Annotated in this window: 47 protein-coding genes and 1 pseudogene (1 of these 48 running past the window's edge); 21 read left to right on the top strand and 27 right to left on the bottom strand. The window is 72.3% G+C overall.

What is annotated here, in order from left to right:
- Positions 1 to 70: the 3' end of an ABC transporter substrate-binding protein gene (locus tag AC4IJH_RS21380; protein ID WP_490853403.1), read on the top strand. It extends 1,445 nt beyond the left edge of the window; 70 of the gene's 1,515 nt are visible here — the last part of the coding sequence; its start codon lies beyond the left edge, outside the window; the stop codon is at positions 68 to 70.
- 87 nt (positions 71 to 157) lie between these two features.
- Here the strand turns inward: AC4IJH_RS21380 and AC4IJH_RS21375 are convergent, their stop codons facing one another.
- Complete coding sequence (locus AC4IJH_RS21375) at positions 158 to 3,484, bottom strand: GH92 family glycosyl hydrolase (RefSeq protein ID WP_490853416.1); 3,327 nt, start codon at positions 3,482 to 3,484, stop codon at positions 158 to 160.
- A 505-nt stretch (positions 3,485 to 3,989) separates the two neighbouring features.
- Here AC4IJH_RS21375 and ngcE point away from each other — a divergent pair.
- The 10 genes from ngcE to AC4IJH_RS21325 all read left to right on the top strand — a co-directional run bounded on the left by ngcE (position 3,990) and on the right by AC4IJH_RS21325 (position 18,282).
- Positions 3,990 to 5,423 carry an N-acetylglucosamine/diacetylchitobiose ABC transporter substrate-binding protein gene (gene ngcE / locus AC4IJH_RS21370; protein ID WP_490853402.1) on the top strand — a complete coding sequence of 478 codons (1,434 nt, stop codon included), beginning with the start codon at positions 3,990 to 3,992 and terminating at the stop codon, positions 5,421 to 5,423.
- Positions 5,424 to 5,502: 79 nt separating this feature from the next.
- Positions 5,503 to 6,426, top strand: coding sequence for a carbohydrate ABC transporter permease (locus tag AC4IJH_RS21365; protein ID WP_490853401.1), 924 nt, complete (start codon positions 5,503 to 5,505; stop codon positions 6,424 to 6,426).
- Complete coding sequence (locus AC4IJH_RS21360; protein WP_490853400.1) at positions 6,426 to 7,406, top strand: carbohydrate ABC transporter permease; 981 nt, start codon at positions 6,426 to 6,428, stop codon at positions 7,404 to 7,406. The genes AC4IJH_RS21365 and AC4IJH_RS21360 overlap by 1 nt, the downstream gene beginning before the upstream one ends.
- Positions 7,407 to 7,776: 370 nt before the next feature.
- A complete protein-coding gene (locus tag AC4IJH_RS21355) occupies positions 7,777 to 8,976 on the top strand; it encodes an ROK family transcriptional regulator (protein ID WP_490853399.1) in 1,200 nt (399 codons plus the stop codon).
- Positions 8,977 to 9,222: 246 nt separating this feature from the next.
- Entirely contained in the window at positions 9,223 to 10,332 is a 1,110-nt protein-coding gene (locus tag AC4IJH_RS21350; protein WP_490853398.1) for a substrate-binding domain-containing protein, read from the top strand.
- Positions 10,333 to 10,486: 154 nt separating this feature from the next.
- Entirely contained in the window at positions 10,487 to 11,275 is a 789-nt protein-coding gene (locus tag AC4IJH_RS21345; RefSeq protein ID WP_490853397.1) for an ATP-binding cassette domain-containing protein, read from the top strand.
- On the top strand, positions 11,272 to 12,582 hold the full coding sequence (locus tag AC4IJH_RS21340) for a sugar ABC transporter permease (protein ID WP_490853396.1): 1,311 nt from the start codon (positions 11,272 to 11,274) through the stop codon (positions 12,580 to 12,582). Before AC4IJH_RS21345 ends, AC4IJH_RS21340 begins: the two co-directional genes overlap by 4 nt.
- Before the next feature lie 430 nt (positions 12,583 to 13,012).
- Entirely contained in the window at positions 13,013 to 14,965 is a 1,953-nt protein-coding gene (gene dxs, locus AC4IJH_RS21335; protein WP_490853395.1) for a 1-deoxy-D-xylulose-5-phosphate synthase, read from the top strand.
- Positions 14,966 to 15,225: 260 nt separating this feature from the next.
- A complete protein-coding gene (locus AC4IJH_RS21330; RefSeq protein WP_490853394.1) occupies positions 15,226 to 16,716 on the top strand; it encodes an amino acid permease in 1,491 nt (496 codons plus the stop codon).
- Between the two features lie 75 nt (positions 16,717 to 16,791).
- Entirely contained in the window at positions 16,792 to 18,282 is a 1,491-nt protein-coding gene (locus tag AC4IJH_RS21325; RefSeq protein ID WP_490853393.1) for an ArnT family glycosyltransferase, read from the top strand.
- A gap of 75 nt (positions 18,283 to 18,357) precedes the next feature.
- Here AC4IJH_RS21325 and AC4IJH_RS21320 read toward each other — a convergent pair whose 3' ends face one another.
- From AC4IJH_RS21320 to AC4IJH_RS21295, 6 genes are all read right to left on the bottom strand, one after another.
- A complete protein-coding gene (locus AC4IJH_RS21320) occupies positions 18,358 to 19,404 on the bottom strand; it encodes an LCP family protein (protein WP_490853392.1) in 1,047 nt (348 codons plus the stop codon).
- A gap of 198 nt (positions 19,405 to 19,602) precedes the next feature.
- Positions 19,603 to 21,732: a 3-hydroxyacyl-CoA dehydrogenase NAD-binding domain-containing protein gene (locus AC4IJH_RS21315; RefSeq protein ID WP_490853391.1), complete on the bottom strand. Its 2,130-nt coding sequence runs from the start codon at positions 21,730 to 21,732 to the stop codon at positions 19,603 to 19,605.
- Positions 21,729 to 22,946 (bottom strand): thiolase family protein, encoded by a 1,218-nt coding sequence (locus AC4IJH_RS21310; protein WP_490853390.1) that lies wholly within the window; start codon positions 22,944 to 22,946, stop codon positions 21,729 to 21,731. Before AC4IJH_RS21310 ends, AC4IJH_RS21315 begins: the two co-directional genes overlap by 4 nt.
- A gap of 186 nt (positions 22,947 to 23,132) precedes the next feature.
- Complete coding sequence (locus AC4IJH_RS21305; RefSeq protein ID WP_490853389.1) at positions 23,133 to 24,407, bottom strand: ribonuclease D; 1,275 nt, start codon at positions 24,405 to 24,407, stop codon at positions 23,133 to 23,135.
- 77 nt (positions 24,408 to 24,484) lie between these two features.
- Positions 24,485 to 25,147 (bottom strand): LuxR C-terminal-related transcriptional regulator, encoded by a 663-nt coding sequence (locus AC4IJH_RS21300; protein WP_490853388.1) that lies wholly within the window; start codon positions 25,145 to 25,147, stop codon positions 24,485 to 24,487.
- 282 nt (positions 25,148 to 25,429) lie between these two features.
- The gene (locus tag AC4IJH_RS21295) at positions 25,430 to 26,083 is read right to left on the bottom strand and encodes a DUF3000 domain-containing protein (protein ID WP_490853387.1); all 654 of its coding nucleotides are present in this window, start codon (positions 26,081 to 26,083) and stop codon (positions 25,430 to 25,432) included.
- A 113-nt stretch (positions 26,084 to 26,196) separates the two neighbouring features.
- Here AC4IJH_RS21295 and hemE point away from each other — a divergent pair, with 113 nt between their 5' ends.
- Positions 26,197 to 27,264 carry a uroporphyrinogen decarboxylase gene (hemE, locus tag AC4IJH_RS21290; protein WP_490853386.1) on the top strand — a complete coding sequence of 356 codons (1,068 nt, stop codon included), beginning with the start codon at positions 26,197 to 26,199 and terminating at the stop codon, positions 27,262 to 27,264.
- A 58-nt stretch (positions 27,265 to 27,322) separates the two neighbouring features.
- Here the strand turns inward: hemE and AC4IJH_RS21285 are convergent, their stop codons facing one another.
- The 4 genes from AC4IJH_RS21285 to AC4IJH_RS21270 all read right to left on the bottom strand — a co-directional run bounded on the left by AC4IJH_RS21285 (position 27,323) and on the right by AC4IJH_RS21270 (position 32,383).
- On the bottom strand, positions 27,323 to 28,702 hold the full coding sequence (locus AC4IJH_RS21285) for an FAD-dependent oxidoreductase (protein WP_490853385.1): 1,380 nt from the start codon (positions 28,700 to 28,702) through the stop codon (positions 27,323 to 27,325).
- 157 nt (positions 28,703 to 28,859) lie between these two features.
- Positions 28,860 to 30,035, bottom strand: a complete 1,176-nt coding sequence (locus AC4IJH_RS21280; protein WP_490853384.1) for a 4-hydroxybenzoate 3-monooxygenase — start codon at positions 30,033 to 30,035, stop codon at positions 28,860 to 28,862.
- 2 nt (positions 30,036 to 30,037) lie between these two features.
- Positions 30,038 to 31,234 carry a thiolase family protein gene (locus AC4IJH_RS21275; RefSeq protein WP_490853383.1) on the bottom strand — a complete coding sequence of 399 codons (1,197 nt, stop codon included), beginning with the start codon at positions 31,232 to 31,234 and terminating at the stop codon, positions 30,038 to 30,040.
- 108 nt (positions 31,235 to 31,342) lie between these two features.
- On the bottom strand, positions 31,343 to 32,383 hold the full coding sequence (locus AC4IJH_RS21270) for a DUF4349 domain-containing protein (protein ID WP_490853382.1): 1,041 nt from the start codon (positions 32,381 to 32,383) through the stop codon (positions 31,343 to 31,345).
- A gap of 127 nt (positions 32,384 to 32,510) precedes the next feature.
- Between AC4IJH_RS21270 and hemG the strand changes: the two genes are divergently transcribed.
- Positions 32,511 to 33,962 (top strand): protoporphyrinogen oxidase, encoded by a 1,452-nt coding sequence (gene hemG / locus AC4IJH_RS21265; protein WP_490853381.1) that lies wholly within the window; start codon positions 32,511 to 32,513, stop codon positions 33,960 to 33,962.
- 2 nt (positions 33,963 to 33,964) lie between these two features.
- Positions 33,965 to 34,699 carry a hydrogen peroxide-dependent heme synthase gene (gene hemQ, locus AC4IJH_RS21260; RefSeq protein WP_490853380.1) on the top strand — a complete coding sequence of 245 codons (735 nt, stop codon included), beginning with the start codon at positions 33,965 to 33,967 and terminating at the stop codon, positions 34,697 to 34,699.
- Between the two features lie 16 nt (positions 34,700 to 34,715).
- On the opposite strand, the gene AC4IJH_RS21255 is transcribed toward hemQ, so the two are convergent.
- The 8 genes and pseudogenes from AC4IJH_RS21255 to AC4IJH_RS21220 form a co-directional block, all read right to left on the bottom strand.
- Positions 34,716 to 36,275 (bottom strand): alpha/beta hydrolase, encoded by a 1,560-nt coding sequence (locus tag AC4IJH_RS21255; RefSeq protein ID WP_490853379.1) that lies wholly within the window; start codon positions 36,273 to 36,275, stop codon positions 34,716 to 34,718.
- 135 nt (positions 36,276 to 36,410) lie between these two features.
- Positions 36,411 to 37,343, bottom strand: coding sequence for a TIGR04222 domain-containing membrane protein (locus AC4IJH_RS21250; RefSeq protein WP_490853378.1), 933 nt, complete (start codon positions 37,341 to 37,343; stop codon positions 36,411 to 36,413).
- A 186-nt stretch (positions 37,344 to 37,529) separates the two neighbouring features.
- The gene (locus AC4IJH_RS21245) at positions 37,530 to 38,804 is read right to left on the bottom strand and encodes a DUF1996 domain-containing protein (protein ID WP_490853377.1); all 1,275 of its coding nucleotides are present in this window, start codon (positions 38,802 to 38,804) and stop codon (positions 37,530 to 37,532) included.
- A 6-nt stretch (positions 38,805 to 38,810) separates the two neighbouring features.
- The gene (locus AC4IJH_RS21240; protein ID WP_490853376.1) at positions 38,811 to 39,914 is read right to left on the bottom strand and encodes a DUF4142 domain-containing protein; all 1,104 of its coding nucleotides are present in this window, start codon (positions 39,912 to 39,914) and stop codon (positions 38,811 to 38,813) included.
- A gap of 387 nt (positions 39,915 to 40,301) precedes the next feature.
- Positions 40,302 to 41,363: a TIGR04222 domain-containing membrane protein gene (locus tag AC4IJH_RS21235; protein WP_490853375.1), complete on the bottom strand. Its 1,062-nt coding sequence runs from the start codon at positions 41,361 to 41,363 to the stop codon at positions 40,302 to 40,304.
- A gap of 5 nt (positions 41,364 to 41,368) precedes the next feature.
- Positions 41,369 to 42,653 (bottom strand): annotated as a pseudogene (locus tag AC4IJH_RS21230) (MbnB/TglH/ChrH family RiPP precursor modification enzyme).
- 195 nt (positions 42,654 to 42,848) lie between these two features.
- Entirely contained in the window at positions 42,849 to 43,601 is a 753-nt protein-coding gene (locus AC4IJH_RS21225) for a LysE family translocator (RefSeq protein WP_490853374.1), read from the bottom strand.
- Between the two features lie 237 nt (positions 43,602 to 43,838).
- Positions 43,839 to 44,150, bottom strand: coding sequence for a DUF6191 domain-containing protein (locus tag AC4IJH_RS21220; protein ID WP_490853373.1), 312 nt, complete (start codon positions 44,148 to 44,150; stop codon positions 43,839 to 43,841).
- Between the two features lie 77 nt (positions 44,151 to 44,227).
- Between AC4IJH_RS21220 and AC4IJH_RS21215 the strand changes: the two genes are divergently transcribed.
- Positions 44,228 to 44,992 carry a nuclease-related domain-containing protein gene (locus AC4IJH_RS21215; RefSeq protein ID WP_490853372.1) on the top strand — a complete coding sequence of 255 codons (765 nt, stop codon included), beginning with the start codon at positions 44,228 to 44,230 and terminating at the stop codon, positions 44,990 to 44,992.
- A 123-nt stretch (positions 44,993 to 45,115) separates the two neighbouring features.
- Here the strand turns inward: AC4IJH_RS21215 and AC4IJH_RS21210 are convergent, their stop codons facing one another.
- Both AC4IJH_RS21210 and AC4IJH_RS21205 read right to left on the bottom strand, forming a co-directional pair.
- Positions 45,116 to 45,463 (bottom strand): hypothetical protein, encoded by a 348-nt coding sequence (locus AC4IJH_RS21210; RefSeq protein WP_490853371.1) that lies wholly within the window; start codon positions 45,461 to 45,463, stop codon positions 45,116 to 45,118.
- Positions 45,464 to 45,477: 14 nt separating this feature from the next.
- A complete protein-coding gene (locus AC4IJH_RS21205; protein WP_490853370.1) occupies positions 45,478 to 46,269 on the bottom strand; it encodes a peptidyl-tRNA hydrolase in 792 nt (263 codons plus the stop codon).
- Between the two features lie 214 nt (positions 46,270 to 46,483).
- Between AC4IJH_RS21205 and AC4IJH_RS21200 the strand changes: the two genes are divergently transcribed.
- The 4 genes from AC4IJH_RS21200 to AC4IJH_RS21185 all read left to right on the top strand — a co-directional run bounded on the left by AC4IJH_RS21200 (position 46,484) and on the right by AC4IJH_RS21185 (position 49,567).
- Entirely contained in the window at positions 46,484 to 47,161 is a 678-nt protein-coding gene (locus AC4IJH_RS21200; RefSeq protein WP_490853369.1) for an AIM24 family protein, read from the top strand.
- Between the two features lie 164 nt (positions 47,162 to 47,325).
- Positions 47,326 to 48,327, top strand: a complete 1,002-nt coding sequence (locus AC4IJH_RS21195; RefSeq protein ID WP_490853368.1) for an ATP-binding cassette domain-containing protein — start codon at positions 47,326 to 47,328, stop codon at positions 48,325 to 48,327.
- A 77-nt stretch (positions 48,328 to 48,404) separates the two neighbouring features.
- A complete protein-coding gene (locus AC4IJH_RS21190; protein ID WP_490853415.1) occupies positions 48,405 to 49,073 on the top strand; it encodes an ABC transporter in 669 nt (222 codons plus the stop codon).
- A gap of 245 nt (positions 49,074 to 49,318) precedes the next feature.
- On the top strand, positions 49,319 to 49,567 hold the full coding sequence (locus AC4IJH_RS21185) for a hypothetical protein (RefSeq protein ID WP_490853417.1): 249 nt from the start codon (positions 49,319 to 49,321) through the stop codon (positions 49,565 to 49,567).
- A gap of 15 nt (positions 49,568 to 49,582) precedes the next feature.
- On the opposite strand, the gene AC4IJH_RS21180 is transcribed toward AC4IJH_RS21185, so the two are convergent.
- From AC4IJH_RS21180 to zapE, 4 genes are all read right to left on the bottom strand, one after another.
- Positions 49,583 to 50,395: a polysaccharide deacetylase family protein gene (locus AC4IJH_RS21180; protein WP_490853367.1), complete on the bottom strand. Its 813-nt coding sequence runs from the start codon at positions 50,393 to 50,395 to the stop codon at positions 49,583 to 49,585.
- Positions 50,396 to 50,513: 118 nt separating this feature from the next.
- Entirely contained in the window at positions 50,514 to 51,488 is a 975-nt protein-coding gene (locus AC4IJH_RS21175; protein ID WP_490853366.1) for a PPK2 family polyphosphate kinase, read from the bottom strand.
- 62 nt (positions 51,489 to 51,550) lie between these two features.
- Positions 51,551 to 52,918, bottom strand: coding sequence for an alkaline phosphatase PhoX (locus AC4IJH_RS21170; RefSeq protein ID WP_490853365.1), 1,368 nt, complete (start codon positions 52,916 to 52,918; stop codon positions 51,551 to 51,553).
- A 163-nt stretch (positions 52,919 to 53,081) separates the two neighbouring features.
- Positions 53,082 to 54,206: a cell division protein ZapE gene (gene zapE / locus AC4IJH_RS21165; RefSeq protein WP_490853364.1), complete on the bottom strand. Its 1,125-nt coding sequence runs from the start codon at positions 54,204 to 54,206 to the stop codon at positions 53,082 to 53,084.
- Between the two features lie 68 nt (positions 54,207 to 54,274).
- On the opposite strand from zapE, the gene AC4IJH_RS21160 reads away from it, so the two are divergent.
- Both AC4IJH_RS21160 and AC4IJH_RS21155 read left to right on the top strand, forming a co-directional pair.
- Positions 54,275 to 55,066: a pyrimidine reductase family protein gene (locus tag AC4IJH_RS21160; RefSeq protein WP_490853363.1), complete on the top strand. Its 792-nt coding sequence runs from the start codon at positions 54,275 to 54,277 to the stop codon at positions 55,064 to 55,066.
- Positions 55,067 to 55,210: 144 nt separating this feature from the next.
- Positions 55,211 to 55,696 (top strand): indole-3-glycerol phosphate synthase, encoded by a 486-nt coding sequence (locus AC4IJH_RS21155; RefSeq protein ID WP_490853362.1) that lies wholly within the window; start codon positions 55,211 to 55,213, stop codon positions 55,694 to 55,696.
- A 62-nt stretch (positions 55,697 to 55,758) separates the two neighbouring features.
- Here the strand turns inward: AC4IJH_RS21155 and AC4IJH_RS21150 are convergent, their stop codons facing one another.
- On the bottom strand, positions 55,759 to 56,532 hold the full coding sequence (locus AC4IJH_RS21150; protein WP_490853361.1) for an ABC transporter ATP-binding protein: 774 nt from the start codon (positions 56,530 to 56,532) through the stop codon (positions 55,759 to 55,761).
- On the bottom strand, positions 56,529 to 57,617 hold the full coding sequence (locus tag AC4IJH_RS21145) for an ABC transporter permease (protein WP_490853360.1): 1,089 nt from the start codon (positions 57,615 to 57,617) through the stop codon (positions 56,529 to 56,531). The genes AC4IJH_RS21150 and AC4IJH_RS21145 overlap by 4 nt, the downstream gene beginning before the upstream one ends.
- Between the last annotated feature and the right edge of the window lie 54 nt (positions 57,618 to 57,671).

The following is a 57,671-nucleotide window of genomic DNA, read 5'->3' as shown; positions in this document are numbered from 1 at the left end:
ACTGGGCGCACCGGGGGAGCGGGGGCGCGAGAGCACGCAGTACCGGTTCGTGCAGACCCTCTCACCCTGAAGGGCCGTACCCCGCGCGGGAGTTCCGCGCCGTGGGTACGGCCCCGGGCTGTCGGTCAGGTGCTTTGCCGGCCTGACGGCCCGTCGGTCAGGAGAGCAGTTCCACCTCCGCCAGGGTCGCGCTGCCGTTCAGGGTCAGGCGGTAGTGGCGGTAGGTGCCCGGTGACGCCGGGCTGAAGACCCGGGTCTGGCGGTCCCAGGTGAAGGACTCGTCGCTGCGGCGGTCGACCTGGCGCCAGGTGCTGCCGTCGTCGGAGCCCTCCAGTACCCAGGAGCGCGGTGCCGTGGACCGTGCTGCCGAGGTGAGGGTGTAGGAGGTCACCCGGGAGCCCGGGGCGACCCGGAGCTTCGCCTCGGTCACCGTCGCCGAGGTATCGGAGGTGTTGTCCGTGAGGGCGCCGCCGTCCGGCACGGTCGCGTCGCCCTGCGGCGTGGGCACCTTGTCGTCCTGGGTGATGGAGCTGGGGGCGGCGTTCTTGCCGCTGCCCCATGCGGACGGCTCGGGGCCCATCGCGAATTCCAGGGTGCCGCCGCGGGCCAGCAGCCGGTGCGGCAGCGCGGTGGAATTCCAGGGCTTCCCGTTCACCTTCAGCCCCTGGACGTACACATTGCGGGCACTGTTGCGCGGGGCCTTGACGACGAGGTCGCGGCCGCCTTCGAGATGGACGGTGGCCTTGGTGAACAGCGGGGAGCCCACGGCGTATTCGGGCGCGCCCATCACCAGCGGATAGAAGCCGAGGGCGGAGAAGATGTACCACGCGGACATCTCGCCGTTGTCCTCGTCGCCGGGATATCCCTGGCCGATCTCGCTGCCGAGATAGAGCCGGGAGAGGACCTCGCGGACCTTCTCCTGGGTCTTCCAGGGCTGTCCCGCGGCGTCGTAGGCGTAGGCGATGTGGTGCGAGGGCTGGTTGCTGTGCCCGTACATGCCCATTCGTACGTCCCTGGCCTCGGTCATCTCGTGGATGACTTGGCCGTAGGACCCGGCGAACTCCTTGGCCGCGGTTTCGGGAGTGGCGAAGTAGGCGTCCAGTTTCCTGGCCAGGCCCGCGCGGCCGCCGTAGAGATTGGCCAGGCCCCGGGTGTCCTGGGGCGCGGTGAAGGCGAAGTTCCAGGCGTTGGTCTCGGTGTAGTCGTGGCCCCACACCCGGGGGTCGAAGGCGGCAGGCGGCAGGCGCCAGGAGCCGTCGGCGTTTTTGCCCTGGAAGAAGCCGACCTTGTCGTCGAAGAGCTTGACGTAATTGCGGGCGCGGTTGAGGAAGTAGGCCGACTCCTCTTTGTAGCGGGCCTTCCCGGTCTTCTCGTACAGCGCCTCGCCCATGCGGGCCAGGCCGAAGTCGTTGAGATATCCCTCCAGTGCCCAGGACATGCCCTCGCCGGTCTTCGTGCTCGTATATCCCAGGAAGGGCGAGGTGTTCATGCCCTTGCGGCCCACCCCGGCGCTGGGCGGTGCGACGGTGGCGTTCTTCAGCGCCGCCTCATAAGCGGCCTCGACGTCGAACTTCACGCCCTTGCCGTACGCGTCGGCGAAGGCGACATCCGAGCTGGTACCGGTCATCAGATCCGCGTAACCGGGGGAGGACCAGCGGGAGATCCAGCCGCCGTCCTTGTACTGCTGGACGAATCCGTCGACCATGCGGCCGGCCCGTTTCGGGGTGAGGAAGGAATAGGCGGGCCAGGTGGTCCGGTAGGTGTCCCAGAAGCCGTTGTTGACGTACACCTGCCCGTCCACGATCTTCGAGCCGGTGCGGGTGGGGGTGTCGGGCCGCTCCGCGGGCGAGAAGGGGCTGGCGTAGCGGCTCTTCGAACCGACCTTCTCGAAACCGGAGTTGGGGTAGAGGTAGAGCCGGTAGAGGTTGGAGTACAGGGTGGTGAGCTGGTCGCGGGTGGCGCCCTCGACCTCGATCCGGCCCAGCAGATCGTCCCACTGCGCCTGCGCGCGGTCCTTGGTGCGGCCGAAGGAGGCGCCGCCGGGTATCTCGCGCCGCAGATTGTCCCTGGCCTGGTCGACGCTGATCAGGGAGGTGGCGATCCGCATGGTGACGGTGCGGTCGGCCCCGGGATCGAAGCGGAGATAGCCGGTGACGTCCGGGCCCCCGCCGCCGCCGAGCCTGCCGCCGCCGGTGACGGGGGCGTCGAAGACGGCGTACACGAACATCCGGGTGGCGCCGGTGGACAGCCCGCTCTTGACGTCGGAGAAGCCGCTGACCACGCCGCGCCGGGTGTCCAGCGTCAGGCCGCCCTTGTTGTTGACGTTGTCGAAGATCAGGCTCGCGCTGTCGCCGGGGAAGGTGAAGCGCATCATGGCGGCGTGGTCGGACGGGGTGATCTCCGCCTTGAGGCCGTTCTCGAAGGTGACGCCGTAATAGTGCGGCCTGGCCTTCTCGTTGGCGTGCCGGAAGGGCAGCGCGCGGGCGCTGCGCGAGGCGTCGGGGGTGCCCGCCGCGGTGGACGGCATGACCTGGAAGGTCTGCCGGTCGCCCATCCAGGGGCTGGGCTCGTGGCTGGCGCTGAAGGCCTGGAGGGTGGGCAGGTTCGCGGCGTTGTTCCTGCGCGCGTACTCGTACAGCCAGTCCGTGGAGCCCGCGTCGGTCACCGGCGTCCAGAAGTTGAAGCCGCCGGGGACGGCGGTGGCGGGGAAGGTGTTGCCGCGCGAGAAGCCGCCGCTGGAGTGGGTGCCGCGGGTGGTGACCGCGTAGTCGCTCAGATGCGCCAGGCGCTTTTCCGGAGCCTTGGGGCCCAGGGCGATGTCGTCGACCCAGCCGCGGAAGGCCGGGGCGGCCTTGGGGGCGGCGGGGGAGTCGTACGCGATCAGGATGCGGTCGATGGTCTTGCCCGCCGCGACCGCGCCGATCCGGGACTCCCGGTTGTTCCACTGGTTGACGTACAGCGTCTTGGCGTCGGCCTGGCCGCGCGGGGTCAGCGGCGCGCCGTACTGGTCGCGTGCGCCCAGCCGGCTCAGATACGTCCCGTCGGTGAACGCCAGATCGAGTGCGGCATGCGTGGCGGGATAGGCCAGATCCGTCCTCGACATCTCGGGGAAGATCTTGTAAGAGAGCGAAGTGGCCGGGGTGACGCGGACGTTGACGTCGAAGACCTTGTTGTACGCGTGGCCGCGGCCGGGCGCGGTGTGGGTGCCCGCGTAGCGCAGCGCGTGGGTACCGGTGAAGCCGGCGTTCTTCTTGGCGGTGGGGGAGTCGGCGGGGCCGGTGTCCGGGCGGCTGCTCATGCCGGGAGCGCCGGGTGCGTCCTCGCGCTGGACCCCGGAGGTCCACGGTCTGCCGTCGGGGCCCGTCTCGGCGGTGTCGCGCCAGTCGGGGGCCGCCTCGCCCGGTTCGAAGGAGGAGCTGAACTCCTTGGCGGCGCCGGTGGGTTGAGGTGGCGCGGCGACGGCGGCTCCCTGGGCCGTCACCACGAGCAGGGCCGCCGCCGTGAGCGCGGCGGCGCGCGCCGGGAGTGCCGAGGGTCTGAGCCGTCCCGGCCACTGGAGTCGTCCGGATCGCTGTCTGTGCCGCACGCGAGCCCCCCAACGAGGTTGACATCGTTGTCAGTTACGTGACGCAGAGACAAGTAAGGGGTGTGGGGCGAATGGTGTCAAGGGTGCGTGGGAGAGTCGCGGGCTTATGGTCCGGACCAATTGGGCGCATGTCGAAGAGGTCTCAACTCGGGAAAGACGCAGCCCAACTCTGCTTTCGATCTTGCTCAGTTGACGGGAAGTGGACTATACCTGTCGGCGTCCGAGCGGCTGTGCGATGGGGGCCGCGCGGACCCGGGGGAACCCGCGGCGGATCATCAAGACATTCTCTGCGAATCTCTGGCGCGCCCGGCGCACATCCCGTACAACTCAGCTTCATCTGACCCGCGGTGCCGGGGTGGCTCCGGTACACCGCCTGAGTCCTGAAGAAGGCGAGGACTTGAGCATGGGATCCACCTCAGAATTCAGCCGTCGCGATCTGGTCAAGCGGGCCACCGCCCTCGGGATCATCGCCGTGCCAACCATGAGCGCCCTGGCCGCCTGCGCCGGCGGCGGCAGTGACGACGGCGACAAACCGGAAAAGGGCAAGAAGAGCGAGAAGAACCCCCTGGCGGTCAATGACAGCGCCGCCCTGGACGTGGTCATCTTCGACGGCGGATTCGGTGACCAGTACGCCAAGGACGCCGAGGCCGCGTACGTCGCCGCCTTCCCCAAGACCCAGGGCAAGGTCAAGCACACCGCGACCCAGGAAATCCAGACGGTTCTCCAGCCGCGCTTCAACGGCGGAAATCCGCCCGACGTCATCGACAACTCCGGTGCCAAGCAAATGGACTTCGGCACCCTGGTCGGCCAGAACCAGCTCGCCGACCTCAATCCGCTGCTGGACGCCCCCTCCTTCGACGACCCCGGCAAGACGGTGCGCGAGACGCTGCGCCCCGGCGTCGTGGACATGGGCAAGTTCGGCGGCAAGGAGACCTGGGTCCTCTACTACGCCTACACCGTGTACGGCGTGTGGTACTCCAAGACCAATCTCAAGAAACTGGACGCGGAATACCCCAAGACCTGGGACGAGATGCTCGCCCTGTGCGCGAAGGCGAAGAAGCAGGGCGTGGCCGGCTGGACCTATCCCGGCAAGCACCCCTACTACATCCCCTTCAGCCTCTACCCGCTCATCGCCAAGATCGGCGGCGCCGAGGAACTGCGGAAGATCGACAATCTGGAGCCGGACGCCTGGAAGAGCCCGGCCGTCAAAACGGCCTTCGAGGCGTACTACGAGCTCTTCAAGAAGGGCTACATCCTCCAGGGCACCCCGGGCCTGGACCACCTCCAGTCGCAGAAGGCCTGGGCGCAGGGCAAGGCGCTGTTCATCCCCAACGGCTCCTGGGTGGAGCACGAGTCCGCCAAGCAGTTCCCCAAGAACTTCGACCTCGCGGTGGGCGCCCCCTCCAGCATGAGCACCTCCGACAAAATGCCCTTCGGCACCCTGTGGGCCTCCGGCGGTGAGCCGTTCATCGTGCCCCGGAAGGCCAAGAACCCCGAGGGCGGCATGGAATTCCTGCGCATCATGCTCGGCAAGAAGTCCTCGCAGAACTTCATCAAGCAGGTCTCCTCGCTCACCTCGCTCAACGGTGGCACCGATGGGCTCACCCTGCCGCCCGGCCTGACCTCAGCCCAGCAGGCGCTGGAGGCGGCGGGCACCAATGTCGTCAACCCCCGCATCCAGGACTGGTACGTGGCGCTGCAGAAGGAGAAGATCGGCACCGGCGCGCTGGGCGAGATGATGGCGGGACGGATGACGCCCGACGAGGCGATCAAGGCCTGTCAGCGGTACACCGACGAGACCCGCAACGACAGCAACGTCAAGAAGTACAAGCGCTGACCGATGAGTTCGACGCGTCACCGTCGGCGGCCCCCGCGCACCACGCGGTGTCTGCCGGGAAAGAACGGGATCGGTAGTCATGCAGCACGGTAAGTACCGCTTCATCGCGGGGTTCCTGGTCCTGCCCCTGGCGATTTACGCGATCTTTGTGATCTCGCCGTTCGTGCAGGCGATCTACTACTCCTTCACGAACTGGACCGGGCTGAGTCCGGACCTGAAGATGATCGGGTTCGAGAACTACTCCCGGCTCTTCAAGGACGATGTCTTCTGGGCCGCGGTGGGCAACAGCGTGGTCCTGCTGCTCCTGCTGCCGGTGGTGACGCTCTCGCTGGGGCTGTTCTTCGCTTTCATGCTCAACGTCGGTGGCCGCCGCAGGAAGAAGGCGGTCATCGGCGGTGTGCGCGGCTCGGGCGCGTACAAGATTCTGTATTTCTTCCCGCAGGTGCTCTCGATCCCGATCATCGCGCTGCTCTTCCAGTTCGCCTACAACCCCGAGAGCGGCGCGCTGAACTCCTTCCTCCAGGCGATCGGTCTGGACGGGGTGCAGCCGAACTGGCTGGGCGATCCCGAGCTGGCCCTGTGGTGTGTGATGGCCGCGATGATCTGGGCCAATGTCGGTTTCTACGTCGTGCTCTTCTCGGCGGGCATGACCTCGATCCCCAAGGACTTCTACGAGGCCGCGCTGCTGGACGGCGCCAACCGCTTCAACACCTTCTTCCGCATCACCCTGCCGCTGCTGTGGGACACCGTCCAGACCGGCTGGATCTATATGGGCATTCTCGCCCTGGACGTGTCGGCCTTCGCGTTCGTACAGATCATGAGCGTGGGTCCCGGCGGCCCGAACTATGCCACCGAGGTCCTGCCGCTGTACGTCTACCAGAAGACGTTCCGTGACGGTCAGGCCGGATATGCCACCGCAATCGGAGTTTCCCTGCTCATCGTGACCCTCATCTTCTCGGGCATCGTCATGAAGCTGGGCCGGCGCGAGCGACTGGAGTTCTGATGAGCGCGCAGAGCAACCCGTCCGACGTTTCCGCGCAGAGCGCGCCGGGCGGACCGGGCCGGGAGGGCGGCGGCCGGCTGCCGGGGCAGCGGGACGGCGGCCCGGGCGGCCCGGCGGGGAAGGCGCTGCTGGCCGGTGCGAGCGGCGGCAGCCAGGGCCGGGTCCTGAACGTCTTCTCGCACGGAGTCCTGGTCATCTGGGGCCTGTTGGTCACCCTGCCGCTGCTGTGGGCGGTGGTCAGCTCCTTCAAGGACGACAGCGAGATCTTCGGCTCGCCCTGGGGCCTGCCCGCCGCGCTGCACTTCGACAACTGGGCGCGCGCCTGGGACAAGGCCGACATGGGCCAGTACTTCCTCAATTCCCTGATCGTGGTGGGTGGTTCGCTGGTTGGCACCATGCTGCTGGGGTCGATGGCGGCCTATGTGCTGGCCCGGTTCGACTTCCCGGGAAACCGCTTCATCTATTTCCTGTTCGTGGGCGGCATGGGCTTCCCGGTCATCCTGGCGCTGGTGCCGCTGTTCTTCGTCATGAAGAACATGGCGCTGCTGGACACCTACCACGGGCTGATCCTGGTCTATATCGCTTATTCGCTGCCGTTCACCGTCTTCTTCCTCAGCGGGTTCTTCAAGACCCTGCCGACGTCGGTGGCCGAGGCCGCGCTGATCGACGGGGCCTCGCACACCCGCACCTTCTTCCAGGTGATGCTGCCGATGGCCAAGCCGGGCCTGATCAGCGTGGGCATCTTCAACTTCCTGGGGCAGTGGAACCAGTACCTGCTGCCGACGGTGCTCAACGTCGGCGACCCGGACAAGAAGGTGCTCACCCAGGGGCTGGTGGCGCTGGCGGTCAGCCAGGGGTACAAGGGCGACTGGTCCGGCCTGTTCGCGGGTCTGACCATCGCGATGCTGCCGGTGCTCGCCGCGTACATCATCTTCCAGCGGCAGGTGGTGGCAGGTCTGACGGCGGGCGCGCTCAAGTAGCGGGCACAGCGGGCTCGTACGGCCCGTACCCGCAGTAAGTGATCTCGTGAATTCGAGACATGGAGGGATACTTCGGGCACCTGTGAGGCGGCCGCCGACCGTGGCGGCCGCCCTCCGCGGGGCGTCCGGGGCCGCCACCGGGCGGGTACGGATGCCTGGATCGCGTGGATCGTCCCGCGCTGACCGCCTCCCGGGGCCTCCCGCCCCGGCACAGGCCTTGACGGGAGACGGCCCGGGCAGCTCAGCTAGGCTTCATATGTTGGAGACATGTCGGGCCCCGCTGACGCGGCCCGGCCGGCGGGCGGCCGTCGAGCCTTTCCCAGCAGCCGCTGGGAGGGGCCCTCGGGCCCAGGCGGGAGTGGATGAGTCGATGGAGACTCCGGGGTCGCAGTCCTCGCTGCACCGGGCCAATCTGGAACGGGTCGTACGGGCCGTGCGCATGGCGGGCTCGCTGACCCAGGCGGAGATCGCCCGGACCACCGGGCTGTCCGCGGCCACGGTCTCCAACATCGTGCGCGAGCTCAAGGACGGCGGGACCGTCGAGGTCACCCCCACCTCCGCGGGCGGGCGCCGGGCCCGCAGCGTCTCCCTGTCCGGCGACGCCGGCATCGTGGTCGGCGTCGATTTCGGCCATTCCCATCTGCGCGTCGCCGTCGGCAACCTCGCCCATCAGGTGCTCGCGGAGGAGTCCGAGCCCATCGATGTGGACGCCTCGGCCGCCGACGGCTTCGACCGCGCCGAGCGCCTGGTCAGCCGGCTGATCGAGACCACCGGCATCGGCGTCGACAAGGTGATCGGGGTCGGCCTCGGCGTACCGGGACCCATCGACATGGAGTCCGGCACGCTCGGCTCGACGGCGATCCTGCCGGGCTGGAGCGGTACGAACCCGCGCCGGGCGCTGTCCGAGCGCCTGGGCGTCCCGGTGTACGTGGACAACGACGCCAACCTGGGCGCGCTGGGCGAACTGGTGTGGGGCAGCGGGCGCGGCGCGGCCGACCTGGCGTACATCAAGGTCGCCAGCGGTGTCGGCGCGGGCCTGGTCATCAGCGGGCAGATCTACCGGGGCCCGGGCGGCACCGCGGGCGAGATCGGGCACATCACGCTGGACGAGTCGGGCCCGGTGTGCCGCTGCGGCAACCGCGGCTGCCTGGAGACCTTCACCGCCGCCCGCTACGTCCTGCCGCTGCTGCAGCCCAGCCACGGCCCCGACCTGACCATGGCCGAGGTGGTACGGCTCGCGGGCGAGGGCGACCCGGGCTGCCGCCGGGTGATCGCGGACGTGGGGCGGCACATCGGCAGCGGAGTGGCCAACCTCTGCAACCTGCTCAACCCCAGCAGGGTGGTGCTCGGCGGCGATCTCGCGGAGGCGGGGGAGCTGGTGCTGGGACCGATCCGGGAGTCGGTTTCGCGCTATGCGATCCCCAGCGCGGCACGGCAGTTGGGGATCGTGCCGGGTACGCTCGGCGGTCGTGCCGAGGTGCTGGGCGCGCTCGCGCTCGTGCTGAGCGAGATGGGCGATTCCACGCTGCTGGACGGGGCGCTGTCCGCCGAGGCGCCGGCCCTGGCCTGAGGTCCGGCGCGGGAAACGGCGGCGGGTGTCGGTTTTTCCGGTCCCGCTTTCCGCACCGCCGTGGCCGTCCGCCGCGGAATCGTCCGGATCGCTGTATTCACTTGGCGCAAAGTGAGTTCACACAGCTAACGAATGGCACCGTTGTCATCTCGTTAAGTATTTACTCCTTGACGGTCTGCGAGCAGCCGAGTTGACTTCCAGCCACCTCGGCCGCAACGACGCGGCCTCGTCAGGGAGGTTTTCCAAGTGAACACGCACCTGCGTCGTGCAGCCGTGGCCGTGGCCGCCGCCTCGATGGCGGCCGGACTCGCCGCCTGTGGTTCCGCGAAGGAGGCCGGCGACAACGCCGGCGACAAGAAGGACAAGAAGGGCCCGCTGACCATCGGCCTGCTCCTGCCGGAGAACCAGACGGCGCGCTACGAACGGTTCGACAAGCAGCTGATCGAGAAGAAGATCAAGGAACTGGCGGGCCAGGACACCAAGATCCTCTACGACAACGCCAAGCAGGACGCCTCCGTCCAGCAGCAGCAGGTCGACACGATGATCACCAAGAAGGCCGACGCGCTGATCCTGGACGCCGTGGACGCCAAGTCCATAGCCAGCTCGGTGAAGAAGGCCAACGACAAGGGCATCCCCGTCGTCGCCTACGACCGCCTGGCCGAGGGCCCGATCAAGGCGTACACCTCCGTCGACAACGAGCGGGTCGGCAAGATCCAGGGGCAGTCGCTGCTCAAGGAGCTGGGCGGTGACGCCGCCAAGGGCCAGATCGTCATGATGAACGGGTCGGTCACCGACCCCAACGCCAAGATGTACAAGGACGGCGCGCACTCCGTACTCGACGGCAAGGTCAAGATCGGCCGCGAGTACGACACCAAGGAGTGGAAGCCGGAGAACGCCAACGAGAACATGAAGGGCGCCATCTCCTCGCTCGGCAAGGACCAGATCGTCGGCGTCTACTCCGCGAACGACGGCATGGCCGGCGGCATCATCACCGCCATGAAGGCCGCCGGATTCACCAAGCTCCCGCCGGTCACCGGCCAGGACGCCGAACTCTCCGCCGTCCAGCGCATTCTGTCCGACGAGCAGTTCATGAGCGTCTACAAGCCCTACAAGCCCGAGGCGGACGCCGCCGCGGAATTCGCCGTCGCCCTCGCGCAGGGCAAGAAGGCGGGCTCCGTCGGCAAGACCACCGTGGACAGCGGCAGCCAGAAGGACATCCCGGCGATCATCGTCGACCCCTTCGCACTGACCAAGGCGGACATCGCCAAGTACGTCAACAAGGAAGGCTTCTTCACCACCGCCGAGATCTGCACCGCCAAGTACAAGGCGGAGTGCGACAAGGCCGGTCTGAAGTAAGCCACCTGCGATTCCCGTCCGCCCAACACCGATTCGCTGTACGGGAATTGACATTCCCCGCAAGAATTGCGTCCGGCGCCCGCGCCATGGCCCACCCCGCCCCCGGCGGACGGCGCCGGACGGTACATCGCCCGCCGGTCAGGCGGCGAAGGAGATGATTCACGTGTCCGCTACGCCCGTGCTGGCGTTGCGCGGAATCTCCAAGCGGTTCGGCGCCGTTCAGGCGCTCACCGACGTAGAGCTGGAGATCCACCCCGGTGAGGTGGTCGCCCTGGTCGGCGACAACGGCGCCGGCAAGTCCACCCTGGTCAAGGCGATCGCGGGCGTCGGCCCCGCCGACGACGGCGTCATCGAGTGGGAGGGCAGGCCGGTCGGTGTCGACCGGCCGCACGCCGCCCAGGAGCTGGGCATCGCGACCGTCTACCAGGACCTCGCGCTGTGCGACAACCTCGATGTCGTCGGCAACCTCTTCCTCGGTCGCGAGATCATCCGCGCCGGGGTGCTGGACGAGGTCGAAATGGAGCGCCGGGCAAGGGAGTTGCTGGCCACGCTCGCCATCCGTATCCCCAGCGTGCGCATCCCCATCGCCTCGCTCTCCGGCGGGCAGCGGCAGACCGTCGCCATCGCCCGCTCGCTGCTGGGCGAGCCCAAGGTCGTCATCCTGGACGAGCCCACCGCGGCGCTCGGCGTCGAGCAGACCGCGCAGGTCCTCGACCTCGTCGAGCGGCTGCGCGAGCGCGGCCTGGGTGTCATCCTCATCAGCCACAACATGGCCGACGTCAAGGCGGTCGCCGACCGCGTCGCGGTCCTGCGGCTGGGCCGTAACAACGGCACCTTCGACGTGCGCACCACGTCCCAGGAAGAGATCATCTCCGCCATCACCGGCGCCACGGACAACGCCGTGACCCGCCGCAAGGCGCGCACCGGGGAGGGCCGGCAGTGACCACCAACACCCCCAGGGCCCCGCGCGGCGACGAGCCGTCCGGGCAGCCGGGCACCCTTGAGGCGGCCCCCGCGGCACAGGGCGCCGTGACCGCCGTCGACCCGCGCCTGCTGGTACGCCAGCAGGGCTTCAAGGGCTACCTGCAGGAGTTCCGGCGCAAGCTGCGCAGCGGCGAGCTGGGCTCGCTGCCGGTGGTCGTCGGCCTGATCGTCATCGCCATCGTCTTCCAGCTGCGCGACGCGGCCTTCCTGGGCGCGGAGAACCTCTCCAACCTCTTCGTCACCAGCGCCGGTACGGGCCTGATCGCGGTCGGGATCGTCTTCGTCCTCATCCTGGGCGAGATCGACCTGTCCGTCGGGTCGGTCAGCGGCCTGGCCGCGGCGGCCTTCGCCGTACTCAACATCAACAACGGTGTGCCGGAGTGGCCCGCGCTCATCCTGGCGCTGCTGACCGGCACCGTCGCCGGTGCGATCCACGGCTTCTTCTTCGCCCGCATAGGCGTCCCGGCCTTCGTCGTCACCCTGGCCGGGCTGCTGGGCTGGAACGGCCTGATGCTGCAGATCCTGGGCTCCAACGGCACCATCAACCTGGACGACTCCGGCCTGGTCGCGCACCTGACCAACTACTACTTCAGCGATGTGGCCGCCGCCTACGGGCTCGCCACCGTCGCCGTCGTCGTCTTCTTCGGGCTGTCCTTCCTGGACTCCCGGCGGCGCGAGGCGGCGGGCGTGCCCAGCCGCCCGCTCAGCGAGATCGTGCTGCGCACGGTCGTGCTGGCCGTGCCCGCCTTCCTGGTGGCCTGGCTCTTCAACCAGTACAAGGGCCTGCCGCTGGCCGTGGTGATCTTCCTGGCGGTGGTGGTCGCGCTGGACTTCGTGCTGCGCCGCACCTCCTACGGCCGCAAGATCTTCGCGCTGGGCGGCAGCGTGGAGGCGGCCCGCCGCGCGGGCATCAACGTCTCCCTCGTCCGTATCTCGGTCTTCGCGCTCTCCGGCACGATGGCCGCCGTGGGCGGCATGTTCCTGGCCTCGCAGATCAACGCCGCCAACCAGTCCTCCGGCGCCGGCAGCCTCCTGATGAACGCCATCGCGGCGGCCGTCATCGGCGGTACGAGCCTGTTCGGTGGCCGCGGCAAGACCTGGTCCGCGCTGCTGGGCGTCCTGGTCATCCAGTCCATCGCCTCGGGCATGGCCCTGCTCGGCATCGCCTCCGCCGTCCAGTACATGATCACCGGCGCGGTCCTGCTGGCGGCCGTGGTCATCGACTCCGTCTCACGCCGCACACAGAAGACGGCGGGCCGCGCCTAGCGACCCAAAGGGGCGCGGGGAACTGCGCGACCAGCCACGATGTGCCTGCAGACGGCACAGCGCGCCGCGGCGGCGGGACCGAGTTCCCCCGCCGCGGCGGTGTGCCGCCCCGCGGCCGGGCCCGCCGCACCGACGGGAAGCGCACCGCTGTACGGCAGGCGCACGGCGGTCCGGCGGCGGGGCTGACGGGATCGAGCCGACCCCGCTCGCGGGTGCGGAACCGACCGGGGGGTCGGGGAGCGGGGCTCACCGGGGGCGATGGCAGGGGAGGGGGCGCCGGGGCGGGTGGGTCGGCCGTGGGCGAGGGCGTACGACGGCCATCTGTGTGACTTACATCGCACAACCCGACCGACGTCGCCGCAGGCGGAACATTAGACTCGACAGATCGGCAAGCTCGAACCAGCTCGACAGCGAAAGCAAGGAGGCACGGGTGGCGCTGCTGACCCGTATCAGGGGACCGCGCGATCTGGACCGGCTCGGCCCGGAGCAGCTTGCGCAGCTCGCCGGGGAGATCCGCACCTTCCTCGTCGACGCCGTCTCCAAGACCGGCGGACACCTCGGCCCGAACCTCGGCGTGGTCGAGCTGACCATCGCCCTGCACCGCGTCTTCGACTCGCCCAAGGACAAGGTCCTCTTCGACACCGGGCACCAGGCCTACGTCCACAAGCTGCTCACCGGCCGCCAGGACTTCGGCAAGCTGCGCTCCAAGGGCGGCCTGTCCGGCTACCCCTCGCGCGCCGAGTCCGAGCACGACGTGATCGAGAACTCCCACGCCTCCACCGTCCTGGGCTGGGCCGACGGCCTGGCCAAGGCCAACCAGGTGCGCGGCAAGTCCGACCACGTCGTCGCGGTCATCGGTGACGGCGCGCTGACCGGCGGCATGGCCTGGGAGGCGCTGAACAACATCGCCGTGGCCAAGGACCGCCCGCTGGTCATCGTGGTCAACGACAACGAGCGCTCCTACGCGCCGACCATCGGCGGCCTGGCCAACCACCTCGCCACGCTCCGTACCACCGACGGCTACGAGCGCTTCCTGGCCCGCGGCAAGGACCTGCTGGAGCGCACCCCGGTCGTCGGCAAGCCGCTGTACGAGACCCTGCACGGCGCCAAGAAGGGCCTGAAGGACTTCATCGCCCCGCAGGGCATGTTCGAGGACCTGGGCCTGAAGTACCTCGGCCCCATCGACGGCCACGACACCGAGGCCCTGGAGTCCGCGCTGCAGCGCGCCAAGCGCTTCGGCGGCCCGGTCATCGTGCACTGCCTGACGGAGAAGGGCCGCGGCTACCGCCCGGCCGAGCAGGACGAGGCCGACCGCTTCCACGGCATCGGCGTCATCCACCCCGACACCGGCCTGCCGGTGGCCTCCGGCGGCGCCAGCTGGACCTCCGTCTTCGGCGAGGAAATGGTCAAGCTCGGCCACGAGCGCAAGGACATCGTCGCCATCACGGCCGCGATGCTCCAGCCGGTGGGCCTGGGCAAGTTCGCCAAGGAGTTCCCCGACCGGGTCTACGACGTCGGCATCGCCGAGCAGCACGCCGCCGTATCGGCGGCGGGCCTGGCCACCGGCGGTCTGCACCCCGTTTTCGCGGTCTACGCCACCTTCCTCAACCGCGCCTTCGACCAGGTCCTGATGGACGTCGCGCTGCACAAGTGCGGCGTCACCTTCGTCCTGGACCGCGCGGGCGTCACCGGCGACGACGGCGCCTCGCACAACGGCATGTGGGACATGTCCCTGCTCCAGGTAGTCCCCGGCCTGCGGATCGCCGCCCCGCGCGACGCCGACCAGGTGCGCGCCCAGCTGCGCGAGGCCGTCCAGGTCAAGGACGCCCCGACCGTGGTGCGCTACTCCAAGGGCAAGGTCGGCCCGGCCGTCGAGGCCATCGGCAGGGTCGGCGGCATGGACGTGCTGCGCCGCCCCGACGACAGCGTCCAGCGGCCCGACGTCCTGCTGGTCTCCGTGGGTGCGCTGGCCCCCATGTGCCTGGAGATCGCCGACCTCCTGGACAAGCAGGGCATCTCCACCACCGTCGTGGACCCGCGCTGGGTCAAGCCGGTCGACGAGGCGCTGCCGGGCCTGGCCGCCGAGCACCGCGTGGTGGTCACCGTCGAGGACAACAGCCGCTCCGGCGGCGTGGGTTCGGCCGTCGCGCAGGCGCTGCGCGACGCCGGGGTCGACCTCCCGCTGCGCGACTTCGGCATCCCCGAGCGCTTCTTGGACCACGCCTCCCGCAAGGAGGTCATGGCCGAGATCGGGCTGACCGCGCCGGACATCGCCCGCCAGGTCACGGGGCTGGTCTCCAAGATCGACGGCCGTTACGAGGACACGGACGACGCGGCCGCGGCGGACAGCGAGAAGGCCACGGCCGACGCCGCGCGCGACTGACCCTCCGCACCTCGCAGGACCCGCAGGATCTCAAGGGCCGGCCCCTTCCGGAGCACATCCGCAAGGGGCCGGCCCTTTCGCGTACCCGGTGCCCGAACCCGTACGGGTGGCTGCCGCGGCCCGCGCGCATACGCCGCCCGCCGCCCCATCGGGTGAATCCCCACCAGCCGTGGCCGCGCTGCCCGGCGGGCATACCAACCATTGCGGAAACTCGGTCAGTTCATCAGTCGTACCGGTCCACCCCAGGCGGAGGTTCGCCCATGAGCAGTACGCAGCAGGTCCCAGGCCGTGGCAGCGGCGTCTTCCGTACCAAATCGGTGGAGCAGTCCATCCAGGACACCGAGGAGCCGGAGCACGCGCTCAAGAAATCGCTGTCGGTGCTGGATCTGACCGTGTTCGGGGTCGGTGTCGTCATCGGCACCGGCATCTTCGTGCTCACCGGAAAGATCGCCAAGGAGACCGCGGGCCCCGCGGTCGCGCTCTCCTTCGTCGTCGCGGGCGCCGTGTGCGCGCTGGCCGCGCTGTGTTACGCGGAGTTCGCCTCCACCGTCCCGGTCGCCGGGTCCGCGTACACCTTCTCCTACGCCTCCCTGGGCGAACTCCCCGCCTGGATCATCGGCTGGGACCTCATCCTGGAGCTGGCGCTGGGCTGCGCGGTGGTCGCGGTCGGCTGGTCCGGCTATATCCGCTCGCTGTTGGACACCGCGGGCTGGCATCTGCCGCAGGAGCTGTCCGGGCCCAGCCACGGCGAGTTCGGTTTCGACCTGCTGGCCTGTGTGCTGGTGCTCGTGCTGACCGGCATCCTGGTGGCCGGGATGAAGCTGTCCTCACGGGTGACGGCGGTGGTGGTCGCGGTGAAGGTCACCGTCGTCCTGCTGGTCATCATCGTCGGCGCCTTCTTCATCAAGGGCGACAACTACGACCCGTTCGTCCCGCCGTCCCAGGCCTCCGAGGCGAGCAACGGCCTGGCGGCGCCGCTGTCCCAGCTGATGTTCGGCTTCACGCCCAGCGACTTCGGGGTGATGGGCATCTTCGCCGCGGCCGCCGTGGTCTTCTTCGCCTTCATCGGCTTCGACATCGTGGCCACCGCCGCCGAGGAGACCCACAACCCGCAGCGGGACGTGCCGCGCGGCATCCTCGGCTCGCTGCTCATCTGCACGGTGCTCTACGTCGCGGTCTCGATCGTGGTCACCGGCATGCAGAAGTACACCCAGCTGACGGTGGACGCCCCGCTCGCCGACGCCTTCAAGGCGGTCGGCCACCCCTTCTGGGCCGGGCTGATCAGCTTCGGCGCGGCCGTCGGCCTGACCTCGGTGTGCATGATCCTGCTGCTCGGGCAGAGCCGGGTGTTCTTCGCGATGAGCCGGGACGGGCTGCTGCCCAAGGTCTTCTCCACCGTCCACCCGCGGTTCGGTACGCCCTACCGCTCCACGATCGCGCTCGGCGTAGTCGTGGCGATCGTCGCGGGCTTCACCTCGATCGACGTCCTGGCCGAACTGGTCAACATCGGCACGCTGTTCGCCTTCGTCGTCGTCGCCCTCGGCGTGATCATTCTGCGCCGCACCCGCCCCGACCTGCCGCGCGCCTTCCGCACCCCGCTGGTCCCGCTGGTGCCCGTACTGTCCGTGCTGGCCTCGCTGTGGCTGATGCTCAACCTGCCCGCCGAGACCTGGCTGCGGTTCGGCGCGTGGATGGCCCTCGGCTTCGTCATCTACTTCCTCTACGGCCGCTCCCACAGCCGTATGCGCTGACCTCGTCCTCACCCCGGTTCCAAGGCCCCGTATGTCGTGCCTTAACCAGGCATACGGGGCCCTAAGTTGAGCACCATGCCCGGCCCCCTCGCCCCCACCGCCCCCTTTCGCCCGCGGCCCGAGGCGCTCCGGTCCTGTTCCCGCCCGCCGTTCTGGCCACGACTCCTCCCGCTGCTCGCCGGGCTCGCGCTGCTGACCCGACTGCCCTCCTTCACCCAGCCGTTGTGGAACCCGGACGAGGGCTTCCTCGCCACCCAGGCCCGGATACTGGCCGACGGCGGCGTCCTGTACGAGACGGTCGTGGACCGCAAACCCCCGCTGCTGCCCTGGCTCTACCAGGCCTGTTTCGCCCTCTTCGGTGACCAATCCCTGTGGCCCGTACGAGTGTTGGCGATGCTCGCGCAGTTGACGACCGCGCTGCTGCTGGCCTCGCTCGCCCGCCGCCGCTGGGGCGACGCAGCCGGGCGCGCCGCCGCCGTCCTGTACCTCCTGGTCTCCATCGGACTGAACCCGCAGGACGCCCAGGCCGCGATCTTCGAGGTCTTCATGCTGCCGGCCACCGTCGCCGCCGTGTGGTGCGCGGACCGCGGACGCTGGCTGGGCGCGGGCCTGTCCGTGGCCGCCGCCCTGCTCACCAAGCAGACCGGGGGAGCGGCCCTGCTCCCCGTCCTGTGCCTGCTCCTGCGGTACGCGCCGGAGCGCCAGGACACCGCACGCCCTCCCCGCTCCCGCGCCGCCGCCCGCCTGGCCGCGGGCCTCGCGCTTCCCCTCCTGGCGGCGGCACTGGTCACCTCGCCGGGACGGCTGCTGTTCTGGACGGTCACCGGCTCCGGCGCGTACGCCTCGGTGGACGGCTCCGTCCTGCTGGCCGCGGGCCGCGCCGCCGCCAACGCGGGCCTGCTGAGCGCCTCCTGCGCCGGTCTGCTGCTGCCGCTGCTGCGCCGCCGCCCCACCGGCTGCCCCGAGCTGTGGCTGTGGCTGGCCGCCTCCGCCCTCGCGGTGACCACCGGCTTCCACTTCTTCGGCCACTACTACCTGCAGCTCATGCCGCCCCTGGCGCTGCTCGCCGCCGCCGCGCTGGCCCGCCTGCCGCGCCACGCCCGCCGTCCCGCGTACACCCTGTGTGCCCTGTCCTGCGCGGCCTTCCTGGCCTGGGGATTCACCGCCCGCCCCGCCGAACTCGCGCACACCGCACGGGTGGTGGCGGCCGTGCGCGAGCGGACCGGCCCCGCCGACCGCGTCCTGATCTGGGGCATACACCCCGAGCAGTACTGGCTCGCCGACCGCACCCCCGCCAGCCGTTTCCTCACCGCCGGCCTGCTCACCAACTACAGCGGCGGCCGCGGCCCGGCCCGCGTCGGCGCCCGCCACGCCGTCCCCGGCTCCTGGCCCGCCTTCCGCCGCGAACTCTCCACCGCACCCCCGCCGTTGATCGTCGACGACTCCCGCGACAAGCCCTACCCGCCCCACCGCATGCCCGCGCTCCGCGCACTTCTGGAGGCGCGCTACGAGCGCCTGGGCACTGCGGACGGAGCCGTGCTGTACGAGCTGCGCCAGGCGCGCTGACCACCGGGGCACTTCCCGGAAACGCCGCCGGCCCGGCGCGCTGGGCGCCCCGGGCCGACAGCAGGGGAGGAGCGATCAGCCGCCGTGCGCGGGCGACTTCTTCGCCGCGGCGGGTACGGGCCGGTCGGCCCGCAGCGCCGTCCACAGGTCATCCGCCTGGGGCTGGGCCGCCACCACGCGGTTGGGGTCGGCCTTGTCGTACTGGACCGGCAGCATCAGGGTCTCCATCGAGCCGGTGTCCAGGTCCTTGAGGCTCTTGGCGAAGTCGGCGAGCGAGGTGAGCGAGCCCAGCCCGGAGTCGGTGGTGATCGCCTTGGTCGCCGCGTCCGCGATCTTGTAGAGGCGGGCCGGGCTGTCCAGCACCTTCTGCTGCTTGATCTCGGTCAGCAGCGCCAGGATGAACTTCTGCTGGAGCCCGATGCGGCCCAGGTCGCTGCCGTCACCGATGCCGTGCCGGGTGCGGACGAACGCCAGGGACCGGGTGCCGTCCAGCTTGTGGCTGCCGGCGTCCAGGTCCAGGCCGCTCTCCTTGTCGCGGATCGGCCGGTCGACGGTGACGGTGACCCCGCCCAGCGCGTCGACCAGGTCCTTGAAGCCGGCGAAGTCCATCTCGACGTAGTGGTCCATGCGGATGCCGGACATCTTCTCCACCGTCTTGACCACACAGGCCGGACCGCCGGTGGTGTAGACGGAGTTGAACATCACGCGGTTCGCCGACGGCAGGGCCTTGCCCTTGGCCGTCGTGCACTGGGGGCGGGTGACCAGGGTGTCGCGCGGGATGCTCACCGCGGTCGCCCGCTTGCGGCCCTCGGGGATGTGGATCACCATCGCGGTGTCGGAGCGGGCCGTGCCGCCCGTGTCACCGCCGGCCAGGTCCTTGTTGGAGCCCGAGCGCGAGTCGGAGCCCAGCACGAGGATGTCCTGCGAGCCGTTGTCGAGGTTCGCGGGGCGGTCCTTGCCCAGCGCCGCGTCGATGTCGACGCTGCTGAGGTTGTTGTTCAGGTGCGCGTAGGCCCAGTACCCGAGCCCGCCGCCGACCACGATCACACCGGCGAGGGTCCAGCACACTGCCCGGCGGACCCGCTGTGCGCGCGTCCGCTGCTTGCGTTCGTTGCGATTCATCGTGTGTGCATCCTCCTGGGCGCTCCCGTCGAGCACCGCTGTGAAGGGGGATGCGTTCCGGGCCGTACGGGATCAGGGCCGAAAGTCCTGCGCTCCATGGCCCAAAGGCCCGCTCGCGGCCGGCGGAACGCGACCGCCCCGGCACCACCGCTGTCGACAGCGGCAGTACCGGGGCGGCGACGTCCCGTCGGATCAGGGCTACGCGGGCACGCTGGCCACGCCCTGCGCCAGGAACTTCTTCCCGTTGACGCGCTCGGAGACGCCCGCGCGGTCCAGGTACGGCGTGATGCCGCCCAGGTGGAAGGGCCAGCCCGCGCCGGTGATCAGGCACAGGTCGATGTCCTGGGCCTCGGCGACGACACCCTCGTCCAGCATCAGGCCGATCTCCTGCGCCACCGCGTCCAGGACGCGCTCGCGCACCTGCTCCTCGGTCAGGACGGCGTCGCCCTGCTGGAGGAGCGCGGCGACCTCGGGGTCCAGCTCCGGCTTGCCGGAGTCGTACACGTAGAAGCCGCGCTTGCCCGCCTTGACGACGGCGGCGAGGTTGGGGGAGACGGTGAAGCGGTCGGGGAAGGCGCCGTGCAGCGTCTCGGAGACGTGCAGACCGATCGCCGGGCCCACCAGCTCCAGCAGCACCAGCGGCGACATCGGCAGCCCGAGCGGCTCGACGGCCTTCTCGGCGACCTCGACCGGGGTGCCCTCGTCGATGACGTTCTGGATCTCGCCCATGAAGCGGGTCAGGATGCGGTTGACCACGAACGCCGGGGCGTCCTTGACCAGCACGGCCGTCTTCTTCAGCTTCTTGGCGACACCGAAGGCGGTGGCCAGCGAGGCGTCGTCGGTCTTCTCCGCCCGCACGATCTCCAGCAGCGGCAGGATCGCGACGGGGTTGAAGAAATGGAAGCCCACGACCCGCTCGGGGTGCTTGAGCTTGGAGGCCATCTCGGTGACCGACAGCGAGGAGGTGTTGGTGGCGAGGATGGCGTGCTCGGGCACGACCGCCTCGACCTCGGCGAACACCTGCTGCTTGACGCCCATCTCCTCGAAGACGGCCTCGATGACGAAGTCCGCGTCGCCGAAGGCGGTGGCCTTGTCCAGGTGGCCGCTCACCAGACCCTTGAGGCGGTTGGCCTTGTCCTGGTTGACGCGGCCCTTGAGCAGCAGCTTGTCGATCTCGCCGTGGACGTACTCGACGCCCTTGTCGATCCGGGCCTGGTCGATGTCGGTGAGGACCACCGGCACCTCCAGGCGGCGCGCGAACAGCAGCGCCAGCTGCGAGGCCATCAGCCCGGCGCCGACCACGCCCACCTTGGTGACGGGGCGCGCGAGCGACTTGTCCGGGGCGCCGGCCGGGCGCTTGGCTCGCTTCTGCACCAGGTTGAACGAGTAGATCCCGGCGCGCAGTTCGCCACCCATGATCAGGTCCGCGAGGGCCTGGTCCTCGGCGTCGAAGCCCTGGCGCAGGTCGCCGTTCTTGGCCGCGGCGATGATGTCGAGGGCGCGGTACGCGGCCGGGGCCGCACCGTGCACCTTGCCGTCGGCGATCGCCTTGCCGCGCGCCACGGCCTGGTCCCAGGCCTCACCGCGGTCGACCTCGGCCCGTACGACCTCGGTCTCGCCCTTGAGGACGGAGGCGGTCCAGATCAGCGACTGCTCCAGGAAGTCCGCACCCTCGAACAGGGCGTCGGCGATGCCGAGTTCGAAGACCTGCTGGCCCTTGAGCTGCTTGTTCTGGTTGAGCGAGTTCTCGATGATGACCGAGACCGCGCGGTCCGCGCCGATCAGGTTCGGCAGCAGGACGCAGCCGCCCCAGCCCGGCACCAGGCCGAGGAAGACCTCGGGCAGCGAGAAGGCGGGCAGCGCCTTGGAGACGGTGCGGTAGGTGCAGTGCAGACCGACCTCGACGCCGCCGCCCATCGCCGCGCCGTTGTAGTACGCGAAGGTCGGTACGGCCAGCGAGGACAGCCGCTTGAAGACGTCGTGGCCGCCCTTGCCGATGGCCAGCGCGTCCTCGTGCTTCTTCAGCAGCTCGACGCCCTTGAGGTCGGCGCCGACCGCGAAGATGAACGGCTTGCCGGTGACACCGACACCGACGATGCCGCCCTCCGCGGCCTCCTTCTCCACCTGGTCGATCGCGGCGTTCAGGTTCGCCAGCGACTGCGGTCCGAAGGTGGTCGGCTTGGTGTGGTCCAGGCCGTTGTCCAGCGTGATGAGCGCGAACTTGCCCGCGCCGCCCGGCAGGTCGAGGTGGCGTACGTGCGCCTGCGTGACGACCTCGTCCGGGAACAGCTCGGCCGCACCCTTCAACAGCTCAGTGGTAGTAGTCACTTGTTCCCCTCGAAGTGCGGGTTCTCCCAGATAACGGTGCCGCCCATGCCGAAGCCGACGCACATGGTGGTGATGCCGTAGCGGACCTCGGGCTGCTCCTCGAACTGCCGGGCCAGCTGCGTCATCAGGCGCACGCCCGAGGACGCCAGGGGGTGACCGAAGGCGATCGCGCCGCCGTACTGGTTCACCCGCGGGTCGTCGTCGGCGATGCCGTAGTGGTCCAGCAGCGACAGGACCTGGACGGCGAAGGCCTCGTTGATCTCGAACAGGCCGATGTCGTCGATGGTCAGCCCGGCCTGGCGCAGCGCCTTCTCGGTGGCCGGCACCGGGCCGATGCCCATGACCTCCGGCTCCACGCCCGCGAAGGAGTACGCCACCAGGCGCATCTTGACCGGCAGGCCCAGCTCGCGCGCCACGTCCTCGGCGGCCAGCAGCGAGGCGGTCGCGCCGTCGTTCAGGCCCGCGGCGTTACCGGCGGTGACCCGGCCGTGCGGACGGAAGGGGGTCTTCAGGGACGCCAGGTTCTCCAGCGTCGTCCCCGGCCGCATCGGCTCGTCGGCGGTGGCCAGGCCCCAGCCGATCTCGCCGGCCTCGGGGCTGGTGCGGCGCACCGAGATCGGCACCAGGTCCTGCTGGATCTTGCCGTTGGCGTAGGCCTTGGCGGCCTTCTCCTGGCTGCGCACCGCGTACTCGTCCGCGCGCTGCTTGGTGATGTGCGGCAGGCGGTCGTGCAGGTTCTCCGCCGTCATGCCCATGAACAGGGCGGACTCGTCGACCAGCTTCTCCGAGACGAAGCGCGGGTTGGGGTCCACGCCCTCGCCCATGGGGTGGCGGCCCATGTGCTCGACACCGCCGGCGACCACTACGTCGTACGCACCGAAGGAAATCGACCCCGCGGTGCTGGTCACGGCCGTCATCGCGCCCGCGCACATACGGTCGATGGAGTAGCCGGGGACGCTCTGCGGCAGTCCGGCCAGAATGCCGGCCGTGCGCCCCAGCGTCAGGCCCTGGTCGCCGATCTGCGTCGTGGCGGCGATGGCGACCTCGTCGATACGGGCCGGGTCCAGGTCGGGGTTCCGGCGCAGCAGCTCCCGGATGCACTTGACGACCAGGTCATCGGCGCGGGTCTCGTGGTAGATGCCCTTCGGGCCCGCCTTGCCGAACGGGGTGCGGACGCCGTCGACGAAGACGACGTCCCTAGCGGTACGAGGCACGTTGGCTCTCCTCCAGGTGCGGGATGGCACGTTGCTGCGCGCGGGCATACCGGATACGGCTTCGCCGTGGCGCGGGCTCACCGTCATGCTACTTGCGGGTAACCATGCTGCCCACCCCTGTCGGCGGGAGCGGCGAAGGTCACACTCCGTATCGGGCCCCCGTACGCGAAAGTCCTCGGGCGCCGATCAGGCGGACGCCTCCCGCAGCGCCTCCTGGAGGAGAGGCGCCACCAGCTCGATCTGCCAGGCGCGCGCCCCGTGGCCCGCCAGCGCCTCGGCGACGGCGGTCTCGGTCGCCTCGGCGGGCGGCTCCCAGCACACCCGCCGCACGGTGTCGGGGGTGATCAGGTTCTCCTGCGGCAGGTTGAGGTTCTCGGCGAGCGAGGTCACCGAGGCCCGCGCGGCGGAGAGCCGGGCCGCGGCGACGGGGTCCTTGTCGGCCCAGGAGCGGGGCGGCGGCGGCCCGTTGAGCGGCTGGCCCGGCTGCGGCAGTTCGGCCTCCGGCAGCGCGCGGGCGCGGTCGATCGCCGCCTGCCACTGCTCCAGCTGCCGTCGGCCCATCCGGTGCCCGTAGCCCGGCAGGGCCGCCAGGGCGTGGGAGTTGGGAGGCATGTTCAGCGCCGCCTCGACGATCGCGGCATCGCCCAGCACCTTGCCCGGGGAGACATCGCGCTTCTGCGCGACCTTGTCCCGGGCCGTCCACAGTTCCCGTACCACCGCCATCTGGCGCCGCCGGCGCACCTTGTGCATGCCGGAGGTGCGGCGCCAGGGGTCCTTGCGCGGCGGAGCGGGGGGAGCGGAGGCGATGGCGGCGAACTCCTGCCGCGCCCACTCCAGCTTCCCCTGCCGCTCCAGCTCCTCCTCCAGCGCGTCGCGCAGGTCCACCAGCAGCTCCACGTCCAGTGCCGCATAGCGCAGCCAGGGCTCGGGGAGCGGGCGGGTGGACCAGTCGACGGCGGAGTGCCCCTTCTCCAGCGCGTAGCCGAGGACGTTCTCGACCATCGCGCCCAGCCCGACCCGCGGGAAGCCCGCGAGCCGTCCGGCCAGCTCGGTGTCGAAGAGCCGGGAGGGGAGCATGCCTATGTCGCGCAGGCACGGCAGATCCTGGGTGGCGGCGTGCAGCACCCACTCGGTGCCGCCGATCGCCTCGCCCAGCGCGCTGAGGTCGGGGCAGGCCACCGGGTCGATCAGTACGCTGCCCGCGCCCTCGCGGCGCAGCTGTACGAGATAGGCACGCTGTCCGTAGCGGTACCCGGAGGCCCGCTCGGCGTCCACGGCCACGGGGCCACTGCCGGCGGCAAATGCGGCCACGACCTGGGCCAGGCCCTCTTCGGTGGCCGTCACCGGCGGAATGCCCTCGCGCGGTTCCAGTAGGGGGACCGGCGCCGGGCGGGTGTCCGGAGGGGACTCTCCGGAGGTTCGCAGTGTCGAGTCTTCTGCGGTCTTTTGGGCGTCGGTCACCAGTCAAGGGTATCTGTGTATGCACGGCGCCCGTCGAGGGAACGTTCCCTCGACGGGCGCGACGGTTTTGTTAAGGGTCAGTGGATGATGCCGGTACGCAGCGCCACGGCGACCATCCCGGCCCGGTCACCGGTGCCCAGCTTGCGGGCGATGCGGGCGAGGTGGCTCTTGACGGTCAGCGCCGACAGGCCCATCGAGACGCCGATGGCCTTGTTGGACTGCCCCTCGGCGACCAGCCGCAGCACCTCCACCTCGCGGCCCGAGAGCTCGCGGTAGCCACCGGGGTGCCCGGGGGCGCCCGGCGGGCGGCGGTGCATACGGGCCGCGCCCGCGCCGATGGGCGCGGCGCCGGGGCGGCCCGGGACTCCGAGGTTGGTACGGGTGCCGGTGACGACATATCCCTTGACGCCGCCCGCGAGGGCGTTGCGCACGGCGCCGATGTCGTCGGCCGCGGACAGGGCCAGGCCGTTGGGCCAGCCCGCGGCCCGGGTCTCGGACAGGAGGGTCAGACCGGAGCCATCGGGAAGGTGGACGTCGGCAACGCAGATGTCGCGCGGGTTGCCGACTCGTGGGCGGGCCTCCGCGATCGACGACGCCTCGATCACGTCCCGTACTCCAAGTGCCCACAGGTGGCGGGTGACGGTGGAGCGGACGCGAGGGTCGGCCACGACGACCATGGCCGTCGGCTTGTTCGGGCGGTAGGCGACCAGGCTCGAAGGTTGCTCGAGGAGAACAGACACCGGGCCTCCTGGGGGGAGTGGCGGGACGGAAGTCGACTCTCAGGGGTGAGCCGGAGTGATCCGTGTTTGAAGGGTCACAGACCTCTTCGGCAGCAAACCGGCCCGACTTTAGAGTTTGATCACGATTTAGTTAGGTTCAATTCCGGCAAATCGGACAGTTGATCGGAGGGAGGTGTCCCGCGGCCCTCCGGACCCGGTGCCGCACACCGTACGCGCCGCCGCCGTAGCGCCGCGCCGACCGTCCCTGCCGCCGCCCGCGGGGCCCGCCGCCCCGACGGACCGTCAGCGCGCCTGCGGGCCCCGCCGCTGCGGCAGCGGTACGACACCGCCGCGCGGCGCGTCCAGCGACAGCGGCGGCAGCCCGGCCACCTGGCACAGCAGATCGCACCAGGCCGACAGGTGCGCCGCGACATCCGGCACCCCGCCCGGGCCCTCGGCCGGCGTCCAGGACGCCCGGATCTCGATCTGGGTCGCCGGTTCGCGGTCCGCCAGCGCGCCGAAGTAGTGCGAGCCGGCGCGCGTGACCGTACCGCTCGGTTCGCCGTAGCGCACCGCGCGTGCCGCCAGCGCGCCCGTCAGCCACGACCAGGACACCTCCGGCAGCAGCGGATCGGCGCCCATCTCCGGCTCCAGCTCGGCGCGCGCCAGCGTCACCATGCGGAAGGTGCCCTGCCAGGCGTCGTGCCCGGCCGGGTCGTACAGCAGCACCAGCCGTCCGTCGGCGAGATCGGTGTCCTCCCCGTCGGGCCCCTCGGCCCGCTCGACGACCGCCGCCTCCAGCGCGTACGCGTACGGCGCCAGCCGTTTGGGCGCCGGCGTCGGATCGATCTCGATCTCGGGCCGCAGTCGTGCCGCGCGGAGCGCCTCGACCGCCTGACGGAAGGGGATCGGGGTCTCGTCCGCGCTGTCCGCGAGGTGTTCGTGAGCCGCAGCCATGCCCGGAAGATTAGGCGGAAGTGACCCCGCATCCGGGGAGGACACCCGGTGCGCGCGTCGCCCATTTGGAGCTAAGCGCCGAAGCCCTTCGCGCGCGTGCGAAGATTCTGGGCGTGAGTGCCAACGACAGCCCCTCGGGCCAGCAGCAGACCGGTACGTACGACTCGGCCTTCCTCAAGGCGTGCCGGCGCGAGCCGGTGCCGCACACGCCCGTGTGGTTCATGCGCCAGGCCGGGCGCTCACTGCCCGAGTACCGCAAGGTCCGCGAGGGCATCGCGATGCTGGACTCCTGCATGATGCCCGAGCTGGTCACCGAGATCACGCTGCAGCCGGTACGCCGCCACAAGGTGGACGCCGCCATCTACTTCAGCGACATCGTCGTCCCGCTCAAGGCCATCGGCATCGACCTGGACATCAAGCCCGGCGTCGGACCGGTCGTGGACAAGCCCATCCGCAGCCGCGCGGACCTGGAGCGGCTGCGCGCCCTGGACCCCGAGGACGTCCCGTACGTCACCGAGGCCATCCGGATGCTGGTGCGCGAGCTGGGCCCCACCCCGCTCATCGGGTTCGCGGGCGCGCCCTTCACCCTCGCCAGCTACCTCGTCGAGGGCGGCCCGTCGCGCAACCACGAGCACACCAAGGCGCTCATGTACGGCGACCCGCGGCTGTGGGCCGACCTGCTGGACCGGCTCGCCGACATCACCGCGGCCTTCCTGAAGGTGCAGATCGAGGCCGGCGCGAGCGCCGTGCAGCTCTTCGACTCCTGGGTCGGCGCGCTGGCCCCGGCCGACTACCGCCGCTCGGTGATGCCCGCATCCACCAAGGTCTTCAAGGCGGTTGAGCACTACGGCGTGCCGCGGATCCACTTCGGCGTGGGCACCGGCGAGCTGCTGGGGCTGATGGGCGAGGCGGGCGCGGACGTCGTCGGCGTCGACTGGCGCGTACCGCTCGACGAGGCGCAGCGCCGGGTCGGCGCGGGCAAGGCGCTCCAGGGCAACATCGACCCCGCCGTCCTCTTCGCCCCGCGCGAGGCCGTGCAGACCAAGGCCCGCGAGGTCCTGGACGCGGCCGCGGGCCTGGAGGGCCACATCTTCAACCTCGGCCACGGCGTGCTGCCCAACACCGAGCCGGAGGCGCTGACCCGCCTGGTGGAGTACGTCCACGAGCAGACCGCTCGCTGAGCGCCCCCTGGAGCGGGCGGGGCCGCCGACCTGGCCCCGCCCGCGAGCCGGGGGTGGCTCAGACGCCCGCGGCGCGCACCGCGGAGGTCGCCTTGCGGGCGGCCACCAGCACCGGGTCCCACACGGGGGAGAACGGCGGGGCGTAGCCCAGGTCCAGGGCCGTCATCTGCTCGACGGTCATGCCCGCCGTCAGCGCGACCGCCGCGATGTCCACGCGCTTGCCCGCGCCCTCGCGGCCGACGATCTGCACCCCCAGCAGCCGCCCCGTGCGCCGCTCGGCCAGCATCTTGACGTGCATCGGGCGCGAGCCGGGGATGTAGCCCGCGCGGCTGGAGGACTCGATGGTGACGGTGACGAAGCGCAGGCCGACCTCGGTGGCCTGCTTCTCCAGCAGTCCGGTGCGGGCGATCTCCAGGTCGCAGACCTTGGAGACCGCGGTGCCCACCACGCCCGGGAAGGTGGCGTAGCCGCCGCCCGCGTTGGCCCCGATGACCTGGCCGTGCTTGTTGGCGTGGGTGCCCAGCGCGATGTGCCGGGTGCGGCCCGAGACCAGGTCCAGCACCTCGACGCAGTCCCCGCCCGCCCAGATGTTCTCGTGGCCGCGCACCCGCATGCCCAGGTCGGTCAGCAGCCCGCCCGAGGTGCCCAGCGGCAGGCCCGCCTCGCGCGCCAGGCCCGTCTCGGGCCGTACCCCCATGCCCAGGACGACGACGTCCGCCTCGTACTCCTCGTCCTCGGTGGCCACCGCGCACGCCCGGCCCGAGGCATCGGTGAGGATCTTCGTGACGGTCGCGCCGCGCACCGTCTCGATGCCCAGGCCGCACATCGCCTGGTGCACCAGCTTGCCCATGTCCGGGTCCAGGGTGGACATCGGCTGCTCACCGGCGTCCAGGACGGTGACCTCGTAGCCGCGGCGCACCAGCGCCTCGGCCATCTCCACGCCGATGTAGCCCGCGCCCACCACCACGGCCCGGCGGCCGGAGGAGTGGGCGAGGGTGTCCAGCAGCGCCTCGCCGTCGTCCAGGGTCTGCACGCCGTGCACGCCCGGCGCGTCGATGCCGGGCAGCGGGGGGCGGATGGGCCGGGCGCCGGTGGCGATCACGAGCTTGTCGAAGCCCGTCCAGGACGAGGTGCCGCCGTTCTCCAGGTCGCGGGTGCGCACCCGGCCGCCGTCCAGGTCGAGTTCGGTGACCTCGGTGCGCATCCGCAGGTCGATGTCGCGGGCGCGGTGCTCCTCGGGCGTACGGGCGATCAGCTCGTCCGGGCCCGCGACCTCGCCGCCGATCCAGTAGGGGATACCGCAGGCGGAGTAGGAGGTGTGATGGCTGCGCTCGAAGGCGACGATCTGAAGCTCCTCGGGCTTCTTGAGCCTGCGGGCCTGGGACGCGGCGGCCATACCCGCCGCGTCACCCCCGATGATCACCAGTCGCTCGGCCACGGCACGCCATCCCTTCGCTGCACTGACTGTCTGTGCTGTTCGCGTGGTGCGTACGCCTGTGCGCACCTACGACACACGCTACGGCGCCGGGCCGCGGACGTGGCCTCCACGGGCCGGGACGGCACAGACAGTGTCACAACGGATCGCCGCACGGCCGCTAGCGGGACAGCGGCAGGCCCGTGTAGTTGCGGGCGAACTCCTCTGCCGCCGCCGGGGATTCGGCCAGCCGCTGCAGCCGGGCCAGCTGTACGCGCTGCTCGAAGGCGTCCTCGGCGGTGTGCAGCATCAGTGTCATGTCGTAGGAGAAGCGCTCGGCCTGCCAGACGCGGCGCAGGCAGAGATCGGAGTACGCCTCCAACGCGGCCGAGGAGCCGGTGCGCCGCCATTCGGCGATGGCGCGGGCCATCAGGACGACGTCGCCGAGGGCGAGGTTGAGGCCCTTGGCGCCGGTCGGCGGCACGATGTGCGCGGCGTCCCCGGCCAGCAGCAGACGCCCGTACCGCATCGGCTCGATGACCTGCGAGCGCATCGGCGTGACGGATTTGGCGGTGAGGGGGCCGCGGCGCAGCGTCCAGCCGTCGTCGGTGCCCAGCCGCAGCGCCAGCTCGTCCCAGACGCGCTCGTCGGGCCAGTCGGCGGGGTCGGTGCCGTTGGGGACCTGGAGGTAGAGGCGGGAGACGGCGGGCGAGCGCATGCTGTGCAGGGCGAAGCCCCGCTCGTGCCGGGCGTAGACCAACTCCCGGCAGGAGGGCGGGACATCGGCCAGGACGCCCAGCCAGGAGAAGGGGTAGTCGCGCTCGTACAGGGTGTGGCCGCCGGCGGGCAGGGCGCGCCGGGCGACGCCGAAGGAGCCGTCGCAGCCCGCCACGATGTCGCACTCCAGCACCTGCTCGCGGCCCCGGTGGCGATAGCGCACGCCCGGCCGGTCGGAGTCGGGCTTCTCGATCGCGAGGGCCTCCGCCTCGAACAACAGCGGCCCGCCGTCGGCCAGTTGGAGCGCGATCAGGTCCTTGACGATCTCGGTCTGGGCGTAGATCGTCACGCGTCGGCCGCCGGTCAGGGAGGGGAAGCCGATACGGTGCCCGCGCCCCTCGAAGCGCAGCTCCACCCCCTCGTGCACCAGACCCTCGCGCTCCAGCCGCTCTCCCGCCCCGCTCTCCCGCAGGATGTCCACGGTGCCCTGCTCCAGCATCCCGGCCCGCTGGCGCCGCTCGGCGTACGCCCGGTCCCTGGCCTCCAGGACGACGCTGTCGATGCCCTGCCGGTGCAGCAGCCTGGCCAGCAGCAGCCCCGCGGGGCCGCCGCCGACGATCCCCACGCAGGTGCGCGGCACTCCTAGCGCTCCAGGACGAGCGCGAGGCCCTGCCCGACCCCGATGCACAGGGCCGCCAGGCCCGTACCGGAACCGGCCGCCTTGAGCTGGTGGGCCACCGCGCCCGCGAGCCGGGCGCCGGACGCACCCAGCGGGTGGCCGATGGCGATGGCGCCGCCGCGCGGGTTGACCACCGAGGGGTCCAGCTCGGGCCAGGCGCCCAGGCAGCCCAGCGCCTGCGCGGCGAAGGCCTCGTTCAGCTCGGCCACCGCCAGCTCGCCGAAGCCGCGCCCGGCCTTCTCCAGCGCCCGCCTGACCGCCTCCACCGGCCCCAGCCCGAAGAACTGCGGCTCGATGCCCGTCACCGCGCTCGCGCCGATCCGCGCCAGCGGCTCCCGCCCGGTGGCCCGCAGCCCCTCCTCGTCGCACAGCAGCAGGGCGGCGGCGCCGTCGTTGAGCGGGGAGGAGTTCCCGGCCGTGACCGTGCCGCCGCGCTCGCGGAAGACCGGCCTGAGCTTGCCCAGCGCCTGCAGCGAGGAGTTCTCCCGGATCGTTTCGTCTCGCGCCAGGTCCACGCCGTCGACCGGCACCACCTCGGCGTCGTACGCGCCCTCCCGCCAGGCCCGCGCCGCCTTTTGATGGCTCGCCAGCGCGAAGACGTCCTGCTGCTCGCGGGTGATGGAGTGCCGCTCCGCGATCAGCTCGGCGCCCTCGCCGAGCGCGACCGTCCACTGCGGCGGCATCGCGGGGTTGACCATCCGCCAGCCCAGCGTCGTGGAGAACAGCTCCTGATGGCCGGTGGGGAAGGCCCGTTCGGGCTTCTGCAGCACATAGGGCGCGCGGCTCATCGACTCCACCCCGCCCGCCAGCGCCACATGGGCATCGCCCAGGGCGATGGCACGGGCGGCCTGCAGGACGGCCTCCAGGCCCGAACCGCACAGGCGGTTGACGGTCACGCCGGGCACCGTGGCGGGGAGCCCCGCCAGCAGCACGGCCATCCGCGCCACATTCCGGTTGTCCTCGCCCGCCGCGTTGGCGTCGCCGAAATAGACATCGTCGATACGGGCCGGATCGAGCGCGGGCGTGCGGTCCACCAGGGCCTTGACCACCTGCGCGGCCAGGTCGTCGGGGCGGACCCCGGCCAGGGCGCCGCCGTATTTGCCGACCGGAGTCCGTACGGCATCGACGACGTACACATCGCGCACACGCTGCTCGCTCATCAGGCCCTGTCCTCGCTGTCCCGGGTCGCCCCACGGCACACCGCCGCGCGACCGCCGCTGGAAGATCGGCTGCTTCGGCCCCGAGTCTTTGCCCGCTCCCCCCGCCTGTCAACGGTCCGTCCGGCCCTCCTCCCGCGCCGGTCCGTTCCGCTTCGGGGCCGGTACGGGGGCCGCGCCGTCCGCCGTCCGCAGGCGACGCCACGGCAGCCGCGCCCGTACGAGCCGGGTGCGCACCAGCCACCACAGCGCGTAGAGCACCGCGGCGGCCGCCGCGAACGGCAGCACCGCGCCGACGGCCACCAGCACCCACCGCACCGTCGTGGTGAAGGCGTCCCAGCCCCCGGTCAGCGCCTCGGTGAACGACGTCCCGTCGTCGTCCTTCGTCTGCTTCTTCGCGGCCGGGGTGTCCGGCTCGCTCAGCACCAGCGTGATCGTGGCCATCCCCGTGCGCTCCTTGAGCGAGGCCAGCCGTGCCTGAAGGGACTCCAAGTCCGCCTGCCGGGTGCTCAGTTCGGACTCCAGGGCCACCACGTCACTGATCGAGGACGCCCGGTCCATCAGCTCCCGCACCCGCGCCACGCTCTGCTTCTGCGAGCGGATACGGCTGTCGACGTCCACCACCTCGTCGGTGACGTCCTTCGCCGAGACCTGGCGCCCCTTGAGCGTGCCCAGCTTCGACAGCCGCTCCAGCACCGCGTCGTAGTCCTGCGGCGGCACCCGCAGCACCACCCGCGAGCGCTCGTCGCCCTCGGCGTCCCGGTCGGTGCTCTCGTCGCCGACGTACCCGCCCGCCCCCTCCGCCGCCGTACGGGCCTTGGCCAGCGCGCCCGGCACGTCCTTGGTCTCGACGGTGACCGTGGCCGTCCGCACGATCTGCGACGGCGCGAGCCTGACCGGCCGCGAGGCGGACCCGCCGTCCTGCTTGCCGCCCTCGCCCGGCCGCTGCGGCTTGCCGGGCGCCGGGGCCGCGCCGCCCGCTCCGGGCGCCTTGTCGGGCGCCGCGACGCCCTTATCGGCCCGTTTCCCGTCCGCGTTCCCACCGCTGTCCCCGCTGCACCCGGCGACCACCAGTGAGGCCGCCAGCAGCACCCCGGCCGCCGTCCCCGCCCTGTGTGCCGCGCGCCCGTTTCCCCGCCTGGTCCGCTGCATCGTCGACCCCTGAAGTGGTGTGAAGTTGTTGCCCGTTCGACGGGGCGCGAGGGGGTGGGGGTTGCGGCCCGTGGGTCCCGATGCGGTCACGGTCAGGACTCCGAGCGGACTCTGAGAGAGTGGGGACATGAGCAACGCGCACGCCAGTACGGGCACAGCCACAGGTCATGTCGTCGTGATCGGCGGAGGGATCTCCGGTCTGGCGGCCGCCCACCGATTGCTCGGCGGCGGGGCGCGGGTGACCGTACTGGAAGCCACCGGACGGCTCGGCGGCAAGCTGCGCGCGGGCGACATCGCGGGCGTACCGGTCGACCTCGGCGCCGAATCGATGCTGGCCAGAAGGCCGGAGGCGGTCGAGCTCGCACGCGCGGTGGGACTGGGCGAGCGCCTCCAGCCGCCCGCCACGGCCACCGCGTCGCTGTGGACGCGCGGCGCGCTGCGCCCCATGCCCAAGGGCCATCTCATGGGCGTCCCCGGCGACCTGGGCCCGCTCGCGGCCTCCGGCGTCCTCTCGCAGGAGGGCCTGGAGCGTATCGGCGAGGACGCGACGCTGGCGCGGGTGGAGGTCGGCGAGGACGTGGCGGTGGGCGAGTACGTCGCCGCCCGCCTGGGCCGCGAGGTCGTCGACCGGCTCGTGGAGCCGCTGCTGGGCGGCGTGTACGCGGGCGACGCCTACCGCATCTCGATGCGCGCCGCCGTCCCCCAGCTCTTCGAGGCCGCCCGCGCCGAACGCTCCCTGATCGAGGGCGTACGGGCGATCCAGGCGCGCGCCGCCGCCCGCCCGCAGGCCGAGGGGCCCGTCTTCATGGGCATCGACGGCGGCGTCGGGCAGCTGCCGCTCGCGGTCGCCGAAGCGGTACGGGCCGCGGGCGCCACGATCCGCACCCGCACCCCCGTACGCGGCCTAGAGCGCACCGCGCAGGGCTGGCGGATCGCCGTGGACGGACCCGGCGGAGCCGGGGCGATCGAGGCGGACGCGGTGGTGCTGGCGGCCCCCGCGCCCGTCGCGTCCGCGCTGCTGGCCTCCCACGCCCCGGCCGCGGCAGCCGAGCTGGCCGGCGTCGAGTACGCCTCGATGGCCCTGGTCACCATGGCCTTTCGCCGCTCGGAGGTCGAGCAGGTGCTCAGCGGCAGCGGCTTCCTCGTACCCCCCGTGGACGGCCACCGGATCAAGGCGTCCACCTTCGCCAGCCGCAAGTGGGGCTGGATCGCCGACGCCGACCCGGACGTGTTCGTGCTGCGCACCTCCGTCGGGCGCTACGGGGACGAGGCCGACCTGCGGCGCGAGGACGCCGACCTGGTCGCGCTCTCCCTCGCCGACCTCGGCGAAGCGGTGGGCCTGGGCGCCCGCCCCGTCGCCTCCACCGTCACCCGCTGGGACGCCGGACTGCCGCAGTACCCGGTCGGACACCTGGAGCGGGTGGCCCGTATCCGCAAGGACGTCGCGGGCCTCGGCGGCCTGCGGGTGTGCGGCGCGGTCTACGGCGGCGTGGGCATCCCCGCCTGCATCGCCGACGCCCACGGCGCCGCCGACGCCGTGCTGGCCACCCTGGCGCAGGCCGCCGGGGCGGGCGAGTGAGAATGGACGGCATGACTGACGCTTCCGCCACCCCCGAAAAGATCCCGAACGCCGGCAAGAAGGCCAAGGACCTCAACGAGGTCATCCGCTACACCCTCTGGTCGGTCTTCAAGCTCCGCGACGCCCTGCCCGAGGACCGCGCCGGCTACGCCGACGAGGTCGAGGAGCTGTTCGCCCAGCTCGCCGCCAAGGATGTCGTCGTACGCGGCACCTACGACCTCTCCGGCCTGCGCGCCGACGCCGACGTCATGATCTGGTGGCACTCGGAGACCTCGGACGCGCTCCAGGAGGCGTACAACCTCTTCCGCCGCACCAAGCTGGGCCGCGCCCTGGAGCCGGTGTGGTCCAACATGGCGCTGCACCGCCCCGCGGAGTTCAACAAGTCGCACATCCCGGCCTTCCTGGCCGACGAGGTCGCCCGCGACTACGTGAGCGTCTACCCCTTCGTGCGCTCCTACGACTGGTACCTGCTGCCCGACGAGGACCGCCGCCGGATGCTCGCGGACCACGGCAAGATGGCCCGCGGCTTCCCGGACGTGCGCGCCAATACGGTCGCGTCCTTCTCGCTGGGCGACTACGAGTGGCTGCTGGCCTTCGAGGCCGACGAGCTGCACCGCATCGTCGACCTCATGCGCCACCTGCGTGCCTCCGAGGCGCGGATGCACGTCCGCGAGGAGGTCCCCTTCTACACCGGACGCCGCAAGGCGGTATCCGAGCTGGTCGCAGGCCTGGCCTGAGCCACGTCCCGGCCGGTCAGCTGCCGGCCGGCGGCTCCGGGTCGGGCTCCCGGTGCGGTGCGCAGAACGCCTGCCGCCCGGGGGTCCGGCCCTTGAGCAGATAGTCCTCGGCGTACTTGTTCACGCAGTCGTTCTCGCTGAAGGCGATGCCGTGCGTGCCCGCGTTGCGCTCGGTCACCAGAGAGGAGCCGGGCAGCCTGCGCTGGAGCTCCAGCGCGCCCGGATACGGCGTCGCCCCGTCGCGCTCGGCGGCCATCAGCAGCACCGGCGGCAGCGCGCCCGGCGCGGTCCGTACGTCCATCGGCCGCTGCCCGCCGTCGGGCTTGGCCTTGTCGCCCTTGGGCCAGAAGGCGCAGGGCAGGTTCATCCAGGCGTTGTCCCAGGTCTCGAACGGGGCGATGCGCGCCACGCGGGTGTTGTCCCGGTCCCAGGTCTTCCAGTCGCGCGGCCAGGGCGCGTCGTTGCACTCCACCGCCGTGTAGACGGCGTTGCCGTTCTCCTCGTCGACGGCCTCCTCCGGCTTGGGCGCGGCCTGCGCGATCAGCGGCTTGGCATCGCCCTTGAGGTACGCGGCCAGCGCGGCGGCCCGCAGCGGCCAGTAGCCGTCGTTGTAGCCCGCCTTGAGGAAGGCGGCCTGCAGCTGGGCCGGGCCGACCTTGCCGCCCGCGGGGTGGTGGCGCAGCTCGTCGCGCACGCTCTCGTACGAGCGCAGCACCTCGGCCTCCGTCCTGCCCAGGCCGTAGGTGGCGTGGTGCTTGGCCATCCAGCGGCGGAAGTCGCGCCAGCGGCCCTCGAAGGCGATGTTCTGGTCGAGGTTGTTGCGGTACCAGATCTGGCCGGGCTCCGGGTTGACGACGCTGTCGAAGACCATGCGGCGGACGTGGCCGGGGAAGAGCGTCGCGTAGACGGCGCCGAAGTACGTCCCGTAGGAGGCGCCCATGTACGTCAGCTTCTTCTCGCCCAGTGCCGCGCGCAGCATGTCCAGGTCGCGGGCGTTGTTGAGCGTGGTGTAGTGCGGCAGGGCCGCCCCCGCGTTGCGCGCACAGCCCAGCGCGTACGCCTTCGCCTCGGCGACCTTGGCCCGCTTGAACCGCTCGGAGGGGTTTCGCGGGCTGTCGGTGGGCGCCTTGGTGAACTCGGCGGGGTCCTGGCAGGAGAGCGGGGCGGAGCGGCCCACCCCGCGCGGCGCGTAGCCGACGAAGTCGTACGCGCGGGCGACCTTGCGCCACTTGGGGAGGGTGCCGTACATGGGGAAGTCCATGCTGGAGGCGCCCGGCCCGCCGGGGTTGAAGACCAGCGCGCCCTGGCGCTCGGCGGGCCTGCCGGTGGCGCGGACGCGGCTGACGGTCAGCTGGATCTGCTTGCCGCGCGGGCGGTCGTAGTCGAGGGGGACGGTGAGCCTGCCGCACTCGACGGTGGCGGGCAGGTGCTCCTCGGGGGCGCACCGGCCGAAGGAGATGGGGGCCGGGGCCGGGGCCGGTGGTGTGGTGGAGACGCCGACGCCGCCCGCCGGGGCGGCGGCGAGGGCGGACAGGACCAGTGACCCGATGGTGCCGTACAACGCTACTGCTCTCACAAGCCGTCCCTTCGTACAGGAAGTGTTGTCACCAGCGCGTGCGCACATGTGACGCACGGCATTTGGCACAACGAACAAAAGGGATACTTGGTGCGGGAGTTGAGGATGTAAAGCACCCGGATGCGGTGTCGGTGGCTATGCCCCGGATGCGTGGAGCGCGGCGCGCAGGGCCGGGTCGGGCAGGGCGTCCGGGCCGTGCAGGGCCAGTGCGGACAGGGCCGCGCGGGTGTCGTCGGCCGGGCGGCGCGGGGCGCCGCGCCCGGCGGGTGCGCCCTCTGTGGTACGGGCGTCGGCGCTGTCGAGGAGGCCGTCCGTCGCGCGCAGCAGGTCCTGTCCGGCAGGGGAGGCCCAGCCGGTGTCGGCGGGGATCTCCACCCGGGCGATCGCCCAGGTGCCGAGGGTGAGCACCAGGGGCAGCGCGAACCACGCGGCCAGCGGGCCGTGGCCGGTGTCCGAGGGCAGCAGCAACAGGGTGGCGAGGGCGATCAGCAGCACCAGGGCGGAGGCGCCCTTGACCTGGCGGAGCGCGCTGGCGATGTCGGTGCGGGCCGCGGTGGGGACCGCCAGGCCCGCGGTGACCAGCCGCTCGGTCAGGGCGCGGACCGGCTCGGCGGCGGCGAAAGCGCTCCGCACGGACGGCACCCGGGACTGGCCCTCGGGGCCGATCGCGGTGATCACGCTGCGCTCCATGTCGTCGTGGCCCTCGGTGTCCACGACGGTCGCCCAGCCGGTGTGCGCCAGGTGGAGGCGGCGCTGGGTGGCCATGGCCACCAGGCAGACGTCGGCCACCCGGTGGGTGCCCCCGGCCAGGTAGGCCGCCTCGTACAGGGTCAGACGGCGCAGCGAGGGGACCTCACGGTCGGGGCCTGCGGCGCCGGGCGGAGGGGTACCGGGCGGGCGGGTACCGGGCGGGCCGGCGTCGGGTCTCTGGGCGGTGTCGGGTCTTTGGGCGGCGTCGGGTCTCTGCACAGTGTCGGGTCGTTGGGCGGCGGCGAAGGCGGCGCGGCACAGCCGGGCGCAGGACAGCGCCGCCACCACCCAGGCCACCATGAGAAATATGAGCCACATGGCCGAGTTCTACTGGACGGGGCGGTGAAGCGCCACGGTTGTGTCCAATATTCGGGCGTGGGGCGGGTGGGGCCTGGGGGCTGGGACGGGCTGGCCCGCCGGGTGCGCCGGCGTGGGCTGGGGCGGGCCGAAGGCTGCCGGGCGCCTCGGCGTGGGATGGGGGCTGCCGGGCGCCCGGCGGACCGGTCAGTCGCAGCGGCGGCCGGAGTTGATGCAGCGTACGGCCGTGTCCATCAGCGCGCGCGGCATGAAGTTGGCGAAGTCGGCGTGGTCGGTGACGGGCTTGTGCAGCTGCTCGGGGAAGCTGTCGACGGCGAAGGCGAGCGGCCGGGCGGGGACGGCGTAGGTCAGCCGCATCCGCAGCTGGGGCACGGCCCGGGTGCCGCTGGGGCAGCTGCCGTCGGCCCGGTCGGGAAAGGCGAGGTGGCCGCGGTGGTCGGCGCTGTCGGTGTTGGCGCCGTCCCAGCAGCTGGGGAAGTCCAGCAGCCGTACGACCTGGCTGCCGCGCGGACACAGCGGGTACTTGTCGGTCAGGCGGCGGTTCTCCTGACCCGTACAGGTCCACTGGGCGCGGGCGTTGGCGGTGCCGTTCGTGGCCGCCTTCGCGTCACCGGTGATGGCGCGCAGCGCCTCGGGCATCGCGGTGACCTTGGAGGTGGGGTTGCCGAGGAAGGTCAGCGAGACGCTGCGGGGGGTCAGTACGCGGCCCACGTTGCCGTCGGCGCCGCCCTCCTGGTCGGCGTCGGTCCCGCGCAGGCGCAGCACGGGCCAGAAGTAGGTGGACTTGTCGCCGCGGGCGCAGGTGGTGCCGGCCGCGCGCAGCGAGTCGTCGGTGGAGAAGGCGTCGGTGGAGAGGTTGCCGACGTAGTCGTGGAGGTGGTGGGCGCCGTTGCTCACGCCCGGCGTGACGATGAAGTTGTCCGGGTTGTTGTGGCCGTTCTCGTTGCGGCCGCAGCGGGTGGTGAAGGCGCCGGTGGAGGCGTCGCGGCCGGCGCGGGGGCGCTGGGAGTCGGGGCGTACGGAGCGGATGTCGACGAAGTCGTCGGGGGAGGGGCCGCCCTGGTCGACGTGGGTGCCGGAGGGGGAGTCGGGGCCATGGGAGTTGTTGGTGTTGTCGGCGTTGTTGGAGTCTTCGGGGTTGGCGGGGTCGGCGGGGTCGGCGGAGGTGTCGGGGCTGTCCGGGGCGTCGGGGTTCTGGGAGGGACCGGCGGGGGGATTGTCAGTGGGGTCTGTCACGCTGGGTAACGAGTTGGAGGAGGAAGGCGATGCGGACGGGGGAGCGGGGTCATGGGCCGAGGCACTGCCGGTGACGGCGGCGAAGGTGCCAGCGGAGCCGAGCAGCGAGAACAGCGCGATGAGCACGAGGTGCTTGGCGCTGAGACGGCGGCGGTGGCGCGCGGGAGACGGGGGAGAGCTGCCGGGCGCGGGGCGGCGGTCGGGTTCGGGAGGCCGGTGGGGCATGGGGGATCACTTCTTCTCGTGCTGAGGAGACTTCTCGTGGCGAGGAGCCTTGTGGTGCTGGGGGCTTTGGTCGGGGCGGAGGGCTTCTTCAGGGGGAAGGGGTTGTTCGGGCGGAAGGGGGTGTCCGGGGTGCGGGGGCTGTTTCTTCGGGGAGTTCTTCCGGGCGGCCGGGTGCCGCTCGGCGTGCGGGGCGGTACGGCCGGTCCGGTCGGCCCGGTTGCTCTGGCCGGTCCGGTCGGCGTGGCTGCTCGGGTCGGCCCGCCTGGCGTGGCTGCTCTGGTCGGCCCGGCTGGTCCGGTCGGCGCGGTTGTTTCGGCCGGTCCGGCTGGTCCGGTCGGGCCGGTCGCTGGTGGCGGTCGGGCTGCGCAGGTCGGCGGGTGGGGTCGCGGGCGGAGGCAGCGAATACGTCGCCGACGGTGACAGCGGCACCGGCGGCGCGGCGGTCGCGGCCCCGATGGACGGCGGCGCGGCGGTCGGGCTCGGCGGCGGGGAGGCGGTCGCGGCTTCCCTGGCGATGGCGTCGAAGTCGACGAACCCGGTCTGTTCGAGCACGGCGATGTGGTCCAGGACGGTGGTGTTGGCGCTGTCCGCCAGCCCCCGGACCAGCGTGTTGCGGGTGGTGGCGCGCACCTGCGCGACCACGGTGAAGACCTTGCCGTGCGCGGCCCGCAGCAGGTTGGCGAACGTCCGGTCGTACTGTGCGCCGCGCGCCGCCGTCAGCTGGGCCAGCCAGTCCCGCTGCTGCGCGGTGGGCCGGTTGGGCAGGCTCAGGGCGAGCTGGGCGGCCAATTCCCGTACGCGGCGGTCGAGTTCGGCGTGGCCCTCGACGAGATGGTCGCCAGCGGTCCGTACGGCCCGGGTCGTGCCGCGCTCCTGCGCCTGCCGGCCCGCGGGCAGCTCCCACAGCCCGGCCAGCCGCACGCGTTGCACGAAATCCCGGTCCAGCGCGGACAGCGGGCCGAACTGGGTCGCCACGGTCTGTGCGTTGACGCCGCCGGGGCCGCCCCCGCCGCCGTTGCGGCCGGCGAAGGACAGGACGGGGAAGAGCAGCGCGGCGGCGGTCGCGACGAGCGCGGTGACGACAAGACCGGTTCCGGTGACGCTTCGCATGGTGCCTCCTGGTGCGGCACCGCACGCTAGTGCGCGGTGTGCCGCACCCGGCACCCGTTCGGGGAAGCCCGCTCAACGGGCCGCCCCCGCTGGTACGTTGACCGGTTGCCCGTGGCGGCCGGAGGGCGGCAGGCAAGCCCGTACGCGCACCCCGCAAGGCATCGCGGGCCAGGTGAGAGCCTGCCGGCAGGGCCTACGGCCTGTCGTCAACGTCCCGTCTGCCTGGCGGCGTCTGGCACGCACGCTCGCCGCGTTGTCGGGCTCACCCTGGTACACCCGGCACCGGGGCGACCCTCCGCCTCGCGATGTACCGCACCAGACGCCCCCAGGCCCGCCCTCCGGGCGAACGGCGGGGCTTGGCCGACAGGCCCGACGGCCCGGGCGGTGTCAGCTGCCGCAGCTTGAACCGCTGCTGCAGCTGGAGCTGGAGCTGCTGCACGACGAACTGCTGCTGCTTCCGCAGCTGGAGCTTCCGCCGCAGGAGGAGCTGCCGCAGCTGGAGTCGGAACCGCTGTCGGCGGAACCGCACCACGAGGTGTCCGAGCCCGAGCCGCCCGGCCACACCCACCACGCGTCCGAGCCCGAGTTTGAGCCGGACGAGCAGGAAGTGGCCGCCGCCGACGAGGAGTTCGAGGACGACGCCGAGCCGGACCAGGACGAGGCACCGGCCGGCGCGGCGGCCAGGGCGCGCTGGGCCTCGTCCAGCTGCTCGCGCAGCGCGCTGTCGGTGAGCATCACGATGCCGCCGAGCGCCACCGCCACCGCCGCGGTGCTGCCGGCCGCGGCGATCGCGTCCCGGCGGCTGGCCCTGCGGTACCGCTTCACCGCGAAGCTCCCGGCCTTGGTCACCCGGCGGCTCACGGCCCTCCTGCAGACCGTGGCGACGATGAAACCGACGATGGCGGCGGGCGCCACCTTGAAGGGGAAGGGCAGCTCCCACGGACCCGTAGGAATGATCTTGGTGACGGTCAGCAGCACACTCAGCGCGAAGCCCACCAGGCACACCCAGCGCTGCCAGGTGGCCAGCTTGCGCCAGGGGCGGCCGGGGCCGGGGTGCCGCATCAGACCGCGCAGCCGCAGCTCGTCACCGATGCCCTGGACGGCGGCGCTGCGCATCACCGCCTGGCGCAGGGCCGCGAGCGAGCCGTCCGGGATGCGGGCCAGCGACTCCAGTACCGCGGACTCCACCGCGTCGCGGGCGACGGCCTGCCGTACGGTCACCACCCCCGGACCGCCGACGGCCAGCCGCCCGCGCGCGTGCAGACCGGCGATGGCGGTGTCCGCGACCCGCGCCGGGCCGCCGGAGAGGAACGCCACCTCCCACACGTTCCGGGCGCGCGCGGTGGTGAGACGGGCGGACGGCGTCGCCAGGTTGATCCGGACGGCGGCGATGACGAGCAGCAGGGAGGAGACGGCGACCGCCAGGGTTGCCAACAGTGCGACGGACATAGCGGTTACCTCCTGTGCAGGGCGAGCCGGGCGGCCCGGACGAAGCGGGATATGCGGGTGCCGGCCGGGGGCCGGGGGCCGGAGCGGTCCCGCCACCACTGGGTCAGCCGCTGCCGCGCGGCCGGGTCGGCCGGGCGGTCCAGGGCCAGCAGATGGACGGCGAAGTCGAGTGCGTCCTGCCGGTAGCCACCGCTCATCGGGCGGCCCCGCGCGTAGGCGAGAAAGGCCGGCCGGTAGTCCCTGCCGAGGATCTCCGGCAGTTCGGGAGCGACCTTGGCGACCACCGACGCGCGCTTGGCGGCCAGCGAGCGGCTCTGGATCAGCAGCCGGCCCCGGTCGAACCCCTCCGGCGGCGGGGTGTCCGCGACGAGCGCGGACAGCAGCGCGGTCTGCGCCAGCGCCAGCCGCTGCCGCGCCGCGTCGGTGGCTTCGGACAGCTCCGGCCGCTCAGACGGCTCCGGCATGGCGGGCCTCCTTCACCACGGCGCGTATCGCGTCCAGTTCCCCGGCGAGCTCTCCGGCCTGCGGGAAGTCCTCGTCGCGCTCCAGCAGCACACCGGGCGGCAGGGTGCGGGCGCACAGCTCGGCCAGGACGTCCAGCACGGGCTGGGTCACCGGGTGGGCGTGGCTGTCGTGCCACACGCCGTCCTTCTCCACACCTCCGGCGACGTGTACGTACGCGATGGCCTCGACCGGCAGTTCGTCCAGGGCGAGCGCGGGGTCCTCGCCCCGGTTCACATGGTTCGTGTGGAGGTTGGCGACGTCGATGAGCAGGCGCACCCCGGTCCGTTCCACCAGCTCGGCCAGGAACTGCCCCTCGGTCATCTCCTCGCCCGGCCAGCTGATCAGCGCCGCGATGTTCTCCAGGGCGAGCGGCACGGGCAGCGCGTCCTGTGCGATACGCACGTTCTCGCACAGCACGTCCAGCGCATCGCGGGTGCGCGGCACGGGCAGCAGGTGCCCGGCCTCCATCCGCGGCGAGGCGGTCAGCGGGCCCCCGGCCCGTACGAACGCGATGTGCTCGGTGACCAGCGGCGCGGCCAGCGCCTCGGCGCGCTCGGCGAGCGCGGACAGCCGCCCGGCGTCCGGGCGTTCGGCACCGCCCAGTCCGAGCGAGACGCCGTGCGGCACCACGGTCGTACCGCGCCGGCGCAGTTCCTCCAGAGCGTGCGGGAGGTGGCCGGGACAGATGTTCTCCGCCACGACCTCCACCCAGTCCACACCGGGCAGCCCCGCGATCTCGTCCGCGATCTCCGGCCGCCAGCCGATCCCCGTACCGAGGCGTTCCATGGTCGTTCCCCCCTAGCTCTGACCTTGCTGTGTGCGCTGGTGCGCGGCGCGCGCCCACGCTGCCGCGCGCTCCGTGATGTTCGGTACTGATGGCCCCCGCGCGCAGGGGCGAACCCTGTACGGGCCCGATTCAGAGCTTGATTTGAGCTTCTTCGGCGCGCGGTCCGGGCGGCACCACAGGCGTGATCCGCGGGGTCATCCGGCGGCCTCGGCGCCGACGGCGAGGCCCAGCGCGATCAGCACGCCACCGGTGGCCTGGTCCAGGCGGCGGCGTACGCGCGGGCGTTGGAAGACGGCGCGGGCCCGGTGCACGGCGAGGGCGACGGTGCCCAGCCAGAGCAGGCCCAGGGCGGCGTGCACGGCGACCAGCAGCAGCGTCGTGGCGACCACCGGCGCATCGTGCGGGATGAACTGCGGCAGCAGCGACATATAGACCACGCCGACCTTGGGGTTGAGCACATTGGTCAGCAGCCCGGTACGGAACGCCCGCCAGGGCGACAGCGTGGGACCGCCGGCGGGGCCCGTACCGCCGTCGCTGGCCGTACCGCCGGCGATTCCCGTCGCGTCCGTGCCGCCCGTCGCGTCCGTGCCGCCCGGGGCGCCCGCCGAGCCCGGCAGACCGGCTCGCTCCGCCGCCTCGCCAGGCTCCCGCCGGGCAGCCTGGCGGCGGGCGCCGCGCAGCGCCTGGAAGCCCAGCCACACCAGATACAGCGCCCCGGCGATCCGCAGCACGTCATAGGCGACCCGGGAGGCCGACAGCATCGCCGTCAGCCCGACCGCGCCGGCCAGTCCCCACACGAAGCACCCGGTGGCTATGCCCAGCGCCGACCACAGCGCGGCGCGCCGCCCCGAGCCGAGCGCGGTGCGCAGCACCACGGCCAGGTCGGGACCGGGGGAGACGGTCAGCAGCGCCGCGACGACGGTGAAACCGATGATTGACGTGATCACAGCACGAAACGGTACGTCCCCGGCTTCGGGCTCCGGCGCCCACCCCCGCCTTCGTACGGCCACGGCCGTACACCGCCCGGCCTGCGACGATGCCGACCGCCGACCGCCCCGCCCACTACGGGCCTGCTTCTGCTGCGAGCTCGCGCCCCACTGCGGTCCTGCTTCTGCTGCGAGCTCGCGCCCCACTACCAGCCTGCTTCCGCTACGGGCTCGCGTCCCGCCGGGGGACTGCCCCTGCTACGGGACCGCGCGCCGTATCACCGCGCGCCCCGCGTCCAGGTCGACGCGGGTGCGGTGCGGCGGGGCGCCGTCCTCCTCGTCGTCGCGCAGCGCCAGCGAGGTCTGGCGCTGCTTGAGTTCGTGCTGCTTGCCCGGAGAGAGGCTCGCGTGCAGCTGCTCGAAGCCGGTCGCCGAGATCTGCCCCTGCCGTCCGCCGCGCCACGGCAGCAGACCGGCCCGGCCCATACGCAGCATCAGCTGGTCGGCGAAGGCGATCACCGTCAGCAGGATCACCAGGCCCGGCAAGGTCATGAAGACGACGAAGCCCATACGCCGAGTATGGCGCGGTGCACCCCTTGCCCGGAATGCCGGGGGCTGCTGCTATGACCCGTGGGGGGTGGTGCATCGTGACCGAGCGGCAGGACGGGCCCGGCAGGTACGGGGACCCGTGGGAGCCGGCATGCGGCGGTGGGCCCGGTGTGCCGGGCGGGGAGTGGGAGGCGAAACCGGAAGCGCGCTATGCCCTGGACCCGGACCGGCTGTTCCTGCCGCCCGACGACGACCTCGCGCCCAACCGTCCCGGCGAGGCACTCCGCGCCCGCCTGGCCGAGCAGCCGCGCGCCGCCGTCTCGCTGTTCCTGGCCCGGCTGCTGGGCCGCCGCCCGCCGCAGGACGCCTGGCGCCGCGGCCTGGCGGGCCAGAGCACGGTCGGCGCCGAACTGGACCGCCTCACCGCCAGCGGCTGGTACGTACTGCACTCACTGCCGCTGCCGCCCGAGGCCGACATCGACCACCTCCTCATCGGCCCCGGCGGGGTGCTGTGCATCGACACGTATCTCCTGCGCCGGGCCCGCGTGATGGTGGGTGAGGACGGAGTACGGGTCAACCGCGGCCGCCGCCCGCAGCCTTACGTCCGCATCGCCCGCCAGGCGGCCCGGCGCGCGTCCTACGTCCTGAGCCGGGGCTGCGGCTTCCGGGTGCAGGCGAGGCCGGCGCTGGCGTTCGTGGGCGCGTCCCGGGTCGAGACCGACGCTTCGGTGGAGGACGTACGCGTCGTCCCCGACCCGCGGGAGATCGCCGCGCTCGGATCGCTCGGCGGGGTGCTCGCTCCCGTACGCGTGGAGCGGGTCTACACGGTGGCCAGGAACCGCCGCACCTGGCTCACCGCCTGACGCGCGACGGCCTGATGCACGAGGGTCTGACGCGCGAGGGTCTGACGCGCGACGGTCTGACGCGCGAGCGCCTGATGCATGAAGGCTTGACGCACGACCGCCTGACGCGCGCCCGCCCGCCCCTCAACTCCCGGGCTGCGGGGGTATGTTCGGCCCGAGCGGCCGCCGTCCGCCCTCGCCCCCGGCCTGCCGTATGTGCACGACGCCGATGTCCAGGTCCACATGGACGGGCGGCTCCTCGGCGGGGCGGACGTTCTTGCGCACCCGCTCCTGGGCCAGGGCCTGCTGGGCGTGGCCCGCGCCCGGAACGACCCCCTGGGCGAACTCCGTGCCGATCGACGACAGGCCCTTGCGCCTGCGCCAGTAGATCCAGCCGCGCCGCTCGCACCACAGCAGCGCCCGGTCGGCGAAGAACAGCGTGGATCCCAGCGCGGCCACCCCCGCCAGCACATTGACCACCCAACTCCCCATGCCCCCAGAACGGTTCAGCCGTCCGCGGCGTTCCCGTCCGCACCCTGTGATCCACGCAGTGCGGGGTGGTCGGCGATGACCGTGGCCGAGCCTGCCGGGATTTCGGTGAAACCCGCGTCGCGGACCACCGGCAGCCCGGCGGTGTTCAGCCGCTCCCAGTCCGCGGGCGGTGCGGTCCGTACGGCCAGCGGGAAGCCCGCCGCGCGCCAGGCCGCGCGCCGCGCCGGGGTCAGCTCCCACCACGCCAGCTGCGCGCCGTGCCCGGCCTGGGCCATGGCCTTGCCCGCCGACATCTCCAGGGCGGGATTCAGCCACAGCACCGGGACCTCGGCTTGGGGGGCCGCCGGAGGGTGCGGATCGTCCAGGTCCGTCCCCGAGACCTGGAGCCTGGCCAGGTCCTTTGGCCAGCCGTCCAGCGGCACCGGCGGGAAGACCCGCACCTGGGCGGCGTCGCCCGTGACCGTGATGCCCGGCAGCGCCTCCGCCCGCCGCCACTCGGCGCCGCGGGCCCGCCGTACCACCTTGCGGATACGGGCGTCCTGCCAGTCCCGTACGGCCCGGGCCCACTCGCCCTCGCCCGTCGCGCGCTCGTCCGAGAGCAGCACCAGCACCGCGCGCGCCGCCGTCCCCAGGGCGTCCGTACGCGACGGGGGCTCGGCCCGCTCCACCCGCACCACGAGCGGGAGCACGAACTGCGGGGCGGCGTCCCGGTCGGTCTCCTCGTGGCGGAACGGGCTGGAGGGGGAGCGGGTGGCGGCTGTGTCGGCGGGGGCGGTGGTGTCCGTGTCGGCATCGGTGTGGGTCACACAAGCCAGTGTGCCAGCCGCCGCCGACCGTGCCGGGGCCGTCCCCGCCCAGGTCAAGGCTCCGCCGGGCTGCCGTGACGGGCGGGCGCGCGCACCACACCGTACGGATCGGCCGCTCACGGCACCCCAGGAATCCACCCGCTCACCGGCCGAAGTGCGCCACAGTCCGGTGAAGGGCCGGGGTGGCGCCGAGGGGTCGCCGTACGATCCGGGCATGCACAGCGACCTCTTCGCCTCCGAGCACATGGTCACCCCGGCCACCGCGCCGGGCATGACCCAGCAGAACGCCAAGTCCATCAAGTACGCCGTCCAGGGCGAGTGTTACGCCCGCCAGGGCTCGATGGTCGCCTACCGCGGCGACCTGAAGTTCGAGAAACTCGGCCAGGGGGTGGGCAAGTTCCTCAAGCGCGCCGTCACCGGCGAGGGCCTGGCCCTGATGACCGTGCGCGGCCAGGGCGAGGTGTGGTTCGCCCACGAGGCCGCCAATGTCTTCATCGTCGACCTCGCGCCCGGCGACAGCCTCACCGTCAACGGCCGCAACGTGCTGTGCTTCGACCCGACGCTGTCCTACGAGATCAAGGTCGTCAAGGGCGCCGGGATGACCGGCGGCGGCCTGTTCAACTCCGTCTTCACCGGCCACGGCAAGCTCGCCGTGATGTGCGAGGGCAACCCCATCGTCATACCCGTCTCGCCGCAGGCCCCGGTCTTCGTCGACACCGACGCGGTCGTGGGCTGGAGCGCCTCGCTGCACACCTCCATGCACCGCTCGCAGAGCATGGGCTCGATGCTCCGCGGCGGCTCCGGCGAGGTGGTCCAACTCCGCCTGGACGGCGAGGGGTTCGTGATCGTACGCCCCAGTGAACTGCGCCCCGAGAAGACCGCGGGGAACTGATCCGGCCGCGGCAGGCGTTGAGGGGACGGCGGTGGCCAGGGGGACGGCCGGGCCGTGACGGCGGGATGCGACGGCGGGGCCGTGGCGACGAGGACAACGGGGAAACGCGGGCGATGGGCAGGGCGAGGGCGGCAGGGGCAGTCGCGTCGACGGGACGGCCGCCGATGAGGCTGGACAAGGTCGGCCGCCGCTACGGCCTGCGCGGCCCCTGGGTGCTGCGGGGCATCGACCTCATCGTGCCCCCGGGCGCCCTGCTGCGCGTCGAGGGCCCCAACGGCAGCGGGAAATCCACCCTGTTGCGGCTCCTGGCGGGCATCGACGCCCCCAGTACGGGCCGGATAACCTGCCGTCCGCGCACCGCCTACGTCCCCGAGCGCTTCCCGGCCGCGCTGCCCTTCACCGCCGTCGGCTACCTCACCCACCTGGGCCGGGTGCACGGCCTGCGCGGCGCCGAGGCCACCCGCCGCGCCCACACCTGGCTGGAGCGCTTCGGGGCCGCCGAGCACGCCCGTACGCCCTTGTCCGAACTCTCCAAGGGCTCCACCCAGAAGGTCGCCGTCGCCCAGGCGCTCCTGGCCGAACCCGGCCTCCTCGTCCTGGACGAGGCCTGGACGGGCCTGGACCGCACCGCGCGCACCACCCTCGACGACGCGGTCACCGAGCGCGTCGCGGCCGGTGCCACGGCCGTCTTCGTCGACCACGACCCACGCCGCCTGGCGGCCACCGCCGACACGGTCCTGCGCGTCGAGGGCACGGCCCTGCTCCCCACGCCGCCCGCGGCTTCCGGTGCCGTCGGACCCGGCAGCGCCGCCGCGCCGGAAGCTGCTCCCGGGGCCGCCGTACAGGCCGGGACCGCCGCCGGTGAGGAGACTCCCGCACGGTCCGGGACCGCCGCCGGTGAGGAGACCCTCGCACGGTCCGGGACCGTCGAGATCGAAGCCGAAGCGCCGCCGGGGCAAGGGCCCGGAGGCTCCACGCAGCAGTGGTCCGCGTTCGCCGTCGCACTGCCGGGCGCCCCCGCAGTGGAGATCGCGACGGGCGGCGTGCTGCGCCTCTCCGTCCCCGCCGCCCACTCCGACGCCCTGCTGCACGCCCTCCTCACGGCCCGCCCGCCGTGGCACATCCGGGGCGTCCGCACGCTGAGCGCTCCGCCGCGCCCCAGCTGACCGTCGGCCCCGGCCCCGTACACCGATCCCCCTCCAGCCCCCCGATCTCACCGAGGCAGCACCCCGTGACCGCACCCCTGCTCCCGCTCCTGCGCTATCAATCGGCCCTGCTGCTGCGCTCGCACCGCTGGCTGCCGCCGGTCATCGTGTACGCCGCGTACCTGGTCATCGGCGTACAGACCGGCGGCCCCATCCTCGACTCCTACGGTTACGCCGCCGCCCCGCTGCTCCCCGTCACCGCCTGGCTCGTCCGGGCCGCCGTCACCAACGAGCCCTCCGCGGCCCGCAATTGTGCCGCCGCTGCCGCGGGACCGGCCCGCGCCCACCTCGCCTCCGTACTGGCCGGCGCGCTCGCCGGGACCGTCCTCGCACTTGCCGGTACGGCGTACGTGGCGCTCCTGGCCGACCCGCACGCCTCCGACCACCGCACCCCGGTCCCGGTCCTGCCCGCGACCGGCGCCGGCCTGCTCGCCGCGCTCGCCTGCGTCCTTCTGGGCGTCGCGGTCGGCGCCCTGTGCAACCGGCCGATCCTGCGCAGCCCTGCCCAGGCGATCCCCGCGGGCCTGCTGGCCGCGCTCTTCCTCCTGGTCCTGGCCCCCTCGCCCGCCAACGCCGCCGTCACCGGCCTGGTCACCGGCTCCTCGACCGGCACCATCACCCTCCCCTGGCTCCCCCTGATCGCCACCGCGGCGATCGCCACCACCGCCGTCGCCCTGGCCTGCGCCCTCGACTCCCGCCGCACCTGACCCGGCCGCACACGGCGAGCACGCCCCAGGGCGTGGAGGCGCAGCCCCTGGGGCCTGTCGTCACAGTCCCGTCTGCCTGGCGGCGCCTGGCACGACACCTCTTCCCCACGCCTGAACGGGCACGGGAGGTGCCCCCTTCACCAGATGCCGCCAGGCCCACCCTCCGGGCGAACGACGGGACGTTGACGACAGGCTCCATGGCCGTCCCCTCGGAGGCCCGGCACCTGCCGCAGTAGGCTCGATCCATGCCCGACGCACCCTCTCCGGCGCCGTCCGACCCCGCAGCGCCGTCTGCGGCCTCGGCCCCTACGGTCGACGGTTACTGCACCCCGGCCGTATCCGTGCCCGAGCCCGCCACCGCCGCGGCGGCTCCGCCGTACGCGGACTGTGTCCAGTGCGGCGAGCCCACCGAGTACCCGGTCACCCGGCCCGGCGTGGTGCTGTGTCCGCAGTGCGAGTGGCTGGAGGCGCAGCGGTCGGCCTGCTCGGGCTGACCTGCCCCGGTCCGCTCACTCCAGCAACTCCGATACCTTCACCAACCGGTAGCCGCGCGCCCGGAGTTCGGGGACGATGCGCCGTACCGCCTGTTCCGTCACCGGCGCGGCGCTGCGGGTGCAGTGCAGCACCACCACCGAGCCGGCGCGGACTCCCGACAGCACCTGGTCGGCCACCCGCCCGGCGTCGCGGGCGAACGCGTCGCCGCTGACCACGTCCCACTGCACCGCCGTCACACCGGCCGGGCCGGTCGCGCGCAGTGCGCGGTCGTCGTAACAGCCGCCGGGGAAGCGGAAGTAGGGCACCGGGCGGGGGACTCCGGCGCGGCGGAAGGAGGTGAAGGCCCGTTCCACATCGCCGCGCATCGCCTCGGGGGCGACGGTGGGCAGGCCGTAGCAGGAGGGGGTGAAGGCGTGATGGCTGTAGGAGTGGTTGGCGACCTCGAAGAGGGGATCGCGGCCGATGGACCGGGCCTGGTCCGGGTACTGCTCGGCCCACCTGCCCGTCATGAAGACGGTCGCCGGGACCTTCAACCGGCGCAGGGTGGCGATGAGTCGAGGGTTGTCGAAGCGTTCGCCGCGGGCCGCGCGCGGGCCCTGGTCCGCGGTCATGTCGGCGTCGAAGGTCAGCGCCACTTGCCGCTCGCCCGCGCCCTCGCGCCGCCCGTGCTCGAAGACGGGGGTACGGCCACCGGGCCCCGCCGCGAGCGTGGGAACGCCGGTCGCCGGGGAGGAGGCCGGGGGAGCGGGGGTACGCGGCGGCGTTGGCGGCGGCGCCGTGGCCGGTGCCGGGGCGCCACAGGCGGCGAGCCCTGAAGCGGTCACCATCAGTAGTAGCGGCACGAGAGAAACGGGGCAAATGCGGCCACGAGAGCGGTTGATCATAGACGGAGCGTAACTTTCGGTTCGCCCTACGCCCTCGCCCTACGCCCCGCCCGCCACCCGCTCAGGTCGCCAGCAGCCGCCCCCGCGCCTCCTCCACATCGAAGTCGGCCGCCGGATACTTCGGGTCCATCCCCTCCAGGTGCTCCAGCAGCAGGCGGCTGATCGCCCAGTTGCGGTACCACTTGCGGTCGGCCGGGACCAGGTACCAGGGCGCGACCTCGCTGGAGCAGCGCTCCAGCGCCAGCTCGTACGCCTGCTGGTAGGCGGGCCACAGCGCGCGCTCCTCGATGTCGCCCGTGTTGAACTTCCAGTGCTTGTCGGGGTTGTCCAGCCGCTGCAGCAGGCGCTCGCGCTGCTTCTCGTAAGAGATGTGCAGGAACACCTTCACGAAGGTCACGCCGGACTCGGCCAGCGACTCCTCGAAGCGGTTGATCAGCCCGTAGCGGCGGCCCAGTTGGCTGCGCGGGACCAGCTCCCGCACCCGTGCGATCAGCACGTCCTCGTAGTGCGAGCGGTCGAAGATGCCGATCTCGCCGGGCTGCGGCAGGGCCAGCATGATCCGCCACAGGAAGGGGTGGCTCTTCTCCTCCTCCGTCGGCGCCTTGAAGGCCTTGATGCGGCAGCCGGACGGGTTGAACAGGCCGATGACGTGCTTGACCGTGCCGCCCTTGCCCGAGGTGTCCATGCCCTGCAGGACCAGCAGCAGCCGTCGTCGGTCGCCCGCCGTGCTCGCCGCGTACAGCCGCTCCTGGAGGTCGGCCAGCCGCTCGCCCATCGCGGCCGTCGCGGCGCGCCCGGCGGCCTTGTCGCCGGGCGCGTCCGGGCCGCCGGGTGTGGCCCTGGTGTCGTACGAGGCCAGGGAGACCCGCTCGCCGGGCGGGATACGCAACAGGTCACCCAGCCGGGCGGGGACAGGGGCGGGCGGCTCGCCGCCGCTGCGCCCCGCCTTCTTGCCGCCCTCCGCCCGGTCTTCCTTCCTGCCCTTCTTGCCCTTCCCGCTCTTCCCGTCCTTCGCCCGGTCCTTGTGCTCGGCCACAGCGCACCCCTTCCGGTGTTGCCCCCTTACCGATCCTGGGGCGCGACGGCGGGGCGCGCCAGTCAGTCGGCCCAGGGGCCGGTGACCGCGAAGGTGGTGCCGGGCGTGTAGCAGTTGACGTACATCGTGCGGTGGTCCGGGGAGAAGGCGACCCCCGCGAACTCGCCCCACTCCGGCTTGTCCGGGGTGCCGATGTTCTGCCGCCCGCGCGCCACGGGGTGGACCCGGCCCCGCCGGGTGAGCCCGTAGACGTACTGGGCGCCGTCGCCGTCCTCGCACACCATCAGGCCGCCGCCGGGCGCCAGGCAGATGTTGTCGGGGGACTCGCCGGGCAGCTGGATGTCGGTGTCCGGGCCGAAGACGACGACCAGGGTGAGCCGGCGGCGCGCGGGGTCGTACTTCCAGACCTGGCCGAAGTGGGTGGCGGCCGACCCCTCGGTGCTGCGCGCGTAACTGGAGACGAAGTACGCGCAGGAGCCGCCCCAGTAGCAGCCCTCCAGCTTCTGTGCGTGGGTGATGCCCTTGGGGCCGAAGTCCTGGAGGCGGACGGGGGTCTGCCGGGCGAGCGGGTCGGGGACGTCCACCCACTCCACGTGCTCGAAGCACGCTCCGGTCTCCCGGACGGCGGACAGGTCCGGCACATCCGGTACGCGCATCGCCTGGAGCGCACCTCCCGCGCGCAGCGAACCGCGCCCGCCCAGCGGCTTGCGGGGGCGGAAGCGGTAGAAGAGCCCGAAGGGGCGGTCGAAGGCGTCCTCGGTCTCGTAGACGGTCCCGTTGCGCGGGTCGACGGCGACGGCCTCGTGCTGGAAGCGGCCCATGGCCGTCAGCGGTACGGCGCCGGTGCGCCGCGGGTCGTAGGGGTCGACCTCGAAGATGAAGCCGTGGTCCTTGGTGTGGCCCTGCTCGCCCGCTCTGACCTCGGTCTCCTCGCAGGTGAGCCAGGTGCGCCAAGGGGTGGGCCCGCCCGCGCAGTTGGTGGAGGTGCCGGCGATGGCCACGCGCTCGGCGGCCACATTGCCCCGCCGGTCCAGCTCCAGGGCCGTACACCCGCCCTCGGCGACGGGGTCGTAGGTCAGCCCTTCGACGGCGGGCACGCGCACCCGGGACTTGAGGCGGTTCTCGTGGTTGCGTACGAGGTGGGTGCGGCCGTGTCTGCCGGGGAAGGCCGCCATGCCGTCGTGGTTGCCGGGGACGGGCCCCTCCCCGGAGGACATCGGGGCGCCCTCGCGGGAGAGGACCTTGTAGCGGAACCCCGCGGGCAGGTCGAGCAGCCCGCGCGGGTCGGGGATCAGCGGGCCGTAGCCGGTGCGGCCCATGGACTGGGCGGTGGCGGTACCGGCGAAGATCTCCTGGATGCTCCCGGCGAAGGCGATGGACGCCCCCAGTGCGCCGGTGCGTGCCAGGACCTGACGTCGTGTAGCGGACATACGGCAACTCCCTGCTGGCGGACAGGAGATGTGATCCGCATGTGTGTACCACGCGCTCCGGGCGCCGGGAACCGGTCGCGTAGCGACGTACCGCAAAGAGTGAGCCCGGCACAGCCGGCCCGTCCGGCGTCCGAGGACAGCCGGCCCGCAGGGCGGCTCCCGGCTACGGCGCGGTCAGCGGCCCCGCGTCCCGGGCCAGCGCCGTCAGCCGCGAGATGGCCCGGAAGTACTTCTTGCGGTACCCGCCGCGCAGCATCTCCTCGCTGAACAGCTCGTCGAAGGGCTTGCCCGAGGCCAGCACCGGCACCTCGCGGTCGTAGAGGCGGTCGGCGAGCACCACCAGGCGCAGCGCGGTCGACTGGTCGGGGACGGCCTGGACGTCGGTGAGACACACGGCCCGGATGCCGTCGCACATCGCGCCGTACCGGCTGGGGTGGACCCGGGAGAGGTGCTCCAGCAGGGAGGGGAAGTCGTCCAGCGAGGCGCCGGGCGTACGGTACGCGGCGCGGGTGACCGTCGCGTCGTCGTACGGGGCGGGAGCCTCGGGCAGCCCCCGGTGGCGGTAGTCCTCGCCGTCGATGCGCAGCGGCCTGAAGTGCGCGGACAGGCCCTGGATCTCGCGCAGGAAGTCGGCGGCGGCGAACCGGCCCTCGCCGAGCTTGCCGGGCAGGGTGTTGGAGGTGGCGGCCAGCGCCACGCCCGCCTCGACGAGCTTGCCCAGCAGCGAGGAGACCAGGACCGTGTCGCCGGGGTCGTCCAGCTCGAACTCGTCGATGCACAGCAGCCGGTGGCCGCTGAGGGTGCGTACGGTCTGCTGGAAGCCGAGCGCGCCCACCAGGTTCGTCAGCTCGACGAAGGTGCCGAAGGCTTTGAGCTCGGGGGCCGCGGGGGCGGCGTGCCACAGCGAGGCCAGCAGGTGGGTCTTGCCCACGCCGTAGCCGCCGTCGAGATAGACGCCGCGCGGGCCCTTGGGGGCTTCGGCCTTCTTGCCGCCGAACCAGCGGCGCTTGCCGCCGCCGGCCGCCGTGGCGCCGCCGATCCCCGCCGCGAAGGTGCTCAGGACCTGTACGGCCTCGGTCTGGCTGGGCTGGTTCGGGTCCGGGATGTACGTGGCGAAGCGCGCCTGCTGGAAGCGGGGCGGCGGCACCATCTCCGCGACCAGGCTCTCGGCCGGGACGTGCGGCTCGCGCGCGGTGAGCGCGGCGGGCGCCACGTCCTCCGACGGTCCGGCCTGCGGGCCGGCGGGGTCGGTTATGGGGGAGGGCTGCGGGGACTCGGAAGGCGACACAGCCGTCCAGCCTAGCCGCTGTGCGAGAGGGGTCGGCCCGATGAGCGAGGCATGTCACACTGCCGCCTATGCGACGCCTGTTCCCCTCCCCTGTCCCCTCGGCAAATCCGCCCATCGACCTCGACGACCGGGAGTGGGGGCTCGGCGAACTGGCCGACGCGTACGCCTATCCCCAGCTGCCCCGCGAGGACGGCCGTACGGGCTGGCTGCGCGCGAACATGGTCTCCTCCCTGGACGGCGCGGCCCACCACGACGGACGCTCCCAACCGCTGTCCTGCGACGCCGACATGAGGATCTTCGGTGTGCTGCGGGGGCTGGCGGACGCGGTGGTGGTCGGGGCGGAAACGGTCCGCCAGGAGGGCTACCGCCCGGCCCGCGCGCGGGAGGCATTCGCCGAGCGGCGGGCGGCCGCCGGGCAGGGCCCCGCCCCCGCCATCGTGGTGATCAGCGCGAGCCTGGCCCTGGATTTCACGCTGCCGCTGTTCACCGAGCCGCTGGTGCCCACGGTCGTACTGACGGGGGCGGCGGCGCCGCAGGAGCGGGTGGAGCAGGCCCGCAAGGCGGGCGCGGAGGTGGTGCTCGCGGGCGAGGGCACCGGAGTGGACCCCGCCAGGGTGGCCGGGCTGCTGGCCGAGCGGGGGCTCACCCGGCTGCTGACCGAGGGCGGCCCCAGGATGCTGGGGCAGTTCGCGGCCTGCGGGGCGCTGGACGAACTGTGCCTGACGCTGGCGCCGCTGGTCGCCGCCGGTGACGCGGCGCGGATCGTGAACGGTCCCGGGCTGGCGGTGCCGGAGCGGTTCGCACTCGCGTCCGTGCTGGAAGAGGCCGGGTTCCTGTTCACCCGTTACCGTCGGTCCTGACAATCGGCGGAATTACCCGTTCCGCTTAGCTTCGGTTGGGCACACTTAAGGCACGCAGGCCCCGTGCGGCAGCGGGGCAGGATGGTTTCTGTTGGGCTTTGCCCCCAGGGGCGGCCCCCGGAGATGAGAAGAAGGGCGCCCGTCGTGTTCACGAGCGTATTGATGATCGAGAAGCCACTGACGCCCGCCGACGTGGAGTTCGTCACCACGCTCCACGGCGAGGACCCGGTCTCCTTCGTCGTCCTCATGCAGCCGCGCGGCGAGCAGGACATCCTGTTGCGGGCCATCGACGACGTCGCCCTGGGCGAGTTCGACGAGGCCGTACGGGAGGGCGAGGAGCCCACCGGCGATCAGGCGGAGCTGCCCGCGGGACGCGGTCTGACCCACACCCTGGAGGCGCTGCGCGCCGCGGGCGCCGAGGCCGTCGGGCAGCTGGTCGAGGACCACCCGCTGGACCTGCTGCGCTCCGTCGTCGACGAGACGGGCGCGGACGAGGTGATCGTGCTGACCGCCCCGCACTACGTCGAGGAGTTCTTCCACCGCGACTGGGCCTCCCGCGCCCGCCACAAGGTCGGCGTGCCCGTCCTCAAGCTCTTCTCGCACGCGGCGGACGACCCGGCGGACGTCTGAGGCCCCGGGCCCCCGGACCCAGGGCCCCTCGCTCTACGCGCGACGACCGACCCCCGCCCCGTCTAACGGCCGGGCCCCGCCCCCGCAGGCGAGCCGATCCGCCCGTCCCGCACCTCGACGATCTCGTCCACCGCGTCCAGATGGGCCCGGTCGTGCGTGACCAGCACGGTCGCCGTGGCGCGCTGATGGGTGAGCGTGGTGAGCAGATCCAGGACCGCCGCACCGCGCTCGTGGTCCAGCGCGCTGGTCGGCTCGTCCACCAGCAGCACGGCCGGCTCGTTCATCAGCGCCCGCGCGATATTGATCCGCTGGCGCTGGCCGCCCGAGAGCTGATGCGGCCTGCGGCCCGCCTGAGCGGCCAGCCCCACCGCCTCCAGCAGCTCCAGCGCCCGCCCCCGGGCCGCCCGCGGCGAGCGGCCGTCCAGATGCGCCATCACCTGCAACTGCTCCGCCGCCGTCAGCGACGGCAGCAGATTGGGCTGCTGGAAGACCATGCCCACCTTCGTACGGCGCAGCGCGGTCAGCTCGGCACGCCCCAGCCCCGCCGTGTCCCGGCCGTCGATCACCACCCGGCCGCGGTCCGGCACGATCAGCGTCGCGGCCACCGCCAGCAGGCTGGACTTCCCCGACCCCGACGGGCCGATCACCGCGGTCATCGAGCCGGCGGGAACGGCCAGCGAGACATCGTCCAGCGCGGTCAGCCGGGAGCCGCCGTCGGGGTAGGTGAGGGTGACACCGGACAGCTCCAGGCCGCCTCGGCGGTCCACGGCCGCCGGGGTCCGCTGCGCCGCTGAGTTCTTCGGGGTCTGCGCGGGCGAGGTGTTCTTCGGGTTCATCGGGCACTTCCCAGGGCGGTCAGCGGGTCTACGGAGGTGATACGGCGGATGGACAGCGCCGCGCCGACGGCCCCCAGCGCGATCATGACCAGGGCCGGTACGAGCACGGTGGGCGCGTCCAGCACGAACGGCACGGCGCCGCCGATCGCCGCGCCCAGCCCCGCCGCTATGACGGTGCCCAGGCCCGTACCGATCACCAGCAGGACCACGGCCTGGCCCAGCGCGTCCCGCAGCAGATAGCGGGTCGGCGCGCCCAGCGCCTTGAGCACGGCCACGTCCCCGCTGCGCTGGATCGTCCAGACCGTGAAGAACGCGCCGATGACCAGCGCGGAGATCGCGAAGAGGAAGCCCCGCATCAGCTGCAGAGAGCTGTTCTCGGCGGAGTAGGAGGCGATGGCCTGCAGCGATTCGGTGGTGGTGACGGTCTTCGTGTCCAGGCGCCGGTCGGCGGCGGCCAGATCGGCACCGGAGCCGGTGGTGAGCGCGGTGACGGTCGCGCCGGAGCCCCCGCCGCCCGGCAGATGGCGCCAGTCGCCCAGCGAGGCCCAGATCACCGGCGTGTGGCTGAACATCGCCGTACCCGACACGGCCGCCACCGTCAGCCGGCGCCCGGCCAGCGTGAAGCCGTCCCCGGCCCGTACGCCCAGCGCCTGTGCGGCCTGCTCGGACAGGACGGCGCTGCCGTCCGCGATCCGGCCCGCCTCGGGCGCGAGCCCGGAGCCGGGACGCACCCCGAAGGCGGACACCGCCGCCGACTTCTGCGCCGCACCGGCCCCGCCCGCCTCGGCCTTGCCCGTCGCGATCCCCAGCGGCTCCGCGCGCTCCACGCCCGGCACCTTCGCCCACTGCTGCCAGGTCCGCTCCGCGACCCGGGAGTCCGAGAAGGAGACGCCCTTGCCGTCGGCCGGGGCGGAGAAGGCCAGGTGATCGGCGGGCAGCGAGGTGATCGCGGAGGTGTTGTCCCGGCCCAGGCCCGCCGTCAGACCGGACAGCAGACCCACCAGTACGGTGATCAGCACGACGACCGTGCCCATCAGGGCGAACCGGCCCTTGGCGAATCTCAGGTCTCTCCAGGCGACGAACACGGGTCCTGGCCATCCTCTGCGGTCCGGGGGGGGGGGGGGGGGGGGGGGGGGGTG

The organism is Streptomyces sp. UF-297 (assembly GCF_058245575.1).
The sequence above is the reverse complement of the archived record's forward strand: the minus strand, read 5'-3'. Positions and strand labels throughout refer to the sequence as shown.

Excerpts from the sequence above, each read along its gene's own strand:
- hemQ (WP_490853380.1), top strand. The coding sequence starts at position 33,965 with ATGGACGGCATGACTGACGCTTCCGCCACCCCCGAAAAGATCCCGAAC.
- AC4IJH_RS21270 (WP_490853382.1), bottom strand. The coding sequence starts at position 32,383 with ATGCAGCGGACCAGGCGGGGAAACGGGCGCGCGGCACACAGGGCGGGG.
- AC4IJH_RS21210 (WP_490853371.1), bottom strand. The coding sequence starts at position 45,463 with ATGGGGAGTTGGGTGGTCAATGTGCTGGCGGGGGTGGCCGCGCTGGGA.
- AC4IJH_RS21355 (WP_490853399.1), top strand. The coding sequence starts at position 7,777 with ATGGAGACTCCGGGGTCGCAGTCCTCGCTGCACCGGGCCAATCTGGAA.
- AC4IJH_RS21240 (WP_490853376.1), bottom strand. The coding sequence starts at position 39,914 with ATGCGAAGCGTCACCGGAACCGGTCTTGTCGTCACCGCGCTCGTCGCG.
- AC4IJH_RS21150 (WP_490853361.1), bottom strand. The coding sequence starts at position 56,532 with ATGAACCCGAAGAACACCTCGCCCGCGCAGACCCCGAAGAACTCAGCG.
- AC4IJH_RS21195 (WP_490853368.1), top strand. The coding sequence starts at position 47,326 with ATGAGGCTGGACAAGGTCGGCCGCCGCTACGGCCTGCGCGGCCCCTGG.
- AC4IJH_RS21250 (WP_490853378.1), bottom strand. The coding sequence starts at position 37,343 with ATGTGGCTCATATTTCTCATGGTGGCCTGGGTGGTGGCGGCGCTGTCC.
- AC4IJH_RS21320 (WP_490853392.1), bottom strand. The coding sequence starts at position 19,404 with ATGAATCGCAACGAACGCAAGCAGCGGACGCGCGCACAGCGGGTCCGC.
- AC4IJH_RS21160 (WP_490853363.1), top strand. The coding sequence starts at position 54,275 with ATGCGACGCCTGTTCCCCTCCCCTGTCCCCTCGGCAAATCCGCCCATC.
- AC4IJH_RS21360 (WP_490853400.1), top strand. The coding sequence starts at position 6,426 with ATGAGCGCGCAGAGCAACCCGTCCGACGTTTCCGCGCAGAGCGCGCCG.
- ngcE (WP_490853402.1), top strand. The coding sequence starts at position 3,990 with ATGGGATCCACCTCAGAATTCAGCCGTCGCGATCTGGTCAAGCGGGCC.
- hemG (WP_490853381.1), top strand. The coding sequence starts at position 32,511 with ATGAGCAACGCGCACGCCAGTACGGGCACAGCCACAGGTCATGTCGTC.
- AC4IJH_RS21245 (WP_490853377.1), bottom strand. The coding sequence starts at position 38,804 with ATGCCCCACCGGCCTCCCGAACCCGACCGCCGCCCCGCGCCCGGCAGC.
- AC4IJH_RS21325 (WP_490853393.1), top strand. The coding sequence starts at position 16,792 with ATGCCCGGCCCCCTCGCCCCCACCGCCCCCTTTCGCCCGCGGCCCGAG.
- AC4IJH_RS21345 (WP_490853397.1), top strand. The coding sequence starts at position 10,487 with ATGATTCACGTGTCCGCTACGCCCGTGCTGGCGTTGCGCGGAATCTCC.
- AC4IJH_RS21180 (WP_490853367.1), bottom strand. The coding sequence starts at position 50,395 with ATGGTGACCGCTTCAGGGCTCGCCGCCTGTGGCGCCCCGGCACCGGCC.
- AC4IJH_RS21365 (WP_490853401.1), top strand. The coding sequence starts at position 5,503 with ATGCAGCACGGTAAGTACCGCTTCATCGCGGGGTTCCTGGTCCTGCCC.
- AC4IJH_RS21200 (WP_490853369.1), top strand. The coding sequence starts at position 46,484 with ATGCACAGCGACCTCTTCGCCTCCGAGCACATGGTCACCCCGGCCACC.
- AC4IJH_RS21295 (WP_490853387.1), bottom strand. The coding sequence starts at position 26,083 with ATGGCTGCGGCTCACGAACACCTCGCGGACAGCGCGGACGAGACCCCG.
- AC4IJH_RS21220 (WP_490853373.1), bottom strand. The coding sequence starts at position 44,150 with ATGGGCTTCGTCGTCTTCATGACCTTGCCGGGCCTGGTGATCCTGCTG.
- AC4IJH_RS21185 (WP_490853417.1), top strand. The coding sequence starts at position 49,319 with ATGCCCGACGCACCCTCTCCGGCGCCGTCCGACCCCGCAGCGCCGTCT.
- AC4IJH_RS21330 (WP_490853394.1), top strand. The coding sequence starts at position 15,226 with ATGAGCAGTACGCAGCAGGTCCCAGGCCGTGGCAGCGGCGTCTTCCGT.
- AC4IJH_RS21170 (WP_490853365.1), bottom strand. The coding sequence starts at position 52,918 with ATGTCCGCTACACGACGTCAGGTCCTGGCACGCACCGGCGCACTGGGG.
- AC4IJH_RS21275 (WP_490853383.1), bottom strand. The coding sequence starts at position 31,234 with ATGAGCGAGCAGCGTGTGCGCGATGTGTACGTCGTCGATGCCGTACGG.
- AC4IJH_RS21235 (WP_490853375.1), bottom strand. The coding sequence starts at position 41,363 with ATGTCCGTCGCACTGTTGGCAACCCTGGCGGTCGCCGTCTCCTCCCTG.